The organism is Streptomyces sp. TOM-9, assembly GCF_056858595.1.
In genome coordinates this window covers 113,692-171,221 of record NZ_JBXEQB010000001.1, presented here as the reverse complement: position 1 = coordinate 171,221, position 57,530 = coordinate 113,692, and the positions used below count along the sequence as shown (strand labels likewise).

Annotated in this window: 47 protein-coding genes and 4 pseudogenes (1 of these 51 running past the window's edge); 25 read left to right on the top strand and 26 right to left on the bottom strand. The window is 69.6% G+C overall.

What is annotated here, in order from left to right:
* Positions 1-264 precede the first annotated feature (264 nt).
* Genes AC1VWI_RS00795 through AC1VWI_RS00785 form a run of 3 tightly spaced genes read left to right on the top strand, consistent with a single transcriptional unit; the run spans position 265 to position 3,701 of the window.
* Positions 265-1,704, top strand: coding sequence for a family 2B encapsulin nanocompartment shell protein (locus tag AC1VWI_RS00795; protein WP_499508903.1), 1,440 nt, complete (start codon positions 265-267; stop codon positions 1,702-1,704).
* A gap of 16 nt (positions 1,705-1,720) precedes the next feature.
* On the top strand, positions 1,721-2,770 hold the full coding sequence (locus AC1VWI_RS00790; protein WP_499508902.1) for a family 2 encapsulin nanocompartment cargo protein terpene cyclase: 1,050 nt from the start codon (positions 1,721-1,723) through the stop codon (positions 2,768-2,770).
* A gap of 52 nt (positions 2,771-2,822) precedes the next feature.
* A complete protein-coding gene (locus tag AC1VWI_RS00785) occupies positions 2,823-3,701 on the top strand; it encodes a geranyl diphosphate 2-C-methyltransferase (RefSeq protein WP_499508901.1) in 879 nt (292 codons plus the stop codon).
* A 122-nt stretch (positions 3,702-3,823) separates the two neighbouring features.
* Here AC1VWI_RS00785 and AC1VWI_RS00780 read toward each other — a convergent pair whose 3' ends face one another.
* Positions 3,824-5,137 carry an MFS transporter gene (locus AC1VWI_RS00780; protein ID WP_499508900.1) on the bottom strand — a complete coding sequence of 438 codons (1,314 nt, stop codon included), beginning with the start codon at positions 5,135-5,137 and terminating at the stop codon, positions 3,824-3,826.
* Positions 5,134-5,742 carry an ArsR/SmtB family transcription factor gene (locus tag AC1VWI_RS00775; RefSeq protein ID WP_499508899.1) on the bottom strand — a complete coding sequence of 203 codons (609 nt, stop codon included), beginning with the start codon at positions 5,740-5,742 and terminating at the stop codon, positions 5,134-5,136. The genes AC1VWI_RS00780 and AC1VWI_RS00775 overlap by 4 nt, the downstream gene beginning before the upstream one ends.
* A gap of 59 nt (positions 5,743-5,801) precedes the next feature.
* On the opposite strand from AC1VWI_RS00775, the pseudogene AC1VWI_RS00770 reads away from it, so the two are divergent.
* A pseudogene (locus AC1VWI_RS00770) lies at positions 5,802-6,248 on the top strand (maleylpyruvate isomerase mycothiol-dependent enzyme family protein); the annotation flags it as partial.
* Positions 6,249-6,325: 77 nt separating this feature from the next.
* Here the strand turns inward: AC1VWI_RS00770 and AC1VWI_RS00765 are convergent.
* The 3 genes from AC1VWI_RS00765 to AC1VWI_RS00755 form a co-directional block, all read right to left on the bottom strand.
* Entirely contained in the window at positions 6,326-7,765 is a 1,440-nt protein-coding gene (locus AC1VWI_RS00765; protein WP_499508898.1) for a dihydrolipoyl dehydrogenase family protein, read from the bottom strand.
* A gap of 221 nt (positions 7,766-7,986) precedes the next feature.
* On the bottom strand, positions 7,987-8,460 hold the full coding sequence (locus AC1VWI_RS00760) for a VOC family protein (protein WP_499508897.1): 474 nt from the start codon (positions 8,458-8,460) through the stop codon (positions 7,987-7,989).
* 612 nt (positions 8,461-9,072) lie between these two features.
* On the bottom strand, positions 9,073-9,900 hold the full coding sequence (locus AC1VWI_RS00755) for a helix-turn-helix transcriptional regulator (RefSeq protein ID WP_499508896.1): 828 nt from the start codon (positions 9,898-9,900) through the stop codon (positions 9,073-9,075).
* Positions 9,901-10,141: 241 nt separating this feature from the next.
* Between AC1VWI_RS00755 and AC1VWI_RS00750 the strand changes: the two genes are divergently transcribed.
* The gene (locus AC1VWI_RS00750) at positions 10,142-10,897 is read left to right on the top strand and encodes an SDR family NAD(P)-dependent oxidoreductase (protein ID WP_499508895.1); all 756 of its coding nucleotides are present in this window, start codon (positions 10,142-10,144) and stop codon (positions 10,895-10,897) included.
* A 30-nt stretch (positions 10,898-10,927) separates the two neighbouring features.
* On the opposite strand, the pseudogene AC1VWI_RS00745 reads toward AC1VWI_RS00750, so the two are convergent.
* Positions 10,928-11,334, bottom strand: a pseudogene (locus AC1VWI_RS00745) (IS1380 family transposase); the annotation flags it as partial.
* A 397-nt stretch (positions 11,335-11,731) separates the two neighbouring features.
* Between AC1VWI_RS00745 and AC1VWI_RS00740 the strand changes: the two are divergent.
* A pseudogene (locus AC1VWI_RS00740) lies at positions 11,732-11,973 on the top strand (hypothetical protein); the annotation flags it as partial.
* Here AC1VWI_RS00740 and AC1VWI_RS00735 read toward each other — a convergent pair.
* Positions 11,970-12,980 carry an NADP-dependent oxidoreductase gene (locus AC1VWI_RS00735; RefSeq protein WP_499516691.1) on the bottom strand — a complete coding sequence of 337 codons (1,011 nt, stop codon included), beginning with the start codon at positions 12,978-12,980 and terminating at the stop codon, positions 11,970-11,972. The pseudogene AC1VWI_RS00740 and the gene AC1VWI_RS00735 overlap by 4 nt on opposite strands.
* A 111-nt stretch (positions 12,981-13,091) precedes the next feature.
* On the opposite strand from AC1VWI_RS00735, the gene AC1VWI_RS00730 reads away from it, so the two are divergent.
* Entirely contained in the window at positions 13,092-13,676 is a 585-nt protein-coding gene (locus AC1VWI_RS00730) for a TetR/AcrR family transcriptional regulator (protein WP_499508894.1), read from the top strand.
* A 108-nt stretch (positions 13,677-13,784) separates the two neighbouring features.
* Here the strand turns inward: AC1VWI_RS00730 and AC1VWI_RS00725 are convergent, their stop codons facing one another.
* On the bottom strand, positions 13,785-14,525 hold the full coding sequence (locus tag AC1VWI_RS00725; protein WP_499508893.1) for a class I SAM-dependent methyltransferase: 741 nt from the start codon (positions 14,523-14,525) through the stop codon (positions 13,785-13,787).
* 137 nt (positions 14,526-14,662) lie between these two features.
* Positions 14,663-16,132: a DEAD/DEAH box helicase gene (locus AC1VWI_RS00720; RefSeq protein WP_499508892.1), complete on the bottom strand. Its 1,470-nt coding sequence runs from the start codon at positions 16,130-16,132 to the stop codon at positions 14,663-14,665.
* Positions 16,133-16,718: 586 nt separating this feature from the next.
* On the opposite strand from AC1VWI_RS00720, the gene AC1VWI_RS00715 reads away from it, so the two are divergent.
* A complete protein-coding gene (locus AC1VWI_RS00715; protein WP_499508891.1) occupies positions 16,719-17,750 on the top strand; it encodes a serine protein kinase RIO in 1,032 nt (343 codons plus the stop codon).
* Between the two features lie 184 nt (positions 17,751-17,934).
* Here the strand turns inward: AC1VWI_RS00715 and AC1VWI_RS00710 are convergent, their stop codons facing one another.
* Both AC1VWI_RS00710 and AC1VWI_RS00705 read right to left on the bottom strand, forming a co-directional pair.
* A complete protein-coding gene (locus tag AC1VWI_RS00710; protein ID WP_499508890.1) occupies positions 17,935-18,696 on the bottom strand; it encodes a polysaccharide lyase family 7 protein in 762 nt (253 codons plus the stop codon).
* Between the two features lie 372 nt (positions 18,697-19,068).
* Positions 19,069-19,602: a GNAT family N-acetyltransferase gene (locus tag AC1VWI_RS00705; RefSeq protein WP_499508889.1), complete on the bottom strand. Its 534-nt coding sequence runs from the start codon at positions 19,600-19,602 to the stop codon at positions 19,069-19,071.
* A 141-nt stretch (positions 19,603-19,743) separates the two neighbouring features.
* Between AC1VWI_RS00705 and AC1VWI_RS00700 the strand changes: the two genes are divergently transcribed.
* The 10 genes from AC1VWI_RS00700 (at position 19,744) to AC1VWI_RS00655 (ending at position 28,881) form a co-directional block, all read left to right on the top strand.
* Entirely contained in the window at positions 19,744-20,055 is a 312-nt protein-coding gene (locus AC1VWI_RS00700; RefSeq protein WP_499508888.1) for a hypothetical protein, read from the top strand.
* A complete protein-coding gene (locus tag AC1VWI_RS00695) occupies positions 20,052-20,444 on the top strand; it encodes a type II toxin-antitoxin system death-on-curing family toxin (RefSeq protein WP_450398762.1) in 393 nt (130 codons plus the stop codon). The genes AC1VWI_RS00700 and AC1VWI_RS00695 overlap by 4 nt, the downstream gene beginning before the upstream one ends.
* 495 nt (positions 20,445-20,939) lie before the next feature.
* Entirely contained in the window at positions 20,940-21,653 is a 714-nt protein-coding gene (locus AC1VWI_RS00690) for a deoxynucleoside kinase (RefSeq protein ID WP_499508887.1), read from the top strand.
* Between the two features lie 218 nt (positions 21,654-21,871).
* Positions 21,872-22,525: a DUF1707 SHOCT-like domain-containing protein gene (locus tag AC1VWI_RS00685; protein WP_499516690.1), complete on the top strand. Its 654-nt coding sequence runs from the start codon at positions 21,872-21,874 to the stop codon at positions 22,523-22,525.
* Positions 22,526-23,082: 557 nt separating this feature from the next.
* Positions 23,083-23,952, top strand: a complete 870-nt coding sequence (locus tag AC1VWI_RS00680) for a HalD/BesD family halogenase (protein ID WP_499508886.1) — start codon at positions 23,083-23,085, stop codon at positions 23,950-23,952.
* A 67-nt stretch (positions 23,953-24,019) separates the two neighbouring features.
* On the top strand, positions 24,020-24,928 hold the full coding sequence (locus AC1VWI_RS00675; protein WP_499508885.1) for a class I SAM-dependent methyltransferase: 909 nt from the start codon (positions 24,020-24,022) through the stop codon (positions 24,926-24,928).
* Positions 24,925-26,754, top strand: a complete 1,830-nt coding sequence (locus AC1VWI_RS00670; protein WP_499508884.1) for a choline/carnitine O-acyltransferase — start codon at positions 24,925-24,927, stop codon at positions 26,752-26,754. The genes AC1VWI_RS00675 and AC1VWI_RS00670 overlap by 4 nt, the downstream gene beginning before the upstream one ends.
* 388 nt (positions 26,755-27,142) lie before the next feature.
* Positions 27,143-27,556 carry a CoA-binding protein gene (locus AC1VWI_RS00665; protein ID WP_499516689.1) on the top strand — a complete coding sequence of 138 codons (414 nt, stop codon included), beginning with the start codon at positions 27,143-27,145 and terminating at the stop codon, positions 27,554-27,556.
* Positions 27,557-28,066: 510 nt separating this feature from the next.
* Positions 28,067-28,294, top strand: coding sequence for a hypothetical protein (locus AC1VWI_RS00660; RefSeq protein ID WP_499508883.1), 228 nt, complete (start codon positions 28,067-28,069; stop codon positions 28,292-28,294).
* A 230-nt stretch (positions 28,295-28,524) separates the two neighbouring features.
* A complete protein-coding gene (locus tag AC1VWI_RS00655; protein WP_499508882.1) occupies positions 28,525-28,881 on the top strand; it encodes a cupin domain-containing protein in 357 nt (118 codons plus the stop codon).
* 239 nt (positions 28,882-29,120) lie between these two features.
* Here AC1VWI_RS00655 and AC1VWI_RS00650 read toward each other — a convergent pair whose 3' ends face one another.
* The gene (locus tag AC1VWI_RS00650) at positions 29,121-31,217 is read right to left on the bottom strand and encodes an NPCBM/NEW2 domain-containing protein (RefSeq protein ID WP_499508881.1); all 2,097 of its coding nucleotides are present in this window, start codon (positions 31,215-31,217) and stop codon (positions 29,121-29,123) included.
* A 555-nt stretch (positions 31,218-31,772) separates the two neighbouring features.
* Between AC1VWI_RS00650 and AC1VWI_RS00645 the strand changes: the two genes are divergently transcribed.
* From AC1VWI_RS00645 to AC1VWI_RS00625, 5 genes are all read left to right on the top strand, one after another.
* Positions 31,773-32,417, top strand: a complete 645-nt coding sequence (locus tag AC1VWI_RS00645; RefSeq protein WP_499508880.1) for a dihydrofolate reductase family protein — start codon at positions 31,773-31,775, stop codon at positions 32,415-32,417.
* A gap of 512 nt (positions 32,418-32,929) precedes the next feature.
* Complete coding sequence (locus AC1VWI_RS00640) at positions 32,930-33,589, top strand: hemerythrin domain-containing protein (RefSeq protein ID WP_499508879.1); 660 nt, start codon at positions 32,930-32,932, stop codon at positions 33,587-33,589.
* A gap of 643 nt (positions 33,590-34,232) precedes the next feature.
* A complete protein-coding gene (locus tag AC1VWI_RS00635; protein ID WP_499508878.1) occupies positions 34,233-34,430 on the top strand; it encodes a hypothetical protein in 198 nt (65 codons plus the stop codon).
* Between the two features lie 421 nt (positions 34,431-34,851).
* A complete protein-coding gene (locus tag AC1VWI_RS00630; RefSeq protein ID WP_499508877.1) occupies positions 34,852-35,742 on the top strand; it encodes a barstar family protein in 891 nt (296 codons plus the stop codon).
* A gap of 460 nt (positions 35,743-36,202) precedes the next feature.
* Positions 36,203-36,508: a hypothetical protein gene (locus tag AC1VWI_RS00625; RefSeq protein WP_499508876.1), complete on the top strand. Its 306-nt coding sequence runs from the start codon at positions 36,203-36,205 to the stop codon at positions 36,506-36,508.
* 37 nt (positions 36,509-36,545) lie between these two features.
* On the opposite strand, the gene AC1VWI_RS00620 is transcribed toward AC1VWI_RS00625, so the two are convergent.
* The 8 genes from AC1VWI_RS00620 to AC1VWI_RS00585 all read right to left on the bottom strand — a co-directional run bounded on the left by AC1VWI_RS00620 (position 36,546) and on the right by AC1VWI_RS00585 (position 46,919).
* Complete coding sequence (locus tag AC1VWI_RS00620; protein WP_499508875.1) at positions 36,546-37,550, bottom strand: helix-turn-helix domain-containing protein; 1,005 nt, start codon at positions 37,548-37,550, stop codon at positions 36,546-36,548.
* Between the two features lie 574 nt (positions 37,551-38,124).
* Positions 38,125-39,135, bottom strand: a complete 1,011-nt coding sequence (locus AC1VWI_RS00615; RefSeq protein WP_499508874.1) for a helix-turn-helix domain-containing protein — start codon at positions 39,133-39,135, stop codon at positions 38,125-38,127.
* 285 nt (positions 39,136-39,420) lie between these two features.
* Positions 39,421-40,095 (bottom strand): hypothetical protein, encoded by a 675-nt coding sequence (locus AC1VWI_RS00610; protein ID WP_499508873.1) that lies wholly within the window; start codon positions 40,093-40,095, stop codon positions 39,421-39,423.
* Positions 40,096-40,712: 617 nt separating this feature from the next.
* Positions 40,713-40,964, bottom strand: a complete 252-nt coding sequence (locus AC1VWI_RS00605) for a hypothetical protein (protein WP_499508872.1) — start codon at positions 40,962-40,964, stop codon at positions 40,713-40,715.
* 2 nt (positions 40,965-40,966) lie between these two features.
* Positions 40,967-41,236: a hypothetical protein gene (locus tag AC1VWI_RS00600; protein WP_499508871.1), complete on the bottom strand. Its 270-nt coding sequence runs from the start codon at positions 41,234-41,236 to the stop codon at positions 40,967-40,969.
* Positions 41,237-41,477: 241 nt separating this feature from the next.
* Positions 41,478-42,194 carry an alpha/beta hydrolase gene (locus tag AC1VWI_RS00595; protein ID WP_499508870.1) on the bottom strand — a complete coding sequence of 239 codons (717 nt, stop codon included), beginning with the start codon at positions 42,192-42,194 and terminating at the stop codon, positions 41,478-41,480.
* Positions 42,195-42,279: 85 nt separating this feature from the next.
* Entirely contained in the window at positions 42,280-45,066 is a 2,787-nt protein-coding gene (locus AC1VWI_RS00590) for an ATP-binding protein (RefSeq protein ID WP_499508869.1), read from the bottom strand.
* An 878-nt stretch (positions 45,067-45,944) separates the two neighbouring features.
* Positions 45,945-46,919, bottom strand: coding sequence for an alpha/beta hydrolase (locus AC1VWI_RS00585; RefSeq protein ID WP_499508868.1), 975 nt, complete (start codon positions 46,917-46,919; stop codon positions 45,945-45,947).
* 555 nt (positions 46,920-47,474) lie between these two features.
* Here AC1VWI_RS00585 and AC1VWI_RS00580 point away from each other — a divergent pair.
* Complete coding sequence (locus AC1VWI_RS00580; RefSeq protein WP_499508867.1) at positions 47,475-47,954, top strand: MarR family winged helix-turn-helix transcriptional regulator; 480 nt, start codon at positions 47,475-47,477, stop codon at positions 47,952-47,954.
* 19 nt (positions 47,955-47,973) lie between these two features.
* Here AC1VWI_RS00580 and AC1VWI_RS00575 read toward each other — a convergent pair whose 3' ends face one another.
* The 6 genes and pseudogenes from AC1VWI_RS00575 to AC1VWI_RS00550 form a co-directional block, all read right to left on the bottom strand.
* Positions 47,974-48,525: a sigma factor-like helix-turn-helix DNA-binding protein gene (locus AC1VWI_RS00575; RefSeq protein ID WP_499508866.1), complete on the bottom strand. Its 552-nt coding sequence runs from the start codon at positions 48,523-48,525 to the stop codon at positions 47,974-47,976.
* Between the two features lie 553 nt (positions 48,526-49,078).
* Positions 49,079-50,275 (bottom strand): epoxide hydrolase family protein, encoded by a 1,197-nt coding sequence (locus AC1VWI_RS00570; RefSeq protein ID WP_499508865.1) that lies wholly within the window; start codon positions 50,273-50,275, stop codon positions 49,079-49,081.
* A gap of 401 nt (positions 50,276-50,676) precedes the next feature.
* A complete protein-coding gene (locus AC1VWI_RS00565; RefSeq protein WP_499508864.1) occupies positions 50,677-52,167 on the bottom strand; it encodes a dihydrolipoyl dehydrogenase family protein in 1,491 nt (496 codons plus the stop codon).
* Positions 52,168-52,430: 263 nt separating this feature from the next.
* Positions 52,431-52,523 (bottom strand): annotated as a pseudogene (locus AC1VWI_RS00560) (VOC family protein); the annotation flags it as partial.
* Between the two features lie 691 nt (positions 52,524-53,214).
* Entirely contained in the window at positions 53,215-54,456 is a 1,242-nt protein-coding gene (locus AC1VWI_RS00555) for a hypothetical protein (RefSeq protein ID WP_499508863.1), read from the bottom strand.
* Positions 54,457-54,627: 171 nt separating this feature from the next.
* Positions 54,628-56,409, bottom strand: a complete 1,782-nt coding sequence (locus AC1VWI_RS00550; protein WP_499508862.1) for a histidine kinase — start codon at positions 56,407-56,409, stop codon at positions 54,628-54,630.
* A gap of 230 nt (positions 56,410-56,639) precedes the next feature.
* Between AC1VWI_RS00550 and AC1VWI_RS00545 the strand changes: the two genes are divergently transcribed.
* Positions 56,640-57,530: the 5' portion of a TRAP transporter substrate-binding protein gene (locus AC1VWI_RS00545; RefSeq protein ID WP_499508861.1), read on the top strand. 489 nt of this gene lie beyond the right edge of the window; only the first 891 of its 1,380 coding nucleotides appear in the window; it begins with the start codon at positions 56,640-56,642; the stop codon falls past the right edge of the window.

The following is a 57,530-nucleotide window of genomic DNA, read 5'->3' as shown; positions in this document are numbered from 1 at the left end:
GACGGTGGTTTCGCGGTGGTCAATCTTATCCGGAGGGTGACGTCACACGGCTCACGGAAGCGCTCCGGTGGCCCAGGAGCACACTGTCGGCCACCCCCGCCCCCGACAGCAGGTTTACCACCCCCGGCGCGCTGATCCGCCCCGTTCACGCCGTACCCCGCGCCCGGTCTGTCCTGATTGAGTGGATCACAGGGTCGCCGCCGTCACGTCGTCACCGACCGCTGCGGTCACCTCTGTTCGTTCACCAGCCCTGCTGGAGGGAATGTGTCCACACTGGACAGCGCCACCGGTCCCGCCGTCGAAGAACCCCCCGCTGATCCCGCGGCCGAGCAGCTCACCAGTCTGAGCACCCGCGCGGCACGCCAGCTCGCCACGACCACCAAGTCCGAACCGCAGATGCAGGCCATCACCTCGCGATGGCTGCTGAAGGCCCTGCCGTGGGTGGACGTCAAGGGCGGCACGTACCGGGTCAACCGGCGCCTCCAACTGCGCACGAACCGTGGCCGTGTGCACTTCGAGCACAACGGGAGCGACGACATCCGCGTCATCCCGCAGTCGCTCACGGAGCTGCCGATCCTGCGCGGCTACGCCGACACGGACGTCCTGCGGGAGATCGCCGGCCACTTCCGGCCCCAGGAGGTACGCGCCGGACAGGTGCTCTTCGAGGCGGGCCAGCCCGTGACGGAGGTGTACCTGGTCGTCCGCGGCCGGTTCACCCGCTACACCTGCGGCAAGTACGGCGACGAGGGGATCATCGGGGTCGTCACGGACGGCGACCAGCTGGGCGACGAGGCCGTGGGACAACCCGACCCGCTGTGGTCGGCCTCGGTGCGGGCCGAGACGGCCGGGGTGGTCCTCGCGATGCCCTGGGCCGCCGTCGAGGACCTCACGCAGCGGGCGCCGTCCCTCGGCGCGCATCTGCGGTCCTACGTCGACCGGCAGCACCGGCCGATGAACCGCAAGGGCGAGGCCGACGTTCCGGTGCAGGCCGGCCACGTGGGCGAGCCGACGCTGACGGGCGGCTTCGTGGACTACGACCTCGCCCCGCGCGAGTACCAGTTGTCCCTCACCCAGACCGTCCTGCGGCTCCACAGCCGCGTCGCCGACCTCTACAACGACCCGATGGACCAGACCGAGCAGCAACTGCGCCTGACCGTCGAGGAGATCCGCGAACGCCAGGAGTGGGAGCTGGTCAACAACCGGGAGTTCGGCCTCCTGCACAACGTCGACTACGGCCAGCGGGTCAGCACCTTCGCCGGCCCGCCGGTCCCGGACGACATGGACGAGCTGCTGTCGATGCGCCGCAAGACGAAGGTGTTCCTCGCCCACCCCAAGGCGATCGCCGCCTTCTTCCGGCAGTGCAACCGGCGCGGCCTGATGCCCGGCACCGCGAGCCTCGACGGCCACGATGTGCCGGCGTGGCGCGGGGTCCCGATCCTGCCCTGCGGCAAGATCCCGATCAGTGACGACCAGACCACCAGCATCATCGCGTTGCGCACCGGCGAGGCCGACCAGGGCGTCGTCGGCCTCCACCAGACCGGCATCCCGGAGGAGTACCAGCCGGGCCTGAACGTCCGGTTCATGGGCATCGACTCCGCCGCGATCATCAGCTACCTCGTCACCGCCTACTACTCGCTGGCCATCCTCGTGCCCGACGCGGCAGGGATCCTGGAGAACGTCCAGGTCGGCCGGCTCCCCGAATGACGGCCTGGAGCACCCCGTGACCACACACCCCACCGCCTTCACCCTGCCCGGCCCCCCCAGCCCCGCCCGGAGCGCGAGAGCCCGGCGCCACGGCGCGATCCCCGGGCTGCTGTACCGGCCCGCGGTGCCCGCCGACCCGGAGAAGGTGCAGGAGGTCGACCTGCGCGTGGAGGCCTGGGCCCGCGCCAACGAACTGTTCCCGGCGGCCTGGCAGGGCGACTTCGCCGGCTTCCAGTTCGGCCGTGCCGTCGTGCTCCAGCACCCCGGGGCCGCCGACCTGGAGCGCCTCACTGCCGCAGGGAAGCTGCTGCTCGCCGAGAACATCGTCGACTCCTGCTACTGCGAGGAGGACGAGGGCCGCGGGGGAGCGCGCAAGGGCCTCGGCGGACGACTGGTCATCGCCCAGTCGGCACTCGACCCGTACCACGGCACCCCCGCTCTGGAGGAGGAGTGGCGACGCGGTGTCCGGGCGGACGGCCCGCTGCGCTCCTACCACCTTGCGCTGCGGGACTTCGCCGTCCTGGCCACACCCAGCCAGACCGACCGGTTCGTGCACGACGTCGCCCGGCTGCACCTGGGCTACCTGGCCGAGGCCGCCTGGGCGGAGACCCGGTACGTGCCGCAGGTCTGGGAGTACCTCGTGATGCGGCAGTTCAACAACTTCCGCCCCTGCCTGTCCATCGTGGACGCCGTGGACGGCTACGAACTGCCCGAGCAGGCCTACGCTCGCCCCGAGATCCAGCGGATCACGGCGCTGGCCTGCAACGCCACGACGATCGTCAACGACCTGTACTCCTTCACCAAGGAACTGGCGAGCGACCCGTCACACCTCAACCTGCCCCAGGTCGTCGCCGCCAACGAGCGGCGCGGGCTGAAGGCCGCCTACCTCCGGTCGGTCGAGATCCACAACACGATCATGGCGGCCTTCGAAGAGGAATCGGCCCTGCTTTCCGCCACCTCGCCCCTCGTGGAGCGCTACGCCCGGGGGCTCGCCGCCTGGGTGTCCGGCAACCACGAGTGGCACGCCACCAACAGCCACCGCTACCACCTGCCCGACTACTGGTAACCGCCGCCTGTGACCCACCGGCACATGGCACCTGCACGACGAGGAGCAACAGTTGACCCACGCCCCTGCCGCCCGGCCCGCGGTCCTTCCGGTCCCGGCCCAGTCCACCTACCAGAGCCGGATCGCGGACTACTGGAACGCCGAGGAGAACCCGGTCAACCTCGAACTCGGAAAGATCGACGACCTGTACCACCACCACTACGGCATCGGTGAGGCCGACACCTCGGTCCTCGACGAACCCGATCCCGGCCGGCGGCGCAAGCGCATCACCGCCGAACTGCACCGCCTGGAGCACGCCCAGGCCGAACTGCTCGCCTCCAACCTGGGGGACCTCTCCGCGGACGACCGCGTCTTCGACGCGGGCTGCGGACGGGGCGGCGGCAGTGTCGTGGCGCACCTTCGCTACGGCTGCCACGCCGACGGGGTCACCCTCTCCACCAAACAGGCCGACTTCGCCAACGACCAGGCCCGTGTCCGGGGCATCGACGACAAGGTCCGCTACCACCACCGCAACATGCTCGACACGGGCTTCGAGACCGGCGGGTACGCGGCGTCCTGGAACAACGAGTCCACCATGTACGTCGAGCTGGACCTGCTGTTCGCCGAGCACGCCCGCCTGCTGCGCCGCGGCGGACGGTACGTGACCGTCACCGGCTGCTACAACGACACCTACGGCCAGGCCTCGCGCGAGGTGTCCCTGATCAACGCGCACTACATCTGCGACATCCACCCGCGCTCCGCGTACTTCCGGGCGATGGCGCGCCACCGTCTGGTACCGGTCCACGTGCAGGACCTGACCGAGGCCGCGATCCCCTACTGGGAGCTGCGCAAGCAGGCGGACCACCTGGTCACCGGCATCGAGGACACGTTCCTGACCGCCTACCGCAACGGCAGCTTCCAGTACCTGCTCATCGCGGCCGACCGGGTCTGACCCTGCTGCACGGCGACACCCACGGGCAACCGCCCCTCACCGGCGCGTGCCAATCGCGCCGGTGAGGGGCAGCCGTTACGGCAGCGCGGCCCACGCTCCGACCCGGATGCTCCCGTTGCGGGTCAGGTAGGCGATGGCTGCGCCTCCCGGTCCGTGTCGGTGCCGGGAGCGACCGGGTGGCCGGGGGGCAGGGAGTGGATGCGTGGTATCGGCGAGGGCAGCAGCCAGAGCAGCGACAGCGCTCCGCCGACGGCAGCGACGAGGAGCGTCACCCGGAGGCCGATGAGGGTGGCGAGGAGCCCGCCGAGGACGGCGCCCACGGGGCGTACGCCGTAGTTGATCGTGCTGTACGCGCCGGCCACCCGGCTGCGCATGCCATCGGGGATCACTGCCGCCTGAAGGGAGTTGAGGTTGACGTCGAAGAGCATGACGCCGACGCCGGAGAGGAACTGGGCCAGGGCCAAGGCTCCGGCGCGAGCCCACAGGGGGCCGCCCGCGGCAGCGGCGATGGCGATCGGTGCCGGGAACAGCACAGCGCCCACGGCGATGCTGCGGCCGATGCCGAGCCTTCGTGAGACCTTCGGCGCGATCACCGCGCCGAGGAGCGAGCCGGTGGCGCCGATCCCCAAGGCCATGCCGATGACTGCGGCGGTCAGTCCGAGGTTCCGGCTGGCGAACAGCACGATCAGCCCGCTGCCCGCGACGAAGGTGAAGAAGTTGATGGTCGCCACGCACCCGAGGCCCGGCCGCAGCACCGGGTGACGGATGACGAACGCCAGTCCCTCCCTGGCACGCCGCAGCAGCGGGGGTGTCGCTCGGTCAGGGACGGCCGACACTTCGTCCATCGAAACCCGGCCGACCAAAAGCGCGGACGCCAGGAACGTCAGGGCATCGACGACGACGGCGACGGGAGCGGTCAACGCCTGGACCAGAGCACCACCGATCGCCGGGCCGGCGACGTATGACGCCGACCGGCTGGTACTGAGCTTGCTGTTCGCGTCCACGTAGGACGACCGGGGCACCAGGTGGGCGAAGAACGGGGGATAGGCGGTGTTGAACAACACCGCTGCGGCGCCGGTCAGTAACGCCACGGCGTACAACTGCCCCAGCGTCACCGCCCCCAGCACATGGGCGGCGGGGAGGGAGAGCAGTACTGCGGCGCGCGCCAGGTCGGCGAGAACCATCAGGCGCCGCTTGTGGATGCGGTGGTCGACCCAGGCACCGAGGACGATCCCGAGCAGGTTCGGGGCCCAGATGAGCGCGGTCAGCCACGCCACCTGATGGGCCGAAGCGTGCAGCGCCCCCACCGCGATCAGCGGCAGGGCCAGTTCGGTGATCCGGTCGCCGAACTGCGAGACCGACTGGCCGGCCCAGAAGCGACGGAACCGCTGGTCACGCCAGAGCGATACGGGTACGGCCTGGTCTGCGGCGCTCATGGCGTCCCGCCGGTCTGCTCCTCGGCGCCCTCGGGCAGGGCGTAACGCAGCAGCCGGACGCCGCGGGCGTCGGCCGGACGCGCGGCCTCGTCACGCATCACGTAGGGCGCGAGGACGCGTTCGATCGCGTCCTCGATGGCGGCGAGTTCGTCGGCGGAGACGACGACACGGGTGTTGGCCAGCCCCGCACGCCGCAGCCACGCCGGTTCGAGGTCGGGCTCGACCTCGGCAGCCCACCGGTTCGCCAGGTCCGCGGAGCGCACGAACATCTCCCGGGACAGGACCCGCGCGGCCGTCCTGCCCTCCTCGTCCTCCGGGTCCTCCGGCGCCTCGAACCGGAAGCCGCGCGCCACCGCCTCCCACCGCCGCTGACGACGGTCCGGGCCGGGCTCGGCATCGCGGACCAGCCCGAAGCCCGCCAGATGCCGCAGATGCCAGCTGGTCACGGACGGGGTCGCCCCCACATCGGGCGCGAGTTGTGTCGCCGTCGCCGGCCCATGCCGCTGAAGGCGTTCGAGGATCGCCAGCCGCACAGGGTGCGCCAGCGCCCGCATCGCCCGCGGATCAGTGATCTCGACATCGCCCAGACGGTTACCGGCATCCATGACGTGAGAGTCTCCTCTCACATATTGTGAGAGTCAAGTCTCACATCTCCGTTCCGGGCCGCTGCCGGTTCGACTTCGACAAGCAGGTGGCCATGCGGCTGGCCGAGCAGCTTGGCACGACTCCGGCCGAGACCCTCGAACGATTCCGGCATGTCACCCCGAGCACCACCAAGCCTCCCTTGCCCGCCATCGCGATGCTGGGCGAGACGATCGTGCACGGAGAGGACATCCGGCGCCCGCTGGGCATCCGGCACGACCACCCGATCCAGGTCCTCACGCAGGTCGCCGAGTACTACCAGGGTTCGGACCTCGTGGTCCTCGCCAAGGGCCGCATCGGCGGACTGCGACTCGTCGCGGACGACGGCCCGTTCGCCACCGGTTCCGGGCCGCTCGTGTCCGGCCCCACCGTGGCCCTGATCATGGCCACGACCGGGCGCGCGACCTACTGCGACGACCTCGAAGGCCCCGGTGTGGAGCTCCTCCGCAGTCGCTGCGGGGCTACGTGACGTGTGGAGTGCTTTTCAGGCCCGTACGCGGGCGCTGCGGGGGCTTCACAGCCCCCGCAGCGCCGGCCGGGCCATGCTCAGCCGCGGTGGGTCTCCAGCAGCCGCAGCCAGACTTCGCCGAGGGTCGGGAAGGCGGGGACGGCGTGCCAGAGCCGGTGGAGGGGCACCTCGCCCGCGACCGCGATGGTGGCCGAGTGCACCAGTTCCCCGACGCCGGGGCCGGCGAAGGTGACGCCCACCACGGTGTTGCGGTCGGTGTCGACGAGCATGCGGGCCTTGCCGCGGTAGTCCTCGCCGTACTGGTGGGCGCCGGCGACGTGGGCGAGGTCGTAGTCGACGACCTTGATGCGGCGCCCGCTCTGCTCGGCCTCGCGGCTGGTCAGGCCGACGGAGGCGACCTCGGGGGTGGTGAAGACGACCTGGGGGACGGCCGCGTGGTCGGCGGTGGCGACATGCGCGCCCCAGGGAGCGTCGTCGACGGGCTCCCCGTTGGCACGGGCGCCGATGACCGTGCCGGCGATCCGGGCCTGGTACTTGCCCTGATGCGTCATGAGCGCACGGCGGTTGACGTCGCCGACGGCGTAGAGCCAGCCGCCGTCGACGCCGGTGACACGGAAGGTGTCGTCGACGGTCAGCCAGTCGCCGGGGGTGAGACCGACGGTCTCCAGGCCGACGTCGCGGGTCTGCGGGGCGCGGCCGGTCGCCAGCAGGATCTCGTCCGCGGCCAGTTGCCCGCCGTCGGAGAGCGTGATCCGCACCTCGCCGTCTTCGCCGCCCTCGCGGGCCAGGGAGGTGACGGTGGTGTTGAAGCGGATGTCGACGCCGGCTTCGCGCAGTCCGTCGGTGACCAGCTCGCCGGCGAACGGTTCCATCCGCTCGAGGAGTCCGTCGTCGAGGACGAGCATGGTGACCTGGGAACCGAGCGCCTGCCAGACGGTGGCCATCTCGACGGCGACCACACCGCCTCCGACGACGGCGAGGCGGCCGGGCACCTTGTCGGCGCTGGTGGCCTCGCGGCTGGTCCAGGGGCGGACGGTGTCGAGTCCGGGGATCGGGGGCAGGGCGGCGCGGGTGCCGGTGGAGACGGCGACGGCGTGCCGGGCGGTCAGGGTGACGGTGTCGCCCTCAGGGGTCTGCACGGCCACCTGCTTGGGGCCGGTGAGGCGGCCGTGGCCGCGTACGAGGTCGACGGAGACCGAGTTCAGCCAGTCGACCTGGTCCTCGTCCTTCCAGTACGAGGACATCTTGTCGCGGTGTGCGAGGACCGCCTCGACGTCCAGCGGGCCGGCCACCGCCGGATTGAGTCCGGGTACGCGGCTCGCGTCCGCCCGCACCACCACCGGTCGCAGCAGGGCCTTGCTCGGGTCGCAGGCCCAGAACGAGCACTCGCCGCCGAGGAGTTCGCGTTCCACGATCACGGCGCTGAGACCTGCGGCGCGGGCGCGTTCGGCCACGTTCTCGCCGACCGGCCCCCCGCCGATGACGATCACGTCGTAGGTGCGGGTCGTCTCGTTCATCACTGCTGCGTTCCTCACTGTCTCGTTCCTCATTGCTTCCGTGACTCGGTCGGACGTTCTGGCGGCCGCGGCCCATCGCCGGCCGCGGCCGCCGGTCGGCCCCGTGGCAACCGGACCGCCGGGCGGCGGAGAGCACCCTTGCGCTCGCCCGGCGGTCCGGTGTCTGTCTTGGGCCCGGATGCGGCCCGTTGCGGCCCTTGGACGGTGGCTTCGTGGGGTGGTCAGCGGCCGGGGAGGCGCTGCGAGACCTCCTGGAGCACCCAGCCGTTCCCGTCCGGGTCGCTGAAGGTGAGGAAGGAGCCGTAGGAGGCGCGCTCGGGATGCAGGCCGGCCAGCTGCTTCTGGCCGACACGGTCGTAGGTGACGTCCCCGCCCTCGTGGCCGTGGTACAGCAGCCCGCCGGCGTCGTGGAAGATCTCGCTGACCTCGATGCCGCGGCCGACGAGCTCCGCGCGGGCCTCCTCGATGTCGGAGACGATGAGATACAGGCCTTGGAACGAGCCGGGTGCGATAGGAGTCATTCCCTCGCCGAAAATGATCGAGCACTCGGAGCCGGGCGGAGTGAAGTGCACGACCCGGAATTCCTCGTTGGCCGTGTAGTCGACGTCCAGGCGGAATCCGACCTTCTCGTAGAAGGCCTTGGCCCGGTCGGTGTCGGAGACGGGCAGCACGATCATTTCGAGCTTCAGGTTCATGGGGAAGTCCTTGGTTCTTGACGACTGCGTGCATTCCAGAGAACCAGCCGGAAGGGCGCCCCGGAGCGGTCGGGCAGGCCTGCCTTGGCCCTGGCCTGCTGGTCCAGGTACTGGCAGGTCCCCCCAGCGCCATCGCCGACTCATGAGTGGTGAGCGGCTTCGCGAGCAGGCAGCGTGACCTTGTTGACGCGGCTCCGGGATGGCTCCTGAACGGCAGCGGAGCATCGACCCCCTGATCGGAGGCGCCTGCGGGCCGGACAACGGTGGTCGGTGTGGGCAGCTCGCGGCAGCGGCTGTCGGACCGTGTGCACGGCCGCAGCGGTAACCAGCCTCAGCAACCCGTTCCGGGCTCGTGGGCACCTGTTCCCCGGAACGGAACCCGCTCGGCGGCCCACTTTCGCGACGATTCATGAAGGCGAATATCGAATCCGCCCTCTCTTACGCGCCAGTATTATCGAAAAGCGCCAACTTCCAGGTGGCCCGGGCCAGTGGTTCTTCGTGAGCGCTTTGCGAGTCTTTATATTCCTTCATAGCCACGACGCAAGTCGACAGGGTATGACCTGTACCTTGCCAAGAGGGCGGCAAATAGCTTGGCAAGGTCTTGTAGGAGGCCTAATAGATCAGGGAGTCCAGTAGTCGCAGGCGTTGCGCAGAATCGGAGCCGTGTGCGGCGCCGAGGAAGACGACGCGTTGTCCGGAGTTCTCCCCCACTTCCAAGGTTTCCTCGTTCAGAGTCAGGCGGCCGACCATGGGGTGGTCGATCTCGTACACTCCGTGCGTGCATTGACTGACCGGGTGGGCTGCCCAGAATCGGGCGAACTCCGGACTCTTGATGCTCAGCCCGCCGATCAACTCCGCGAGCTGATTATCGTCAGACAAGTCGGCGGTGGCCATGCGCAGGTAGGCAGCCACATCGCGGACCTGATCGGCCCAGTTGACCATGAGGTCGCGCATCGCCGGTTCGAGGATCACCTGTTTGGCCAGGTTGACCCGCTGCCCCTGAGTGAGGCCGAAGAGCGCATAGCCGAGCCTGTTCGCGCCGAGTAGATCCATATGTCGCCCGACGATCAGCGCCGCCTGCTCGCTGTTGCTCATGACCAGTGCGAGGAGCGAGTCGCGGATCTTTTCGGGCCCGGGGTTTCGCTGGGAGAATTTCCCGGGCGAGACCAGACGCAGAAGGTGGAGTCGCTCGCTGTCTTTGAGGCGCAGTGCGTTGGCGATAGCTTCGATTACCGATTCGGAAAGTTGATGGCTTTCTCCCTGCTCGATGCGGGCGTAGTAGTTCACACTCACACCCGCGAGCAGCGCCACCTCCTCGCGCCGCAAGCCCGGAACACGCCGAACTGTCCCATATGTCGGAATATCCAGTTCGGCGGGGGTCAGCGCGGCCCGCCGCGACCGCAGGAAGTCGCCGAGTTCCGTGTTCCGCTGCTCGCTCATGCCCCCCATCCTGCTCCTCCAACCCGCGGGACAGCCAACCCACGCCATGGGTACCCACAATGTGGTGAGGCGCCGCACCCACCCGCTGGGCCAGTCTCTGAGGCATGGCCAAGCAGCCCACCTGTGTCACGTGGACCCGTCGCCGGCGAGATCGTCGCCACGCTGCGGGCTGGAGTGGCACACGTGTGGCCGCGCTGGCACTAGTCCCACCGAACTTCGGTAAATGATTGTGAGGGCACCCATGCAACAGAAGCTCGCAGGCCAAGTCGCACTGGTGACAGGCGGATCGCGCGGGATGGGGGCAGCCATTGCCGTCAGGCTCGCGGCCGACGGCGCCGACGTGGCATTCAGCTATGCGGCCGATCCCGAGAAGGGCAAGAAGACCCTCGCGGCAATCGAAGCGACCGGCCGTCGCGGATTGGCTGTCCAGGCCGACCAGGCCGACCCCGGGCAAGCAAAGGATCTTATCCACCAGGTCGCTGATCACTTCGGTCGACTCGACATCCTTGTCAATAATGCTGGAGTGCATGTCACGGGAACAGTCGATGCGCCGGATCGCGACCAGAGCCAATTCGACCGTCAGTTGGCCATCAACCTTCAATCGGTTGTCAGTATGGTGGTCGCTGCGGTCCCCCTCCTTCCGGAGGGAGGGCGGATCGTCTCCATCGCATCCAATGGATCCGCCACCACCACGGTGCCCTTCCCCGGTCTCTCCGACTATCTGGCGACGAAGGCTGCGGTCGTCACCTACACCAAGGGCTGGGCGCGCGATCTCGCCCCACGCGGCATCACCGTCAACGCGATTCAGCCCGGCGCGATAGACACCGATATGAACCCGGCCGATGCGGAAGATGCCTCCTTCGTCACATCACTCACCCCGATGGGGCGGTTCGGGCGCCCCGAGGAGATCGCCGCCGCTGTCTCCTTCCTCGTCGGGCCGGAGGCTGCATTCATCACCGGAGCCAGCCTTCCGGTCGACGGCGGTTTCAGCTGCTGACCACCGCGGGCTCGCGGGCGGCTCGGATGGGTCTTCGGTGCGGGCTCCCAGTCGGTGGCGGACTTCGAGTTCGGCGATCGACCGGTCGGGGGCGTTGGTGGCGAAGCAGGTGCTCCGCATACCGTCTGCGCCGGAGATCCTTAACCGGGTGCCGGGACGGGCGTTCCTTGCGGACGATCAGCCGCATTCCCTTGGGCCGGCCGTCCAGGACATCGCTGGCCAGTTCGGCGGCCCAGGCCCCTTCACGGATGTCGCCGTCGGTCTCGATGGCCAGTGTCCAGGCCGGCTCGGGGACTTTCAGGACGTGGTGGTGCCGCCGGCGGAGTCCGTGCGGATGAGTGTCTGCCGTCCTCGCCTGTAGGTCTTCGGTCGTTGGGTCCGGGCGAGTCGGTGGTGGTGATGTGGTCGGTGGCCGTGTTCTGGGCCGAAGACGGCGGCTCTCACCGCAGAATCGTCGCGTCCGCGAGGCGGCCCCCGCCCAGCGCGACCGCAAGGGCCATGTCCAGGAGGATCTTGCCGGGATCGTGGACGGCCCACGGTTTGCGCCACGGAGCCAGAGCAGCGGATAGGCATGTACCACCCGTTACGCTCCTTCGCCTGAGAAGTGCTTCTTTCCACGGCACGATCCGGACCCTCAAGAAGTCCTATCGTTCCAGGTCAGGAGCACTTCTCGCGTTTGTGGTCAAGCGTTGGACAGGCCGCCTCATGAAAGCCCGAGGTCAGGTCTTCCGCAGTGTTGCGCACCCGCGCCGGCCGGACCGGCACCCCGGACCCAGGTGACCGCCGACCGCCCGGGCGCCGGACACCGATCGGCGACCGGCACGGCTGACGAATGTGCACCAGCTGCGGCCGGCCCGCACGGGCGAACCCGAACGGACCGGTGCGCAGCTGTTCAATCCGCTGCGGCAGCTGATCGACTCGGTCAACGACCCCCTCAGGGGCCGGCTGGACCTCGAACGCCACCGTGCTGCACACCCGGCGGCGTGGCCCACCGCATCCTGCAGCGACTCCTCGCCCTGACCGCCGCCATCCGGCACAACCACCACCTGCGCGTGGGTGAAGCCCCTCGTTCCTAGGCGACCGTGAGCACGATCTTCCCCTGGATGTGCCCTCGGGCGGCGCGTTCGTGCGCGGCTCGGGCATCCGTGAGCGCAAACGTGCTGTCGATCGCGACGCGGACCGTGCCCGCGTCGAGCAGGCGTGCCAGCTCGGCGAGCTGCGCGCCGTTCGAGCGGACCTGGGTGCCCGTGACGGTGACGCCCAGCTTCGCGGTCTCCTCTTCGTCGAATTCGCCGAAGAACACGGGGAACTGGGAGCCGCCGCGTTTGAGCGTGCGCAGGAAGCGCTTGCTGTGGGGGCCGCCAACGGCGTCGAGAACGAGGTCGACGTCGTGCACGAGTTCCTCGGGACGGTTCTTGGTGTAGTCGATGAACTCGTCGGCGCCGAGTTCGCGCAGGAAGGATTCGTGTGCGCCCGACGCCACCGCGATGACCCGTGCGCCCTTCCATTTCGCCAGCTGAAGCGCGAAGTGTCCCACGCCGCCCGCGGCGCCGTTGACGAGCACCGTCGTGTCGGCGTCGAGTGGCACCGGACGGTGCTGCGCCGCCTGGAAGGGCGACGGGTGATCGTGGCCGAGCTCGATCAGGAACTGCCACGCCGTGAGCCCGGCCATGGGCGCCCCGGCGGCGTGCGCGTGATCGATGCCGGCCGGCTTGAGCGCGAGATCCGACGCGGGCGCGGCCACGTACTCGGCGTAGGTGCTGCCGTCGAAGCTGGGGAAGCGAAGGAGACCGAAGACCTCGTCCCCGACGGAGAAGCCGTCCACATCCGCGGCGACGGCCTCGACGACGCCCGACAGGTCCGTCCCCGGAATCACGGGCAGGCTGAACTTCGGCCGCACCTCCGGAGGCAGGTTCGACATCCCGTCGCGCAGGTACCAGTCGGGGGGATTGACGCCGACCGCGTGCACGCGAACGAGCACCTCGCCCGGCCCCGGCTCGGGCATCGGCACCTCGTCGTACCGCAGAACCTCAGGACCGCCGTGCTCATGGAGCCGGACCGCCCTCATCGTGTGTGTCGGCATCGTTTTCTCCTGCCCGCGCTGCGGGATAGACTCATTCGGATCAGCGATCCACATAACCGGACCACTGATCCGAATATATGGACCACTGATCCGGATAGTCAAGGGGGGCAGATGCGGGCCGACGCCAGGAAGAACCGCGACCACCTGCTCGCAGTAGCGGGCACCGCCATCACCGAGCAAGGCGTCGACGTGTCACTGCGCGACATCGCGCGCAGGGCCGATGTCGGGCTCGCGACGCTGCTGCGTCACTTCCCGACCCGCGAGGCGCTGCTCGACGCCCTGCTCCGTACGAGCTTCGACGAGCTGACCGCCAAGGCAGGCGCCCTCGAAACGTCCGACTCGCCCGACGACGCCCTCGTTTCGTGGCTGCGCGACTGCGTCGCCTGGACGACCGAGTACCGGGGCGCCGTGGTGCTGATGGCAGCCGCCATCGAGGACACCGAGTCCGCACTCCACGCTTCGTGCGTCACGCTGCGCGCGGCCGGCGCGCGGCTCCTCACCCGTGCCCAGGCCGCGGGCACCGCGCGGACCGACATGGACGGCGCCGATGTGTTCGCCCTGGTAGCGGCGCTCGCCTGGCTCGGCGATCAACCCTCGCTCGCGCCACGCGCCGAGCACCTCTTCGACGTTGTCGCAAGCGCGATCCTCACCCGCACACCGAGCAGCGATGCCGAGGGGAAACCCGGCGGGAGCTGATCGTCGCGTACGCCCCTCGCGGGAGGTGGACCGCGACCGCTCACACGCCTCCGTCGCACAGTTGGCAGGCGAGCCGGGCGGAAGGCACGGACCTGCCCCCGCCCGTTCCTACAGGTCGGCTACGAGAAGTCGGTAGCCGACGTCGAGCGTTTCGCGGTCGAGCAGGTCGGCATGGCGTTCGTGCCACAGACCGGAAGACAGGTCCCTGGACAGCCGCGCCAGGCCCGGGCGGAGGACGTCCTCACCGGTCTGGGCGAGCATCGATATGCCGGATCGCACTTGCGGGTCGAGGTATGCCTCGGGTCGGCGCCAGAAGGCAGCGCCGAATCCGTCGGTGCAGTCGTGCGGGACCGGGACCGTCTCGATGCGCGCGCCTCCGAGCAGCGCAACCATCCGGTCGATCGGGATGGCCCTTGTGTCGTCGAACGCGGCCACCTCTGGCAGGTATTCGTCCAGCAGCCAGAACCTGCGGAAGACGGCCTGGTCCCACGTGAGGATGACGACGCGATGCCGGGCGATCCGAAGGAGTTCCCCGACACCGGCTTCCAGGTCGGTCCAGTGGTGCACGGTCAGCAGCGCCATCGCCGCGTCGGCCGAGTCGTCGGCGATGGGAATCGACTCCGCCGATGCCTGCAGGGCCCGCGCAGATCCGGTCGGACGTTGGGCGATCATCACCGAACTGGGCTCAATCGCCAGGACCGTTGCCGGTGGTTCGTAGGAACCGGCGCCGGCACCCACGTTGATGACCGTGTCGGCATCGCCGAGCGCCTCGTGGATCTGGGCGGCGATCCGGGGATCCGGTCGTCGCGTGTGACTGTAGGTCGCACCGATGCGGTCATACGTCGTCACGAGGACAGTATGCCCCGTCGCTCAGTTGGCGGCGAAGCCGGAACGCATCGCCGTTTTCAGAGCGTTCATCAACGCCCTGCTCGCCCGTGCCGTCGCGAGCGCCGCCCCTGATGCCTGGCGCCACGGCGTGCCCGGGGTCAGTTGCCCCGGCGGATGCGGGCGGCCTCGCGGGCCGCGGCCATCTGGCGGGCCTCGGCCGTCTTGCGCGACTCCCGGCCGGGGCGTGTGCCCAGGCCGCGGAAGGGGGCGCTACCGCGTGCCGGTGCCTGCGCGGCCGGTGCGCCGGCGACCGGAACGCCGGACGGGGCCTTGGCCCCGGTGATCCGGCTCAGCGCCGCGTCGCCGGAACGCACCTGGGTGATCGCCGGCCGGATGCCCGCGTCGGACATGAGCCGGGTCATGTCGGGGCGCTGGTGCGTGGTCACGAGGGTCACCACCCGGCCGGACCGGCCGGCCCGCGCGGTCCGCCCGCCGCGGTGGAGGTAGTCCTTGGCGTCACCGGGGGGATCGACGTTGACCACGAGGTCCAGGTCGTCGATGTGGATGCCGCGGGCGGCGACGTTGGTGGCCACCAGGGTCGTCACCTCGCCGGTCTTGAACCGTGCGAGGGCCCGGGTGCGCTGCGGCTGGGACTTCCCGCTGTGCAGGCCCGCCGCCGCGACACCGGAACCCTCGAGGTGCCTGGTGAACTGGTCGACCGCGTGCTTGGTGTCCAGGAACATGATCACCCGACCGTCACGGGCGGCGATCTCGGTGGCGGTGGCGTACTTGTCGGCGGCGTGGACGTACAGCACGTGGTGTTCCATGGCGACGACGGTCGCGGCCGAGGGGTCGACCGAGTGGACCACCGGATCGGTCAGGTAGCGACGGACCAGGAGGTCGATGTTGTTGTCGAGGGTGGCCGAGAACAGCATCCGCTGGCCGCCCGCCCGCACCTGGTCCAGCAGCTCGGTGACCTGCGGCATGAACCCCAGGTCGGCCATCTGGTCCGCCTCGTCCAGGACCGTGATCCGCACGTGGTCCAGGTGGCAGTCACGGCGCGCGACGAGGTCGCTCAGACGTCCGGGCGTGGCCACGACGACCTCGGCCCCCGCCCGGATCGCTCCGACCTGCCGGCCGATCGAGAGGCCGCCGACCACGGTGGCGAGCCTGAGGTCCAGCGCCTGGGCGTAGGGGGTGAGCGCTTCCGTGACCTGCTGTGCCAGTTCACGGGTGGGCACCAGGACCAGGGCGCGGGGCCGCTTGGGCTCGGCACGCTGCCCGGCTGTACGGGTCAGCAGCGGCAGGCCGAAGGCCAGGGTCTTGCCCGAGCCGGTGCGTCCCCGGCCGAGCACGTCCCGGCCGGCCAGTGCGTCCGGCAGCGTGGCGGCCTGGATGGGGAACGGTTCGTCCACGCCGAGGTCGGCCAGGGTCTTCAGCAGGGCCGGCGGGAGCCGCAGCTCGGTGAACGCCGTCATCGGCGGCAGGGCCGGGGTCGTCGTCACGGGTGCCGCGAACTCGCCCTGCGGCGTCGTGGGGCGTCCCTTGCCGCCGGAGCGGCCGGGAATCTGCGGACGGGAACGGCCGGACTGGCCGGAGCGCTGGTCGTTCCGGGGCGAACGGTTCACGGGCGAACCTTCCTCGACGGGCACGCATCGAGGGAATTCCCGGCGGATGCGCGGCCGGGGAGTCGCCAGAACGAGCCGAAGACAAGACGGTGACCGACAGCGGGTGGTCCCGTCCGTACGGCGTGGGGTCGAGCTGCGTCGTGCGCGCCGCCGCCGGTACCGACGTCCGCGGAACGCACTTCCCCACGAGTTTACCCGCCCGGTCCCATTTCCCCGGCGGGTCCGCGGTCCCGCACGGGGCGGCGCCCTTCCGGCCCGGCCGGGACGACGGCGTACCCAGGACCCGGTTGGCGTCCGCGCAACGCGGGGTCGCCCCCTTCGGTGCCCGTCAACCCGTGCCTGCGGGGGCCTGAGAAAACCGGTTGCGCGGTGTGCGGGGCTGGTTAGGATCGTGCCGATCTGGAGTGCTGGGCGTGAATAACGGCCCGGCGTAGTGGGAGAGGAGGTGCGTCTTCGTGGACGCCGCCCTGACGCGGCGCGCTCGTGTGTGCGCGCCAGACGCCTTTTCTCGCTACCTGCCCACCGGCTGATGACGCGCGTTCGCTGACGCTCCGTCCGGTGGGTCCTTCCACTGGAGATCATCACCATGCGTGAGCGCTTTGCCGACGGCGAGTCCTTCACCCGTATCCGCCCCAAGGGCACCAGACGACGCAATCACCGCGACGCCGACGAGGCCTTCGAGGAGGCCTTCCCCGAGTACACGGCACGCCGGCCCTCGGCGGCCGGGGATGCCCGCAGCACCCAGGACGCCCGATCCTCCGTCTTCGATTCCGGCGCCGAGGACGACGAGGACACCCTCGAGGAACCAACCCCCGGACACTCGACCGACGGCCCTGCCGAGGGTGACCGCTGGTCCACCTGGGACCGGTCGACGCCCACCGAGAAGGGCCCCGAGCCGCGCCCTGCATGGGTGGTGACGGACCTGGCCGCCGTCGACTTCGAACTCGGGATCGTCAAGACCGGCAAAGAGGCCGATGTCTTCCTGATCGAACGGGCGGTGCCCGGGACCGGCCGCCGCACCCTGATGGCCGCCAAACGCTACCGCGACGGACAGCACCGCATGTTCCACCGCGACTCCGGATACCTGGAGGGGCGTGCCCACAAGGAGTCCCGGATCAGCCGGGCCATGGCCAAGCGCACGGCCTTCGGCAAGGAGGCCATCGCCGGCCAGTGGGCCGGCGCCGAGTTCGCGGCGCTGTCGCGGCTGTGGTCGGCGGGGGTGGCCGTGCCGTACCCCGTGCAGATCCTCGGGACCGAGATCCTGATGGAGTTCATCGGCGACCGGTCGGGGACGGCCGCGCCACGTCTCGCCCAACTCCGCTCGGAAGAGGTCGATCTGGAGGACCTGTGGGAGCAACTGGGCCGCAGCTTGTCGCTGCTCGCGCGTGACGGCTACGCGCACGGCGACCTGTCGGCCTACAACATCCTCGTCCACGGGGGCCGCCTGGTCGTCATCGACGTGCCTCAGATCGTCGACGTCGTCGCGAACCCGCGGGGTCTGTCCTTCCTGGAGCGCGATGTCCGCAACGTGGGCGCCTGGTTCGTCTCCAGGGGCCTCGCCGAGCGACGTGTCGAGGAGCTGGCGCAGGCATTGGCCTTCGACGCACGGCTGGGCTGAACGCCCTCAGTGAATCGGCGCGTCCCCAGTCGCTGTGCACCCACGCCGACGCGCGCCGCGGGCCCGGGAGCCACTCCCGGGCCCGCGCGAGCGGGGGCTGCGCGCCTTGCCCGGGACGGCAGCGCGCAGCCCCCGGTCGAGCGGTCCCGCCGCGATCATGTCGCTCGCGGCGGGAGCCGGTAGCTCAGCTGTGTGAGACCGTGAGGCCGTAGAAGGCGACGCGCGCGCCCCTGGTGGTGCTGTCGGAGGAGGACTGGTTGTACGAACCCGCCTTGAAGTACTGCTTGTAGGCGTTGAACGACGACGGGATCGCGTAGTGCGTGGTGCTGCCGTTCACCGTCAGGTCGATGGTGTGGCCGCCGGAAACGCCGATGGTGTACGTCCACGTCTTGCCGACGGACACGTGGCCGACGGTGTGGAGCGTCTGGCCGCCGGAGGGCGAGTTCTCGGTGCCGAGGACGATGTCGCCGCTGGAGCGGTAGTACAGCTCCAGCAGCGGCTTGGTGGACGAGCCGCCGGAGCCGAGGTGGATCTGCCCGACGCAGACGTTGGAGGTCACCGAGACCACGCGCAGCGTCGCGCTCATGCGGTGGGTACCACTGAGCGGCCAGTCTGCGGCGCTGCCGCTGCGGTTCATCTCGCGCAGTTCGGAGCGGGCGTAGTTGGAGTTGGGCGTGGTGACGCCCTTCTCCGGCGCCCAGAAGGTCATCGCGCCGTCGCGGGTGTCGGTGTAGAAGTACGAGTCCTGGTAGCCGTTCGCCCCTTGGAGGCGGGACGAGGAGATGGTGGTCGGTGAGCCCGGGGAGCCGACCGGCTCCTGGAGCTGCCACACCGAGAGATCGAAGTTGCCGCCGGGGGCGACCCTGGGGTCGGCGGCGAAAGCGGGGCCGCTGCCGATGACGACGGTCGCGACGGCCAGGGAGGCGAGCAGCGTACGCACGCGCATGGGGGGACCTCCTGTCGGATCACGGTTCACTTACCTGAACGCGGTGTGTGGATGTGAACACCGGTCAGCTCGAGACCGTAGGGCCGTGGCGTGGCCGCGTCAAGGTCTGTACCAATCGCCGTGCTGGCAGTGCGCGGCCGGTCGCAGGACGGAGCCATCACAGCCGCAGTGGAAGCTGCCCACGGTTGCGGCGACCACAAGAAGCACCCGGCGATGGAGATCGCCGACCTGTCCGGAGCGAGGGCGGCCGGCGAGCCGGAAGGCCCGATCGTCGTCCGCGGGGAGCACCAGCACCGGGGTAGGCCTTCGTACCGCCCGGACCGTCGGCGGGGCCGTGGTCCACGTGGACGCTCGCAGGGCGGTGGCGCTGGTTCAGGCCTGGAACTCGGTGAGGTCGATGGTGTGCACGCGCAGGGGGAAGCCGTACTTGGGGTGTGTGGTCTCGCGCTGCGGCGCCATGCCGAGCTTGCGCATGACGTTCTCCGAGGCGTCGTCGCCGATCCGGGCGATGCCGATCAGGCGTTCCAGGCCGCGGTCCTGGAGCGCGAACTCCATCGCGGCGTGGGCGGCCTCCGAGGCGTAGCCCTGACCCCAGAACTGTCGGCCCAGCCGCCAGCACACGGACACCTCGGGCATCACCTCGGGCAGGAATTCCGGCAGGGACAGGCCGGTGAAACCCGCGAGTTCACCCGAGGCCAGCAACTCGACGGCGAACAGGCCGAAGCCCTCCTCGTCCCACTCCTCCTCCCACCGCTCGATGGCCTCCGCCGTGTGTTCCAGGTCGCGTACGGAGCCGTCGCCGACCCAGCGCATCACCTGCGGGTCGCCGTTGATCTCGGCCATGGGCACCAGGTCGTCGTCCTGCCAGCGGCGCAGGAGCAGGCGGGGCGTCTGGATCTCGGTCATGGGTTCATCCTGTCGAAGGCGAAGCCGCAACGGTAATCGGCGTGGCGGCAGACGCCGTCCGCCGCCGCACAGCCCGCCGCCGTTGCCGGCGTCACCCTTGAACCACTCGCGCCCCGGTTGTACTGGCGGTACCGTCAGTACATGCCGACTTCCAAGGGTATGAACGTCCCGTTCGCGGACGATGACGAACTGGACCAGGTGCGCCGCGCGGCCACGGCCGCGGGCTTGTCCACCCGCGAGTACATCCGCCGGGCCGCGCTCAGCTTCGCCAACGCCGTCCCGAACGAATTCCTGCAGGCCGCGGTGGAGGCGCACGACCACGTCAAGGACGCGTTCGCCGAGATCCTGCCGGAGGACGGACGTCCGAACGAGGAGCGCCGCTCCGCGGAGGCGGAGGCCGGCCGCCGCCTGGCCGAGCTCGACGGCGACCAGGCACACGGGAGCGCCGCATGAGCGCACCCCGCCCCGACGGGGTGATCTACGCGGAGGTACCGATGCTGCTGCAGGTCGCCGAGCACATTCTCGGTGACCCGCAAGCCGACGACCTGGGAGTCCTTCCCGCCGCGGTCGCCCGCCACCGCGCGGAGGCCATGGGCCAGGATGTCTACGGCTCGATCTGGCTCAAGGCTGCCGCGCTGCTCCACACCCTGGTGAGGCTCCCGGCCCTCGAGCACTCCAACGGCCAGTTCGGATGGCTCGCCGCAGTCGCGTTCCTCCGCGTGAACGGCCACACCCTGACCTACCCGCCGAAGGACGCCGCTGTCCTGGTCCGCGACGCCATCTCCGGCGAGAAGTCCGTCAAGGAGATCGCCCTGCAACTTCGCCAATGGGGTACCGCCTGAAAGAACTCGCCGGAGTGAGGGAGCACGGCACGCCCGTAGGGCGCGGCATCAAACCCCTGATCGTGCGACGCGGCGTCGCGCCCGGATCCAGCCCGGGCGCGATCCGGTGGTCGCCGAGCGAACCTCTGCCCGGCTCCACAGTCCATGCGCCTCCGGGCCCGTGACGAGCGCCGCGCTGCCCTCCACCACGGCCTGCTGGAACTCGCCCGCGGCATCATCTGCCTGCGACGACTCCCGTACGTCATTCTGAAACGATCAGTTAAACTTCAGGGCGGCCGCGGGGGCTGCGGCTCGTCGCTGTGTGGCGACTGCGGAACGGCCAGGTCGGCCGGTCGAGGAGAGCGGCCGGTGTCAGGACCGGGGTCCGGACGGGGACGACACGACGCTGATCACGAAGATCCCGGGAATCGCGTGACCGCCGACGCGCGTCCAAGTGGTCTGGGGCGCCCTGCCCACCCGCCCGTGAACAGAAGACCCGCCACGGAGATGTGAGGTATGTCAGTGATCTGCGTCGGAGGCATGATCGGGATCGGCAAGACGAGTGTGGCCGAACTGCTCGCCAAGGAACTGGGCAGCGAAGTCTTCTACGAGAGCGTGGAAGACAATCCGATCCTTCCGCTCTTCTACACGGCGAGCCCCGAGGAGATCCAGGCCAAGCGGTACCCCTTCCTGCTTCAGCTCCACTTCCTGCAGACGCGGTTCGCCTCGATCAAGAAGGCGTACAAGCAGGGCGACAACGTCCTGGACCGGTCCATCTACGAGGACTGGTACTTCGCCAAGGTCAACCACGACCTGGGCCGGATCAGCTCCCTCGAGATGCGGGTGTACGAGGGGCTTCTCGACGAGATGATGCGCGAGATCGACGGCCTGCCGTACCGCAAGGCACCCGATCTCATGGTCTACCTCAAGGCGGACTTCGAGACGGTGCTGCACCGCATCGGGTTGCGGGGCCGAGACTTCGAACAGGACGAGAGCCTCGTCGAGTACTACCGGACGCTGTGGTCCGGCTACGACGACTGGGTGCACAAGCACTACTCGGCCAGCGAGGTCCTCGTCGTCGACATGAACAACACAGATGTGGTGAACAACCCCGAGGACGCGGCCCGCGTGGCGCGCGAGGTCAAGGACGCCCTGGCGGCGGTCGAGCGCCGGGCGAACGCCACCGGCGGGACTGCCGCATGCGAGACGCCCACGGCGGTCTGCGCCTGAGCGGCGGACACCCTCCAGTCGCCTCACGTCCCGAAAGGCCACGGATCCATCCCTGTGAGCAGGGATGGATCCGTGGCCTTTCTCCGAGAGGGGGCTACGTCAATCCGCTCCTGTTTGTTCCGGGCCTGGTTGAGACCTGTGTCGCGATATAGCGTTATTCCTCTGGTCGCGCCGTGGCTGCATCGCGCGAAGACGTTCGACAGGACTGGGACGGAAGCATGCCGGGAGAGATCGCGCCCACAGGGAAGCACTCCGGCCCCGGCTCGTCGCCCGAGCTGCGGGCCTCTCATGCGGACCGGGACCGGGCGGTGGACGTGCTGCGTGTCGCGGCGGGGGACGGCCGGCTGACCGCGGCCGAGTTGGACGAGCGCCTGGAGGCTGCCCTGTCGGCGCGGACCGTCAGCGAACTGACCGCGCTCACCGCTGACCTGCCACCGGTGTCCGTCTCGGCCGGCGTGGCCGTAACAGAGGTCAAGGACGTGCTGCGGATCGAGCAGAGGTTCAGTGCGGTCAAGCGTGTGGGGCGCTGGGTGGTGCCACGGAGGCTGGAGCTTGCGGTGGAGTGGTGCGAGGTGACGCTCGACTTCACCGAGGCAGTGATCACGCAGGACACCTTGCGGATCGACATGGATGTGCGCGGCAAGACCCTGACGCTGGTCACCAAGCCGGGCATCGTGGTCGACGCCGATGCCCTGACGCTGGAATACAGCAAGGTCAAGGTCCATCGGACACCCGACCCTGGTACGCCGATCACGCTGCGAGTGGAGCTGGTCGGCAAGAAGAGCTTCGGCCGCGTTGTCGTGCGGCCCCCACGTCGGACGTTCGGACAGTGGCTGCTGCGCAAGCCCGTATCCCTGCCTGCAGGCGATTGACTGCTTCGTTGCGAACTACCGGGGCGGTCGGTTAACGGGGCGGGCGGAACCCGCCTCTTCCGCCCTGGCCGCGGCGATCGCCCGGTCGACCGCCCAACTACCGACGCATGCTGCGAGGGCCGCGCGTCTCGGCGTCGACGACTTCGCGCTCAAACGCCGCCACCACTTCGCCACGAGCCCCACCGACGCCGAGACCGGCGAACGGGTCGACGTACTCCCGGGCCGCGACGCCGACGCCCTGAGCGGTGACTGCGCGAGCACCCCGGCGTCGAGACCGTCAGCCGCGACAGCTCAGGCGCGGACGGCGAGGCCTCCCGCCGGGCACTCCCCACTGGGGTCAGGTCAGCGAACCGCCGGCACCGGTGGAAGAACCTCTGCACCCCTGCGGACCGGCGACCGGGCGGCTGGGCGGACGCGACCACCCAGTGTCGTGTGTTACAGACAACGTCGCGGCCACTATGAGAGCTTCAACTCTGCTACTTGTGGACGGAGTTGCCGACGAGCCAGGGGGATCGAGCATCCCCCAGGACGGTCTGCCCGCATGCAGAGAGGGTCGCATGAGCACTTCGGAAGCCATCGAGCTTGACCAAGTGGTCGACACCGCTCGTTACCCCCTGACGGAACTCGACAGCGCCGCAGGGCAGGCAGTGGTCTCCCACGCCCGGCGCGAACTGGCCGCACTCGGCTGCACCGTCCTCCCCGACTTCATCCGCCCGTCGCTCCGCGACGTCCTGCGTCAGGAGTGCTCGGCCATCGCCCCCATGGCTCACTTCGACGTCGAAACGGTCAACGTCTACAACATCGGGCTGGACTCGGAGCTGCCGCAGGACCACCCCGGCCGCAGGACGTTCCAGCGGGGCAACGCCTTCGTCGCCCGGGACCGTGTTCCCGCGAGTTCCCTCATCAGCCGGCTCTACTCCGACACGGCGTTCCAGGACTTCGTCGCCCGCTGCTTCGGACTCCCTCGGCTGCACGAGCTGGCCGACCCGCTCTCCGGACTGGTCCTCAACGTCGTCCCGCCGGGCATGGAGCACCCGTGGCACTTCGACACCAACGAGTTCACCGTGAGCATGCTCACGCAGGAGGCGCAGGCCGGCGGCGTCTTCGAGTACTGCCCCAACATCAGGTCCGCCCAGGACGAGTGCTTCGACGACGTGACGCACGTGCTGGACGGCCGGGGCGGGCAACTGATCCGGCGGCTCGCCCTGGAACCGGGCGACCTGCAGTTGTTCAAGGGCCGCTACTCCCTGCACCGTGTGAGCCCGGTGCGCGGTGAGACCGCGCGCCACTCCGCGATCTTCGCCTACAGCGAGCGCCCCGGCGTCATCGGGAGCGTGGCCCGGACCCGGCAGCTCTTCGGCCGGGTCCTGCCCGAGCACCTGGCGGCCGAGGGCCGGGCCGTACGGGGCGACCGACTGCTGGACTAGCGGGCGGCGAAATCCGGCAGGCGCCGGCCGTTTCCCCATTCTGCAATCCACGGAGGAAGAGAGCCCCGTGCGTTTCGACACGACCGGAAAGGTCTCCCTTGACCACATCTACACCCAGCCCGATCCGCGCAGCTATTTCCGCGAGCTCCGCCCGCTCGGCTACAGCGTGCCGCAACACGCCAAGCCCTACTTCGCCAAGCTCATCAAGGAGTACCGGGAGTCCCGGCACGTCGCGGTCCCACAGGTACTGGACATCGGCTGCAGTTACGGGATCAACGCCGCCCTGCTGAAGTACGACGCGACCATGGACGAGCTGTACGCGCGCTACTGCGACGCGGAAGGCGGTGCCGCGACGGCGGCCGACGCCCGGACGCGCACGGAGCTCCTGGCCCGGGACCGGGCACTGGCCCGGTCCCGGCGGCCCGCGCAGGACATCCGCTTCGTCGGCCTGGACACCTCCGGCAACGCGCTGTCCTACGCGCTCGAGGCCGGATTCCTCGACGCCGCGGTGCAAGCCGACCTGGAGCAGCACGACCCCACGCCCCCGCAGCGCGCCCAGCTCGCCGGGACGGACCTGGTCATCTCCACGGGGTGCCTCGGATACGTCACCGAGCGGACGCTCACCCACGTGGTCCGGGCGCAGGGCGGCCGCAGGCCCTGGATGGCGCACTTCGTGCTCCGGATGTTCCCGTTCGATCCCGTCGAACGTGCCCTGGCCGAACTGGGGTACCGAACGATCCGGGTCGACGAGGTCTTCAAACAGCGACGGTTCGCCTCCCCGGAGGAACAGGCCCTCGTACTCGAGACGATGTCGGCCGCCGGGGTGGATGCTCGGGGTCTGGAGACGGAAGGCTGGCTCCACGCACAGCTCTGCATCTCCCGGCCGGACGACGGCACGCCGGGGTCTCAGGCCGGAGGGCTCGCCTCCCGCGAGGACACCACAGGTCCGCACGATTCGAGAAGAGAGCAGAATTGAACACCAGTCAGGAAAGCGCTGCGGTCGCGACCTTCGCCCGGGAGGACGGCCTGCCGCGCGTGCCGCTGCCGACGCTGGAGGCGAGCTGCGAGAGGTTCCTCGCGTGGTGCGCGCCGCTGCTGACCGCCGAGGAACTGGCGGCGACCGAGGCGGAGGTGGCCGCCTTCCTGCGGCCCGACAGCCCCGGCCGGGTGCTGCACGCCGCGCTGGAGGAGTACGACGCCACGGCCGGCGTCCACAGCTGGCTCGACACCTTCTGGCCGTACCGCTACCTGGGCCGCAGGGACCGGATCGCGCTCAACGCCAACTTCTTCTTCCTGTTCCAGGACACCGGCCAGGCGCAGGTGGAGCGGGCGGCCGGACTCATCGCCTCGGCCCTCAACTACAAGCGGCAGCTCGACCAGGAGCTCATCGCGCCGGTGACCCTGCGTGGCCGGCCACAGTCGATGGTGCAGAACAAGTTCCTGTTCTCCACCACCCGGATCCCCGGCGCGCAGCAGGACACCGTCCGCGCCCCCTACAGCGAGCAGTCGCCCGGCCCGTCCAGCGCCCGGCACATCGTCGTCTTCCACCGGGGCAGCATGTTCCGGCTGGACGTCCTCGGCCCCGACGGCGTCCCGCACAGCCTGGACGACCTCGAGACCGGCCTGCGCGCCGTGATGAAGGCCGGCTCCGAGCCGGCCGGCCCGGACACCTCGGTGGGCCACCTCACCACCATGGCCCGCGCCGAATGGGCGGCCACCCGGGAGTCCCTGCTCGCCCGCCACCCGTCCAACGCGGAGGCACTGGACGACATCGAGACCGCGCTCTTCTGCGTCTGCCTGGAGGATCTCGCGCCCGCGGACATCCAGGAAGCCTGCGACGAGCTGCTCTACGGAGACCGCGGCAACCGCTGGTTCGACAAGGCCGTGTCCGTGATCGTGTTCGCCGACGGACGGGCAGGCATCAACGTCGAACACTGCGAGCTGGACGGCACCACCATTCTCAGTTTCACCGATGCCCTGCTCGGCACCCCGGCCGCGGACCAGTCCCGGCAGTCGGGAGCCCGCTCCCAGGGCCAACCAGCCCTGGAAACGCTCGTGTTCGAGCTGGACGACGCCCTGAGGGCCCAGGTGCGCTCCGCCGCTGAAGCGTTCGTCGCATACGGGGAGAACACCGCCACCGCCACCGTCTCCTTCAGTGACTTCGGCAGCAACACGGCCAAGGCGCTGGGCGCGTCGCCGGACGCCTTTGTCCAGGTCGCCTACCAGCTCGCCCACTGGCGCGCCAAGGGGCTGCTGGGCGCCACGTACGAATCGATTGCCACCCGCCAGTACCGCCACGGGCGGACCGAGGCGATGCGCGTCGTCACCCCGGAGATGCGCGCCTTCGTGACCGTGATGGACGACCCGTCGGCGGACGCGGCGACCCGGCGCGCCGCGTTCCGGGCCGCCGCAGGCAGGCATGTGGAACGCGCAAAGGAGTGTCAGGCCGGGCAGGTGCCCGAGCAGCACCTGTGGGAGCTGGAACTGATCCAGCGGCGGCGCGGGACAGAGCTGGGAGTGACCGAGCAGCCCGCGCTGTACCGGACCCCGGGCTGGCTGACGATGCGGGACGACTACCTGAGCACCAGCTCCGCCCCGTCCGCCAGCATCCAGTACTTCGGCTTCGGGTCGACCAGCAGCCGCTGCATCGGAGTCGCCTATGTCCTGCTGCCCGAGCGGTTCCACCTCTATCTGAGCACACCGCTGCCGGTGGCCGACCAGATGCGCGCATTCGCCGACAGGCTCCGCGAGGCGGTGGCCGAACTGTGCGACTTGCTGGCCTCCGAACGGTCCGGGACCTGAACTGAACCCTGCCCATGGGTCCGCCGCCCGCAGCGGGTGGCGGACCCATGGGCACCATGCGTGCGCGCACCACACCAGTTGGTGCGTCGCCGGGTGGGAGCCGCCTCTGCGGGGCACCCATTGGGGTGGGCGGCAGGAGCGCGGTGGCAGTGTTCCGGCGCGGGTGGGGTACTGGGCTCTGTTCGCGGATAGGTCCCGTCCACGAACTGGCGAAGGGGGTGGTAGCCGTTCATCGGGGTGTCAGCTCAGCACGCAGCATTGCATACAGTATTCCGACTGGTTAGGGTTGCTGCATGTGGCGGATGAAGTCCAAGGACCTGGCCCTCCCGGTGATCGTGTGCTTGGCGGTAAGCGGTGCGGGGCGTGGACGGGGGTGTCGGGTATGACGGTGTATGGCGATGATGCGACGATCAGGGAGATCCTGACCGGTGCTGGTGATACGTGGGCTGTGGTGGGTTTGTCAGATAATCCCGAGCGGGCTGCTTATCGGGTGGCGGGGAAGTTGCAGCGTCTGGGCAAGAGGGTGGTGCCGGTGCACCCGAGGGCCGAGACGGTGCTTGGCGAGCGGGGCTATGCGTCCTTGGCGGAGATTCCCTTTGCGGTGGATGTGGTGGACGTGTTCGTCAACTCTGCCCTTGCCGGAGGTGTTGCGGACCAGGCGGTGGCGATCGGCGCGAAGGCGGTCTGGTTCCAGCTGGACGTCATCGACGAGGCCGCCTACGCCAGGACCCGCGATGCGGGCCTGCTGATGGTGATGGACCGTTCCCCGGGACGGGAGATACCCCGGCTGGGCCTGGGCTGACGCTTCCCGGCCGGCCACGGCGCGATCACACATCACTCAGGTGGGTGTCCGGCCGAGTGCGTCCCCCTCCAGGGTGCGCGTGATTGCGGCAGGTTGCGCCCTGGTTCAGCGGTCGACGGACCAGGTGGTGTGTGCATTGCCGGACGTGTCTTCCGGCTCAGCACCTGACGCGGCCACACGTCCCGTGTGCTGCCGGCGCCGGAGGGCGTGTGGCGTCAGGCGCCCAGGCCCGGGCCGCCCGGTCTTGTGCGGGGCCCCGGGGCGGGTGCGGTGGGTGGGGAGCCCGTACGCCCGTACCAGGCGCTGCCCGGCGGGGATCGCGCGAGTCGGGTTCCTCGTCGCCGTGAGGGATCCGGGGCGAAAGGATCCGGCCAGATGCACGGTCAAGTCGCCGGAGATGTGCAGATGATGCGGCAGTTCGAGATGTGCCGGGCGACGTGTCGATACATTGGGGGTCGGCTGCTGGGCGGGCCGGATGCGGGATCCGGCGAGGTTGAGGAGTCTTCGGTCATGGGGGAGCCCGGGTTCACGGAGCGCTGGCTGGAGACCGGCTCGGGGCCCGGTGCCGTGGTCAGGGCCCGTGTGACGCAGGTGAACCAGGCGGTCCAGGCGGCGTACCGGGCGTGGCTGGACCATGCCACCTCATGCCCCACCTGCCGGGATGGAGCAGCCCGCCAGTGCACGGTCGTGCAGCCGCTGTGGGACGCCTACCAAACGGCTCAGCAGGCGGCCCAGTGACCCAGTGCCATCACGTCTCTTGGAATGGTGTCGGCCTGGGATGGTTTTGGTAGCCGTTGCTCTACCGGTCATGGTGAGCGTGGGTGCGAGTGCGGCTTCCTGGTGGGGTGATCTTTCGGGTGGAGCGCATAACAGCAGGGCCTCCTGTGTAGCTCCGACCTGACGGGTGTGGACGATCAGGCGAACGAGACTACGATCACTGCCCTTGGCGTCAAGGACGAAGAGGTGGCGTGGAAGTCTTTCGTTTCGAGCGCAACGACTGGGTTGTCACCGGGCACGGCAGCAACGGCCTCCACGCGACCCGCATCGCCACTGGTGAAGGCTCGGTGCACCTTACCTGCCTGAACGTGGAGCCAGGCGGCGTCATCGGCACGCACCCCGCCCCCGTGCCCCAGATGTTCCTTGTCACCGCGGGCGAAGGCTGGATCGCCGGCCCCGACGGGGAGCGCATCGCCATCGCTGCCGGTCAAGGGGTCCGGTGGGAACAAGGTGAGGTTCATACTTCGGGAACTGACGTTGGTTTCACGGCGATCGCAATCGAAGGTGCTTCCATGGAACCCTTCACGTCTGCGGTTCCTGGAGACTGACCGACCACGAGCACACCGCGTTCGGACGCCCCGAACGGTCCTGCCGGCCCACGTCACCCGGGGACCATGGTGGCTACAGCTTTGGCATAAGGCGGTTGGGGCTGCGCTGGGCGTGATGGACGTGAGGACAGCCCGACGGCAGGACGCCGTGGCGCGCGGACCGCGCGCCACGGCGTCTCAACGAGCTGGCGGATCAGCCGCGCCCAGGTGTGGTGTCACCTGGACGCGGCCGCCCGGGTTCAGCAGGTGGCGTTCAGGCCGGCCCAGTTGGCACGGTCGTTGTAGCCGCCGTCGCCGGCGTCGCCGACCACGAGGTCGAGGACCCGGACGCCGGTCAGGTCGACGTCGGCCTGGCGGACGTCGTCGCGGGTGACCACACCGCTGTCGTACAGCACCTTGCCGTCGCCGATCACCTGGAAGGTGGACGTGCCACCCTCCGGGCCGACGTTGCGCACCGCGTCGTCGATGCCGACGGTCGCGGTCAGCCGGCTGCACCGGTCACCGAGGTAGTAGCGGACGGTGGACGGCGAGGCGACCCCGATACCGGTCGGGTAGACCTGGCCGAGCATGCTGATCGGCGACCAGCCGCCGACGCTGTTGTCGACGGTCGGGCTCATCCAGCCGCTGGTGGCGCTGATCCACTGGTGGTGCGACAGCACGGTGTCGCCGTGCGGCGCAGCCGGTGCGACGACGATCGCCGTCGCGGTCTCCTGCCGCAGGCGTCCCTTGCCGGCCACCGTGTACGACGTGCCGGCGGTCACCGTGGCGTTGCCCGGCGCGGCATCGGCCGGCAGGGTCACCGTGTAGGCGAGGGTCGCGGAGCGGTTGATGCCCAGCAGCTTCGGCGCCGTGCCGAGCGAACGGGCCGTCCAGCCGGCGGGCACCGCAAGCTCCACCTGCGGCGTGAGGACCGGCTGCGTACCGTCGTTGCGGACGGTGACCTCGACCTGGGCCTGGTCGCCACCGGCGACCAGAGGGGCGGATCCGGCGGGCACCGTGTCGCTGCCGACCTTCGTCACCTGCGGCAGGCCGGCGACGACGTGCGGGAGACCGAGCGTGCCCGTGGCAGGGCGGACCCGGAACAGGGCCGCGCCGTGGGCCGGGACGGCGGCGCTGATGGTGCCGGCGCTCTCGGTGACCTGGTCGGTCCAGGCGTTCTTCAGGGTGAACCGGTGGCCGGACAGGCCGACCGACGACGCCTTCGTGGTCAGGGTCGCCGGGCTGTCGCCCCGGTTCAGCAGCACCACGGCACGGTCGCCGTTGGCGAGCCGCTTCACCCAGGTCTCCGTCGTGCCGGCGGGGCCGACGCGGACGGCCTGGACGACGGCGGGGTCCTGGTTGATCGCGAGCACATCGGGGTCGGACAGAGTGCTGAGCGAGGTCTTGCCCAGCTTGGTGACGTCACTGCCGATCACCAGCGGCGCGGCCGCCACCGACCAGAGCGTCATCTGGGTACGGAACTCCTCGTCGGACATTCCGTGTTCGGGACCGAGGTAGTCAGGGTCGTTGAAGTGCCCGGGACCCGCGGCCTCGGGGTGCCGCGCGTTCGCGTCGTAGTTGCGCAGCACGTCCTTGAACTTGATCTCGTCGACGAAGCCCACGTCGGTGTAGGTCCGCCAGGACTGTGCGATCTTCGGGGCGTAGCTCCAGGAGTACGTCGACTGCTGCTCTTCGGGGTAGTTGCCCCAGTCCGGGGAGGTCACCGGGTTGCAGAGATTGAAGATCATGGGGCGCTTGCTGGCGTTGTTCCGCAGCGCCTGCGCGAACTCGGTGTAGACGGTCTTCGGGTCGAGGTCCGCCGCGATCCCGCAGAGGTAGTCCACCTTGACCGCGTCGAACTTCCAGGCCGCGAACTGGTCCGCGTCACGCTGGTAGTAGCCGCCGCTGCCCAGTCCGCACTTGCCGGGGATGTACGGGCCTGCGTCGGTGTAGATGCCGGCCTTCAGGCCCTTGGAGTGGATGTAGTCGACCAGCGGCGCCAGCCCGTTCGGGAACTGAGCGGGGTTGGGCGTCAGGTCGCCGGCCGCACTGCGCGGGGTCGGCGCCGCCCAGTTGCCGTCGATCCACACGTACTCGTAGCCGGCCTTGCGCAGGCCGCTGCTGACCAGGAAGTCGGCCGTCGACTTGATCTCGGCCTCGGTGGGATCGCCACCGAACGCGTAGTAGGTGTTCCAGCCCATGTACGGCGTCGGGCTCAGCACCTGCGCGGCTGCCGGCGCCGTGACGGCTGCGCCGGTTGCGCCGGCGGCGGCCGGGGCCGCCTGGGCGGGCGCGGGCACGGCCGCGGCCAGTACGCCGGTCACCAGGGCGAGGAGAGCGGTGAGATGTCGTTTCACATCGGATCCTTCGCTGTCCGATCGATCAGGCGTGCCGGTCCGTCCTGGCCGTGAGCCCGGGCGCCGCCCCCTGGTGGAGGGTGCGGCGGCCGGTCCCCGGACCGCTCCATGCCCGCGCGCCTGTTGCGATCTTGTTTCCAGGGATCCTGCAGCGGTTACGGGCGCGCGTCAATAATAATTCCTAAATTAAGAGTTACTGATTGGACTCGGCCGGGGCACCCCAACAGCGTCCCGTCAGGTCGTGCCTGATCTGCTGCCAGATGCGACGTATGGATGGATGGGTAGGCGGTGTTCCCGCTTGTGGGTGTTCGCGGCCAGGGCGCCCGGCGCCGGCTGCCCACGGCTGCAACCGTGGCGAACCCTGTACCGCCCGCGCTGTCCGTTGCGGAGTACGCGAACCTGGTGGCATGCGCCGCACCGCAGGGGGGCTGCGTCCTGACGCAGCCCCCGAAAAAGGTTGCGGGCTGCTGTCGATCCGGCCGTGTCCTGTTCGACGTCTTCGTGTGGGGCGGCCTGCCGCACGATGACGACGAACAGGACCTGGCGAGGAAGATCGTGGATCAGCTGCTGAGAGTGATGAACTTCAATGTCTCCAGTGACGGGATCGGTGCCGGTGAGCACCAGAGCCTGGAGCGGCCGTTCGGCTGTGACCGTCCCGAGCGGCTGTTCGGCTGGGCCGGCGCGACGGCGAGTTGGCCGATGCGCACGGACCCTGGTGGTAGCCGGGGCCTGGACGACCACTTCACGCGTGACTTCGCACGCAACATCGGCGCCGAGATCATGGGCCGCAACAAGTTCGGGCCCCAGCGCGGGCCCTGGAGCGACCATGAGTGGCGCGGCTGGTGGGGTCAGGAGCCCCCGTTCCGTACGCCGGTGTTCGTCATGACCCACCACCAGCGTCCTTCGTTCAAGCTGTCCGACACCACGTTCCACTTCGTCGACGGCGACCCGGCCACGGTCCTGGAACGGGCGCGGGAAGCGGCGCAGGGCAAGGACGTGCGCCTTGGCGGCGGGGTCACCACCATCCGGGCGTTCCTTGACGCCGGCCTCGTCGACACCCTGCATGTAGCGGTCGCGCCGGTGAAGCTCGGGGTGGGGCTGCGCCTGTGGGAGTCTCCCGAGGAACTGCTCGACCGGTTCCACCTGGAGGTCGTGCCCAGCCCGAGCGGCGTGACGCACCACCTGTTCTGGCGGCGGTGACACGCGGGCCCGTGAGGTGGACCGGTCGCCGAGCCCGGTGATGAGCAGCACGCCGCACGCCGTAAGCAGCCCGGGTCGGGCCGTTTGCGGCGTGCGGCGTGGCCGGTACGGTGGCTGGTTCTGCCGACGGGCGGCGGCTGTGCCTGCGAGGGTCGTAGCGGTTTCCGGCCCCCCCGCCCCCGTCGGCGGACCGACCTGGCGCGGATACGGGTTCACCCTCGGGACACGCGCCGCAGGATGCAGCCGCGCACCGTCGTGGGGCCACGGCACCCCTTGCCACGGCTGCCGGATGCATGGCGACCCGATTCCGGCAGCGGCGGGTTCCGGCCAGGGCCAGGGTGGTGCCGAAGGACGACCCGCCGGCCGCGGATCCTTCGCCACCCGGCAGGTCCTGTTGGCGCCGAGGTTCTATACGCCCGGTGTCCCGTGCGATCAGGCTTTTCTCGCCGGCCACAGAGGCCGACTGTTCCACCAGCGATCGAGGACCCGTGAACCCGAGCACCGACGAACCCATGGCCGATGTGCGAGACATGTACATGGCCCACACCATGATCCGGCGTGAATTCGGCCTGCTCCCGCAACTGGTGCGGGACGTCGAGCAGCACGACACCCGGCGCTCGGAGGTCGTCGGCGCCCACGCCGAGCTCGTCTGCGGCCTCCTGCACTTCCATCACGAGGGCGAGGACATGATCCTGTGGCCGCTGCTGCAGCAGCGGGGCGGGGCCGAGGCCGAGGTCATCGTGCCACTGATGGAGGAGCAGCACCACGCCATCGAAGCCGCCAACGGCCAGGCGCTGCGCCTGCTGCCGCAGTGGCGGTCCACCGCACACGGCGGGCACGAGCTCGCGGAGGCGCTCGACCGGCTGCTGGCCGCACTTGTGGAGCACATGACGATGGAGGAGCAGCGGATCCTCCCCCTGGCCGAGAAGTACGTCACCGCGGCCGAGTGGAAGCAGCTCGGCGAGCACGGCATGAGCGAAGTGCCGAAGAAGACCCTGCCGCTCGCCTTCGGCATGGCGATGTACGAGGGCGACCCCGAGGTGATCAAAGCGGTCCTCGCCGAGGCTCCGCCGCCCGCGCGGCTGATCCTGCCGTTCCTCGCGCCGCGCCTGTACGCCAGGCACGCCAAGCGGGTGCATGGCACCGCCACCCCGCCGCGCGTCACCCGCTGACCACGCCAGCCCGGGCCGGTCCCACCCGCGAGGGCCTCGGGCGAACGGCTGGCGGCCCCCCGATATCGGCCGTCATCTGCCCAGTTGGCGGCGCACCCCCTTCGCCCGTGACGACCGGCGCGTGCGGGGCACCGTGGACGGTGTGCCCTGGAGCGGGCGGTTGGCGCGTACCCGGCCGCCCGACGCCACGCCGCCGCCGGCACCGCCTCCAAGGCCAGGGGCAGCCGGTGGCGCCCGCGCCCGGGCGGCTGCGCCGGCAGCCGCCGTGAGGCCCCTGGCCGTGTCCTGATGACGGACGAGACCCGCGCCCGGCAGGCCCGACCCGCCTGCCGGCAGCACTGTGACGGTCACCGCTCCCACCGGGCCCGCGGCTGGCCACCGCCCGGTGCTGGCCGGCGGTCCTTGGTCGTGCACGGGTTCGAAGGGCGCGGACTCTTGCGCACCCGCATCCCCCGTAGCGTCCCCAACGGGCACCGCCATGCGGTTTGACCTGCGGCGACGCCTTCCCAGGCCCCGTGCGGTGACTGCCCTGGGGTGTGCCCGTCCCCGGGTCGGGGTGCGCATATGAGCGCAATCCGTTCATACTTACACATAACCCCTAGTCGGGTCACGATTACCCTACGTAACCGAGGCGTGATCTCGTATGAACGCCAAGACGAAGTACACGCTCGCCGCCGCTGCCGTCGGCTGGACGTTCCTTGCGTCCCAGTGGTCTGGCAAGGGCTGCGACTTCGTCCCGCAGTCCTACGCCCTCGTGGTCTCCCACGGCATGCCCACCAACAGTGAGGGATGCAAGGCCGAGACGGACGGGCCGCAGTACACCGACAAGTACGACCGGTGACACCCATGTGAGGTTCGGCTTGGGTGTCGCTCGTGTTCAAGCAGGGCTTTGTTGCCCGGCCTGCGGGTTTGCTGGGTGATTGGAGTTCACCGGGTAACGGTGAGGGCAGGGGGTGCCTTCGGTGGGCCGCCTCTCGATGCTGCGACAGCGCCGTAGGTGGTGACGGTTGCAGGGCACCGCTTGGTGTCGTCGCGCCAGTTCGACCACCACTCTTCCGCGCGTATCCAGGTCGCGCTTCACCCAGGTGGGGTCCGCTCCAGGCCATGTGCTGCCGGCAACCCGAGCTGGTGGGGCGACCCGCTGAAGACTGGACCGCGGCCGCCGGGCGTAATCTCGCCCTCGCAGCCGGCCGCATGTGATCGCCTTGGGCTCGCACCCCTCCGGCCGACGGCAGCACCGCTTCGCGCCGTAGGGTCGGAGCATGCCGACCGAAGACATCCCGGGTCTTACCGCCAAGCACTGGCAGGACTGCACGGACGTGTACGACTTCCTGGACCAGATCCGTCTCCGGCCCGGCATGTGGCTGTCCGCGGGTTCACTGCGCGATCTGCAGACGATGCTGATCGGCTACCAGGTAGCCCTCGGCGTGCACTCCGTCAATGAGCCCTGCGACTTCTGGCACGGCGGGGCCTTCAGCCAGTGGCTCGGGACACGCCTCGGCGGCAGCAGCCCACTTGGTTGGGCAGCCGACATCGAACGCAGCCCCCCCGACGGCTCGACTCCCGTGGAAGAGTTCTTCCGCCTCCTCGACGCTTACCGAAGCGATGCGTCACACGCTTCGGCGCAGGGCGCCACGACAACTCGGGTCCCCGGCATCGAGTACATGAGCAACACCTTCGTCACCCTCTTCTGGCGCCGACGGCTCCTGTCGCAAGCCGTGCTGCGGTTGGAAGAGCTTGGTTTCCGGGTCGTCCGCCTCGCAGCCGGCGAGTGGGTCACGGAACAGGACATGCACCGCGCGTTCGCCGCCGCGCTGCACTTTCCCGGCTACTACGGGCACAATCTGGACGCGCTCAACGACTGCCTCGGGGACGTGGCCTGCTATGGAGGCTTCGACGACTCAGCCGAAGGCACCGGACTCGTCCTGTCCCTCACCGACTACGACCGCTTCGTCGCCGCCTGCCCCCGTTCGGCCCAGATCGTCTTGGACATCATCGCCGACCAGGCCCGTCACGCGGCCGTGCTCCAGCGACGCTTCTTCAGTCTGGTCCACAGCAACGACCCTGACATCGAGTTCGAGCCCGTCGGCGCCATGCCCGTCATGTGGAACCGCGACGAGTGGCTCGACGCGAACCGTCACTCGAGTGCGTAGGCGACGAGGAACAGTGGCAGTGCGGCGGCTGCGGTGCCCGGGCAGGAGCCGGTGAGGACAACCGCGGTGGTTTCCCGGCGCCTCGTGCAAGGCGTACCTGTGCGGGGGCGCAGCCTGCCGGACGTGGCAGGGCGAATTCAGGCTGAGCCGGGCGGGGCGGTCTTCGTGCAGATTGCCGTTGCGTCCTGCCCAGGCACCGCCTACTGATTCACCTTCCCTGCCTCCTGCGTGTGGTCGGTCAGGTAATTCCCCAGGCTGCCATCCCGTTGTTCCGGAGGGCTGTCCGGGGCCAGCGTGTCTGAAGGGGGTGGTTCCCGGTGGCGTGGGAGGCCGGTACCTGGGAGTAAGCCCCAGGGATCTGCTGGGCCACGACGGGCCGTTGCATGCCACGGGGACGCCCCACGAGGTTCGTCTCGCCTGGTCCGGGTGCGGCGTGGAGGAGTGCTGTGGCGCGCTGTACATGACGGTCACGCGTAACGCGGATCATGTTGTCTGGGCGGGCTGGCGCGACCTGGCCAATCAGGACTCCGACCTGCCGGAGCTTCTGTTCACCGCAGGTCAGTACGAGGCCGAGGTCCTGCGCGCCGGAGAGGACCGCAGTTGGGAGTGGCCGGCAGGAGCCGTTGCGCGGCTGCTTGAAGCGGGACTGAGGGGACGCGGGGACTGGCTCGTCAGGCGGGACTGCGAGTTGGAAGGCGTCTGGGCCTCCCGCAAGGGCGTGACCGCTGGCACCTGCGCGAACCCCGCGGCAGATCAGGTCGGGTGAAGCGGGGGGCTGGGCACTACGGGTGGCCACGGGTTCGTCACCTGTCGGGTTGACGGGTGGGTCGGCCGGTTGTCTGCTGAGGTACGGCCTGCGGGATGCCGGCCTGCCGCCATTGCGCGGGGGAGTGGCCGTAGACGGCACGGAAGGTGCGGCTGAAGTGCGCGTGGCTGGCGAAGCCCCACCGGTGTGCGATCGCCGCCACCGTCTGTCCCGCGAGTTCCGGTCGTACGAGGTCCCTGCGGCAGGCGTCCAGCCTCAGGCGCTGGATCCAGCGGCCGACGGTCATGGGCTCGTCCTGGAAGAGCTGGTACAGGTAGCGGACGGAGATGTGGTGTGCGACCGCGACCGAGGCCGGGGAGAGCGCGGGATCGTCAAGGTGGGTGCGGATGTAGGCGCGGACGCGCTGCAGCAGGGCCCGCTCCACGGCGGCCTGCTCCCCGGTGTTGCCTTCCAGGGCGACCAGGGCGGTCAGCACGTCGACGATGCCCTGCCGCAGGAAGCGTTTGGCGTCCTGTGCGCAGATGCAGTGTTCCGTCGTCGTCACGAGCCCGTCGACGTATGAGGCGAGGATCCCGCCGATCCCGTGGCCGGGGGAGTAGGTCCGGCCGGTGGCCAGGCGCAGGAGCGAGTCGGGGAGGTCCAGCAGCTGGCGCGGGACCGTGGCCACGTGCTGCCGCACGGGGCCGGCGAAGTCCAGGACGTACGGCCTGCGGCTGTCGAGGATGACGAGTTCGCCGGCGGCCACCGGTGTCTCGCGGCCGTCCTGGGCCGCGACGCTGCCGCCGGTGCGTTGCAGGCTCACGATCAGCGAGCCGTCGCCGTCGGCGGCGATGAGCGGCGCGGTGCGTGCCATGCGTTGCGGGCTCGCTTCGAGGGAGCCGGCCTGGACGCCGGCGACGCAGGCCTGGCGTATCGCCCCGTGGAGCTCGGCCGGCCCCTGGGTGCGTATCTCCAGCCGGGTGAACGCCCTGCGTACGGCGTCCCTCCAGTACTCGGCCCGCTCGGCGGGCGGTTGGATGTCCGTGCAGAATGCTTCGATCACGATGTCCTCCCGAACGGCACTGAAGGCATCTGGTTCCCGGACTCTCGTGCATGCGACCGGGGCAGGAGGCTCCTGGGAGCCCCTCTCTGCGGCCACCGTAAATTTTCCTTGCGATCGTCGGCGGGTGTCCGGGCAGGTCCGTGGGATATCCGCAGCTGTGCGAACCGGAGACTGCGGGACTCCCGCCGTGCAGCCGTATGCGACTCCGAATGTCGTTGGGGGGAGGACACGCACTGTATTGCCGGTATCGCGCTGAGCGAGGTAACGCGTATTCATGCTCGTGAGGCCGCGCGGTGTCGGCCGTACGACCCGCCGCTGAAATGCCCGGACCCCGGTGGCCGGTTCCTTGGGGCCGGGAACCGGACCCGATGTCCTGCACGAAAGCGCAAGGGCAGATTGTGCACGTACAGGCAAGGCGACGACTGGTGTGCCGCCTACTGTGAGAGAGTCGGCGACGCCGCGTTTTGTTCACTCGACGTGCCTGGGCCTTCAGGCGGGTGTCTGGTGGCTTCGGCCTGCTCTGGCGGGCGGCTCCTTCTCCGCCGCGGGCCGGGCCCGGTGACGGTCCGGGAGATTAGGCCGAAGTGCCCGGGCGGAAGGGCCCCGTTGCCGGTGAAAGCCCGCTCAGCCTGTCGCATGGTTGCCACCGGAACTCGCGGGGGCTCACACCGTACGCCGCCTTGAACACCCGACTGAAGTGGGCTGCGCTGGCGAACCCCCACCGGTGGGCGATCGCCTCGATCGTCATGAACTGATGCACCGACGACGCGAGTTCCCTCCTGCACTCTTCGAGGCGCTGCGTCCTGATCCACTCACCGAGGCTGATTCCCGCCCGGGACAGGGTCAGGTAGAGCTGGCGTACGGAAACGTGATGCTCGGCGGCGATACGTGCCGCAGTCAGGTCGGGTTCTGCCAGATGGAGGCGGACGTATTCCTGAACACGGTAAAGAAGCGTGCTGTTCAGAGGCGCTCCGGCCAGATCGTCACGGCCTGGGATCATGCTGACCACAGCCCTGATCAGGTCGACACAGGGCTGCGCGAACAGGGCGGCCTCGGCCTCTCCGACAGCGGCCTGGTTACGGGCCAGACGGGTGAAAAGCGCTGCCGTGGCACCCACGACGGGGCGCTGCGAACTCAGTCGTACGGCTGTGACCTGGTCGAGCAGGGACGGCCGCAGCCCCAGGACGTGCGTGGGAACGCGCACGAGGACCGAATGCATCGTGCCGTGGAAGAAGACCTCATAGGGCTTCGCGTTCTCCAGCACCGCGAGATCTCCCGCCCGGATCACACCCTGCCTTCCTCCCTGGTGGACGGCGGAGACCCCCGCTTCCTGGAGATGGACGAGAACGTGCGGTACGAAGTCCTCGTCCACCGAGGCAGTAGCGCGGCGCAGGCGGGCCACGTTCCAGCCGATCTCCGAGACTTTCACCGACCCCACCGCGTTGGTGGTTGCGCTGGCCCTCAGGAGATGCGGGTCCGGGGGAAGGTCCACCTCTATACGGCCGTTGATGGCCCACGAGAATTCACGGATCGCGTCCGCGCGATCGCCGGGAGCCAGCGACGCCACGTCGAGTCGATCTGCCATGCGGGCTCCCTCCAGAACTGGTCGCGGGGCTGCGCGCTGGGACAGATCTCCACGGTACCGCGGTAAGTGCCACATTTTGCAGATTTTGCTGTATTGGGCACCTTTATCTTCGTGCGGCCTTGCGGTCGGCAGTGCGGGGGCATGGGGCATGGGGCATGGGGCATGGTCTCGGATCCGCGGTGCTCTCCTGGGATCCACGATGGGGAGGGCGCTGCTCCGCGGAAGATCGGCCGAATGCACGCCTGTGGCAGAAGGCCCGCGACCTTCTGCCACACGCGTTTGAGGTCAGGCTGTTGCCGGGACCGGTTCTGCGGCCCCGGACGCGACCGCCGTGTTACCGGCGTCGGAGGCCGAGGGTGTGATGGGGGTGTAGAAGACGCTGCCTTGCCGGCGGGCGCGTTCGGCGAGCCCCTTGGCTACCAGTGCCTCCAGGGTGTTGCGCACGACCGGGGCGCTCGGAGTGGCGCGTTGGGGGTGCTGCTTGGTCAGGGCGTCGACGAACTCGCTGACCATGCGCGGTTCGCTGCTCGCGGCCAGTATGTCCACGACCAGGCTGCGCAGCGTCGGTTCCGTGCTCGACGGTGAGCTGCCGGGCTTCGGCTTCCTGGCCGTCTTGGGGGCAGGCGACTTCTTGGTGGCCTTTCGGGCTGCGGACTCACCGGCCGACTTCTTTCGCCCGCGCGGACGGGGCACTGGCTGGGCGGCGGGCGTCACTTTCGGCTCTTCGGCCTTGTCGGCAGGCGCTTCACCTGCCGGTTCTTCCTCAACGACCACGCTTGAGGCGCCGGCCACGGTTCCTTGCAGTTGGGCCAGCCACGCCTGCTCCTGCTCGAGCTGGGCCAGCCGGCTCTGGAGTTCCGCGAGTTGCGTGCGGACCTTTTCCTGCTCGCCGGCGTTGTTGTCCAGGTCCTCTGCGAGACGCGTCGCATACCGGTCCTGAATGGTGTTGTTGTCGGACACGACACTCCTCGTGTGTATGGGGTGGTGCTGCCGGATGGTACCTACTGGTGAGTCAATTCGTAGTGTTGTTGCGTGCCGGCAGCCCGTATCGAGCCCCTTATGGCAGTCTTGTTGGGCCCCGCAGAGCGGCGAGGAAGCCGTCGAGCAGCGTGACCGGTGCCCTTGGGGTACTGGATCCCCGTCCCTATTCGAGGTCTCTTTTACAACGACGCCGGCGCCATGAAGGCACGTGGAATTACACGTGGTTGGGGGCGGTCTCCGTTTCGTGGCCGGACGGGCGAAGCGAGTACTGAGGCGCGTGAGCATCCAGGAGATCGGCCGGGGTCAGCGCCCTTCGGAAGTGCGCGTGAAGGCAGCACAGGCGTCAACTGCCGGCGGAGCCGCCCCTGTCGAAGCCGCGGTCGGCGCGGTCCTCCTGGGTTGGGCCGGGACCGGAATGGGGGAGAGATGCGGGGGCGCGGGGTCAGCCGCTGTGGTCGCGGTGGTTGTGGTGGCCCGGCTGGTGCGGCGGGCCAACGAGAGGCTGCTGCAGAACGGATCCGGCTGGCAGAACAGGCACAGCCACAAGCCGTTCAATCGCTGGACGAGGTCTGGCGGTCGGCCCCCGGGTGCGTGGCCTACGGGGTCCAGATGGGGTCGTCTGGGGCCGGCCTGCCGGACAGCCGGGGGAGTGGGTCCCCTGTCAGGGACAGTCTGCGGCGGGAAACGGTGATGAAGTCGCCTTGTGCGGCGATGATGCGCGAGCGCAGTGCGAACCAGTCCTCATCAGGGGCCAGGCCGCGCTTGACCGCGATGTGGACGCGCCAGATCTGCTCGTCCAGGGCATGGGCCGCCTCTGCGATGTCCTTGTCGGCGACCAGGTTCACCATGCTCAGTGCCTCGTTCCACGGCGCCAGTCGATGCTGGTCGCCACGACCACACCTTGCGGGATGCTTTCGGGGCGGGAGGACTCCATGTCGCTGAGATCCACCAGCACCGTTGACGACTCCCGCAGCACCCGCGCGCAAACAGCCGCTTGCTGTTCCCGGACCCAGTGCCGGTCCTGAGCGCGCCTGCCGACCACACTGCCGACGAAGACACCGATCAACGTGGTCGCCACCGCTCCGCCTGGCGCGGCCAGCATGCTCCATAACTCGCTCACACAACCAGTCTGACGGTACGGGGACCTGCTCGACAGAGCGCTTGAACGGGTTGGAGTGGCTCCCGTGCTGCCGTCGCCGGCCCACAGGGCGAGGGTGTCGCTGGTGCGGCCGGTTGGCGACCTGGCCGTCGCGGACCTTCACGTGGATGCCGCCGGAGAGTTGCGCCGTGCGGAATCGTGGACCTGTGCAGACCAGATCGCCGGGCACGGCGACCGGCGTCTGCAGGGCCTCAGGTGACCCCTACTGCGGTGGCCGGAGGGTGAGTTCGTGGCGGAGGATGCGGGCCAGTTCGGCCGGCTGGGAGAGAAACGGGCTGTGGCCGGAGTGCAGGCGGACGGTGCGCTGGGCGCGGGTGGCCATGGCTTCCTGGAGTGGCAGCGGGATGGCGAGGTCCTGCTCGCACAGGATGTAGGTGCTGGGCACGGTGTGCCAGGCGGCCTGGGTGAGGGGCTGGGTGACCGAGGCCAGGGACTGGCGGCCGAGTCTGGCGGCGGCCTGCTGCGCCAGGTGCGGTTCGACGTCGCTGTAGAGCACGTGCGAAGCCTGGGCCGCTTCGAAGTAGCCGTGACTGGCGTGGCCCTGGGGCTCCTCGTGCACGTCCCAGTAGGGCGGATAGACGCCGCCGACCAGGGACAGGACCGAGTCGCCGGTGTCCTGCATCAGGGCGCTGAGGTAGATGACACGCTCGACGTTGCCGGCTGCCGCAGCGGCTTCGGTGACAGGGCATCCTCCGTAGGAGTGGCCGACCACCACGGTCGGTCCGCCGACGGCCGCGATGGCCTTTGCCACCGCTTCCGCATCGTCGTACAGGCCACCCAGGGCTGCCGGGTCCTGTCCGCTGCTGGGCAGGGCGACGGTACGTACGTCGAGGTCGGGGAGCTGTTCGGCCAGTGGCTGCCAGCACCAGGTGCCGTGCCAGGCGCCGTGGACCAGGACGAGGGTGGGAAGTGTGGTCACGTGCTGGGTCTTTCTGAAGTGAGGTGGCAGGGCCCGGCCGCCGCTTGCTGCTCGGGTGGTGTGAGGAGGCCGATGAGGAGTGGGGTCAGGCTTCGAGGGCGTCGCGGAGCATGCCTCGGGAGGTGATGCCCAGCTTGGGGTAGATCTGGTAGAGGTGGGCGCCCACGGTGCGGTGGGAGAGGAACAGGCGCTCGGCTATCTGCTTGTTGGTCAGCCCCGAGGCCGCCAGCCGGGCTATCTCCAGTTCCTGGGGGGTGAGCGTGTGCGGATTGGCGCCACTGGGCCGCCGCTTGGCGGAGCCTGCGGCACGTAGTTCGGTCTCGGCACGCTCGGTCCAGGGAGCGGCCCCCAGGTGCTGGAAGGCGGACAGTGCGGCTGCCAGCGGCCCCCTGGATTCGGTGGTGGCCCGCACACGCCGCAGCCGCTCGCCGTAGGCGAGCTGGACGCGGGCGTAGTCGAAGGTCCACCGCCCGGCGCCGGGTACGTCAAGGGCGTGGGTGAACTGTTGCAGGGCCTGGTCGTCGCCGGCGGTGCTCAGGGCGGTGCAGGCATGGGTGAGCAGGGCGTGCCGTGAGGACAGTTCGGCGATGCCGGCTTCCCGCATGGCCTGGGCGTGGGCGGCTGCCTCCTGGTGCCGGTTGGTCCGCATGGCCGCCTCGACCAGGTCCATCGTCGTCCACAGTGCGTGCGGGGCGTGTGAGGCGAGGTGGCCGGCGGGGCTGATGGCGGTGGCGTGTTCGTAGGCGCCGGCGAAGTCACCGCGGCCCAGGGCCGCCAGCCCTGCGGCGTGGTGCGCGTAGTGGGCGGCGCCGAACGCCTTGCGGCGGGTCGCCCAGTGGATGACCTTCTCTGCGGTCGCGTCCGCGGCGTCGGCGTCGCCGGTGGCGGCGGCCAGGAGGGCTTTGGCGTAGTGGAAGTACCAGGCGAATCCCGTGTAGCCATGGGTTTCGCACAGCTGGATGCCCTCGTCGGCAAGGTGCGCCGCTTCCTCCCACATCCCGGTGAGGTAGTCGTCCAGGATGAGGTGGATCAGCCCGGCCATGTGCCGGCGCGCCGGGCCGCCGTCTCGCCCCATGCGGACCATGCGCCACTGTGCTTCTCGGACGTCGGTCAGGAGGTCGGCGTACAGGGCCGCCGAGCCGATGCGCTGGAGCTGGGCCGGGTCGGTCGTCTCGGGCAGTCCGGCGACCAGTTCGTCGAGTTCTTTGATGGCCGCCGCCCCGGTACGGGCCGGGTCGGAGAAGGTCTTGCCCAGCGCGGACAGCACCGGCGGGGCCGCGGGTGTCAGTGTGTCCAGTGCGCGGTGGTAGGGCTGCCACAGCTCGGACCGGGCACCGAAGAAGCACACCAGGGCAAGGGTGTGCAGGGCGTCGATGAGTGCCTTGTCGTCGGCGTGGTAGCCGTGGGTTCCGGCTTCGATGGCGTCGACGAGCAGGGTGTGTGCGGCGTCGATGTCGCTGTCGCTGTTGAGGATGAGGACGGCGGAGGCCGCGGCGGCGTGCAGGGAGCATTCGGGATCGGTGCCGGTGTGCCGTGCGTCATCCAGGAGCTTTTGGGCGCTGGGCAACGCCCCGGTGGCCTCGGCGCCGATGTAGGCGGCGGTGGCGAGGCGGCGGCTGCGTCCGGAGCCGGGCGGCGTGAGGTCCGCGGCCCGGATGAAGGTGCGCATGCCGCCGATGGCGTCGCCGCGGCGCAAGGTGATACGTGCCGCGGTCTCCAGGAGGGCGGCCACGTTCTCGTCGGGTTCCAAAGTAGCCTCGCCCAAATGCCAGGCCCGGCGTTCGGGCTGGTCCACCAGGACCTGGGCGAGGGCGGTGTGGACGGCCCGCCGCCGGCTGCTGGTGGCGTTGTTCACGACGGCGGAGCGGATGAGGGGATGGCGGAACCTCAGCCGTCGTGCGCCTTCGTCGATGTGGACGAGCTGCTCGTGTTCGGCGGGGCCGAGGTCTTCCAGGTCGTAGCCGTCGTCGTTCTGCCGTGAGGCGGCCTGCAGGACGCCGAGATCCCCGATGCCTTCCAGCGCGGCGAGCAGCAGCAGGCGCTGGGTGGGCTGGGGCAGGCCGGTGACGCGGGAGCCGAACACCGCTTCCAGGCGCCGGCTGAGCGGCACCACGGCCGGGAAGCCGGCGTCGCCGCCTGCCGGTCCCGGGACGGCGGGCATCGCGGACGGCAGTTCCAGCAGCGCGAGCGGGTTGCCGCAGGCGACGGTCATCAGGCGTCGGCGGGCGCTGGGGACCAGGTCCGGGGAGGTGTCGGCGACCAGACGGGAAGCCGACTCCTCGTCCAGCGGCTGCAGCCGGTACTCGGGCAGGACGCCGCAGCCGTTCGGGCTGTGGGACGCGGAGCGCGAGGCGGCGAGAAAGCTCACACCGATGCCCGCGGCCCTGCGCGCGACCAGACCCAGGACCGCCGCACTGGCCTGGTCGAGCCAGGGCAGGTCGTCGATGACCAGCAGCATCGGATCTCCGGCGGCGACCGTGCGCAACAGGAGCAGCACGGCATTGGAGACCACCAGCCGCTCGGGCGGCCTGCCACTTTCGAAACCGAGTGCCATGCGCAGGGCATCGCGGAAGGGCGACTGCAGCTCCTCGAGTTCGTTCTGGTAGGGGAAGAGGATCTGGTTGAGGCCCGAGTAACTGCAGTCCGCCTCGAACTCCACACCGGCGGCTCGCAGCACCCGGGCGCCCTCGGCGCGGGCTCCTGCCGCGATGGCGTCCAGCACTGCCGTCTTCCCGACCCCTGCGTCCCCCGAGACCAGCAAAGCTCCGCCTCCGGTGCCGACGCCCGCGAGCTCACGGATCGTGTGCAGATCGCGGTCCCGGCCGATCAGCACGCTGGTCGTATCGCGCTGGGAGGAGTCACTGCCGATCACTGTTTGTCTCCGTTTCTTCTCGCGAGCCAGGGGATGGGCATGGGGCAGGGTTGCCCGGCGGCGCCCGGCATGTGGGGCCGACGTACAGCGCCTGGACGGGGGTACCGCGGCGAGGCCGACCGTGCCGGCCGACGTCGTGCGCGGCCGCAGCCGGCCGTACGCCGGCCGGGGCTGGGCCCGTGTGCGGACTGCGGTCAGCGTCCGGCGAGGTGGCCTGGGCCGGTGACCGGCATGTCGAGGTCGTCGACAACCCCGGGTGCCCGATGGGTGCCGGCGCCCGGAAGCGGGCCCGGCCGGTGGGGCCCGGCCTCCTCGCCGGTGCTGCCCGGTGGAGGGGGACCGGTGGGGCCGTGCACGCAGAGCCGTTCACCGGCGCCGGTGTGAAGGACCGGCGGCGCGGCGGCCGCCCCGTCGCGGACGGGGGCAACGCGGCGGAGGCGGTCCGTATCCGGGATCGACGGCACCAGGTCGTTGTCGTAGCAGGTCCGTCCTTTGCCCCGGGTCGGCACGGTGCGGCCGGCGGCCGCGTACGTATCGGCAGGGGAGAGCGAGACAGAAATGATCAGGGACCTTTGAACTAGTGCATAGCGTTGTTTGCACTAGGAGAATACATGGACGCGGGGCATGGTGCTGCAGAGGACCCCAAGCCGCTCCGTCGGCGAGACCTACGGTCCCAGCGATGGTCGGCTGTCCTCACAGGCGATCAGGTCACGCCGTCCGGGTCCGTGGCCGCCTCCGGCCGGGCGTCGCGGTGCTGCGGCCGGTAGCGGCATGGACGTCGGGGTCCCGCTGCCCGACGAGACCGGGGCGGTGTGATCGTTGTGCAAGGGCAATGCTTGCTGCGGCAGACCGTGACGGCGTCGCGGGCCTGCCTGGAGTCAGATCTCGGTGTCGAGTGCCTGCCGGAGGGCGGCTACGGCCTGGGCGACCGCCTTGCGGGCCGCATCGGTTGCCGACAGCGCGTTGAGCACGACGAAGTCGTGGATGGTCGCCTCGTAGCGGGTCGCGGTCACGGGAACTCCGGCAGTGCGCAGCTTCTCGGCGTAGGCCTCGCCTTCGTCCCTCAGGACGTCGGCCTCCGCGGTGATGACCAGGGCCGGGGGCAGGCCGGCGAGCTCCTGTGCGCTGGCGCGCAGCGGGCTGGCCGTGATCTGTGCGCGTTGCCCTTCGTCGGTCGTGTACTGGTCCCAGAACCACTGCATGACGTCGCGGCGCAGGAAGTAGCCCTCGGCGAACCGGCGGTAGGAGGGTGTGTCGAAGTCTGCGTCGGTGACGGGATGGAACAACACCTGATGGCGGAAGGAGACATCCCCGCGTTCCTTGGCCAGCAGCGTCAGGGCTGCGCTGAGGTTGCCGCCCGTGGAGTCGCCGGCCACGGCCACTCGTGTGGGGTCGATGCCGTGCTCACTCCCGTGGCGGGTCACCCATCGGGCGACCGCGTAGCACTCTTCCAGCGCCTGGGGGTAGCGGGCCTCGGGCGAAAGGCTGTACTCGGGGAAGATCACGGCGGCCCGCGCGCCGATGGCCAGTTCACGTACCAGGCGGTCGTGAGTGCGCGTGCCCCCGAAGACCCAGCCGCCGCCGTGGAGGTACAAGACGGCGGGCAGCGGCCCGCCGGCCTGCCTCGGGCGCACAAGGCGCACCGCGACGCTTCCCTTCGGCCCGCCGGACACCGCGACCCAGCTGTCCTCCACCTCAAGGTGGTGGTGCTCCACGGCCTGCACCTTCTCCAGCGCCCTACGGCCTGCCGCCGGTCCCAGGTCGAACGGGAACGGCGGGGCGGCGGTGGCTTCGGTGAAGTTGCGGGCAGCCGGTTCAAGAACCGGCTGCTGCAAGGGGACGTACTCGGGCATCACGTACTCCTGGTGGGGGGAAGAGCATCCGTGCCGGCCAGGGGGAGCCGGACGTGTAGCGGGCCGCGTCCGCTGCCGGTCTCCCGGGCCTGCCCTGCGCACAGACGCTGCCTGCGATCCAACCGCGAAAGCGTGCCCTTGCGGCATCGGTCATGTGACTGTGAACCCCGGTTGTGGCCATGCGCCGCCGGGGTAGGGCCCGCCTCAAGGGGCGCGGAATGCCCTTGCCGCACCTGGTGGCACCAGCGCCCTCGGCAATGGCGCCTTGGCAGCAGGACAACGGCCGCTTGGCGATGGCCGGGGTTCGCCCGCGGAGCATCGCCCGCCAGGCCGGGGCCCTGGCGGGCGAGGCGGGACCGGGCACATGATTCACACGGGAAAGTGCGCTGATCGGATTCCGCGTGCCGGGACAACTTCGCCGTCGGGCACCGCGTACTCCATGCACTGGTCCCACGACCCAACGTGGCAATTTTAAGTGTGCGCAATATAATGGCTTGCGTGGAAGTTGTGGGGTGTACGGTTTAGTGCGCGAGTATTGTGCGGACAGGAGTTGCGATGAGTGAGAACCAGCCCGCCGCTGAGCGGCAGGCGGCGGAGGCTGACGAGGTCAGCCTGCTCCTCGACGACCAGATGTGTTTCGCCCTGTACGCGGCGCAGCGGGCCTTGACCAACCGCTACCGGCCCCTGCTGGAGGAGTTCGACCTGACCTATCCGCAGTACCTGGTGATGCTGGTGCTGTGGGAACACGGTGCGCTGCCCATCAAATCGCTGGGCAAGCTCCTGCAACTCGACTACGGCACTCTGACGCCGCTGCTCAAGCGGCTGCAGGCCCACGGTCTGGTCCGGCGCGAGCGCCAGGCGAACGACGAACGTTCGGTGCAGATCAGCCTCACCGAACAGGGCGCCGAACTGCGCGAGCGTGCGCGCGTCATTCCGGCCACGATCGGGCAGGCTGCAGGCCTCACCCCGGCGGAGGCCGCGGATGTCAAGGCTGTCCTGGAGCGCCTGACGGCGAACGTGACCGCAAGCCGGTAACTACCCCCTGCGGGGGACGTCAGTCGTCAGGGACACGATCACGCGGTTCGCCGAGGAGCCCGCGCCGATGGGCGGCGGCTGTGAGCGTTTCACGGAGGAGGCTTCGTCCGTGGCGCAGGCGTGATCGCACACTGCCCGGGAGGACGCCCAGGATCTGCGCGATGTCGGCGGCGCTGAAGTCTTCGGCGTCGGCCAGGTACACCACGATCCGCACCTCGGCCGGCAGGCGCCGCAGCGCAGCGGACACTTCCTCGTCGGGTAGCAGGTCCAGCGCCTGTGTGACCCGGGCCGCGTGGTCGTCAGGGACCAAAGCCCGCTCACCGCAGACCTCTTGCTGGCGTTGTGCGGCAGGCTGGAAGCCCAAGCCCCCGGGCCGGTCCGGCTCGCCGAAGGCGTCGAGCGCGGTGTCGGCAAGGATCCGGAACAGCCAGCCTTTCACGCCGGCTGTCTCGGGCAGCGTCTCGAACGTCTCGAAAGCCCGCTGGTAGGTGCGCTGGACCAGGTCACCGGGGTCGGCAGGGCCACGGGCCATCTGCGTCGCGGCTGCGTACAGCCGGCCGAGGAAGGGCATGGCCTCACGGTCGAACCGCGCGAGTGCGGTCGCCCCGCAGGCCGCCTGCCGGATCACAGCGCTGCCACCGTCCCCTTCACCCGTGCACCTGACCGGGGGGACGGGATCGATGCGGGAGGGGGAGCCGTTCATGTCCGTCCTGGTGCGGAGACGGCCGTTGCGTTGCGGCGGTGCCGTCCGTGTCCGGCCGGCCAGAGGTCTCGCAGACGTTCGGATGCCGGTTTCCCCCGATGCCGGCCCTTGACGTGGTCCGTGATGGCTGGCAGGCGGGCAGTGTCAGCGGACACCGTTGTTGCTGAGGACATGTGTTTCTCCAAACTGACAACAAATCCCTTCTCGGCAGAAGGGGGTGAGCTGCTGCCCTCACTTGGTGTGGCGGCCACGGCACGGCGATCGGGTCCAGGCACGTGGTATCCGGCGCCCGCGGGGCGCCGGTGGGGCAGTCCACGGCCCGGGGCCGCGCGACCCGGGGCGGCCGGGCAGCTCGGTATCGAGCCGCTCGGCCGCCCCGCCGGGCTACGGTCTGTGCACGCGATAGGGCGCGACCGACCGGTCAGCGCATCGAGCGGAAGCCCGTGCGGACCTCGTTCACGAACAGCTCCGGCTGCTCCCAGGCGGCGAAGTGACCGCCCTTGGGGAGCCGGTTGTAGTGGACGAGGTTGGGGTAGGCCCGCTCGGTCCAGCTCTTGGGGGCCTGGTAGAGCTCGTCGGGGAAGGCGCTGACGGCGACCGGGAGCTTGACATTGTTGATGCCGAAGAACGAGGTGGTGTTCTCCGCGTACAGACGTGCCGCGGAGATCGCCGTGTTGGTCAGCCAGAACAGCGTGATGTTGTCCAGGACGTCATCGCGGGACAGGCCCTCGCCGACGCCGTTGAAAGCCCGGGTGATCAGGGCCAGGCTCTTCGCGTCGTGGTCGAGCATGAAAGAGGCCAGGCCGACCGGGGAGTCCGCGAGTCCGGTCAGGGACTGCGGGCGGTCGCCCATCATGTAGGCGTAGTACACGTGCCGGTAGACGAAGCCGAGCTGCTCGACCGCGCCCTGCTCCTCCTCGGACAGCGACAGGCCCTCGGGCAGCGGGTCGCCCTTGGCGAGCGCGGCGTCGATGTCGGCCGGAATCACCTTGGGCATGTTGGTGTGGATGCCGGCCAGGCCCTGCGGCTCCTGCGCACCCATCAGGTCGGTGACGATCGCGCCCCAGTCGCCGCCCTGCGCGACGTACTTGGTGTAGCCCAGGCGCTCCATCAGCTCACCCCAGGCGCGGGCGATGCGCTCGGGGCCCCAGCCCTTGGCGGCGGGCTTGCCGGAGAAGCCGTAGCCCGGCATCGAGGGGATCACCACGTGGAAGGCGTCGGAGGCGTCACCGCCGTGGGCGGTGGGGTTGGTCAGCGGCTCGATGATCTTCAGCTGCTCGACGACCGAGCCCGGCCAGCCGTGCGTGACGATGACCGGCAGCGCGTCCTCGTGCTTGGAGCGGACGTGGATGAAGTGAATGTCCAGCCCGTCGATCTCGGTGATGAACTGCGGGTAGGAGTTCAGCTTCGCCTCGACCTTGCGCCAGTCGTACTCCTTCGCCCAGTACTCCGCGAGCTTGCGCACCGTGTCGAGCTGGGTGCCCTGGGACTGGTCCTCGACGGTCTCCTTCTCGGGGAAGCGCGTGGCCTGGATGCGCTGCCGCAGGTCCGCGAGTTCCGCCTCGGAGAACTGGACGGTGAACGGACGGATGGCGTGCCGGTCGGTGGTGACGGACATGATGGTCTCCCAAAGGTCAAAATCAATGAGCAGGAAAGGCGGGCGACACGAAGTTCGCCGGGATTTCAGCGACTTGCGATCCCGCCGGCCGGCTGAGGCCTTGTGGCCCGTTCCTGTTTTCCGGCGCACTTCAATCATGGGCGCGGGCTGTAAGCGCGGTAATCCGGAACGTGACCTAGATTCCGTGGCGGCGGTGGTGTCGTTCCTAGGTAACGTGACGCGGTACCGCCGGCCACCGTCATGACAGTCACGCGACCCGCGACATGCGGGCGGCGGCGCGCTCCTTGCCGAGCGGTCGCCCGGCAGGGCGCATGGGGAAGGCGTGAATCCCGCGACAGGTCAGCGGAACGAGGTCCGCAGGAGGGGTTCTACGGCACGGGGCAGCGCAATGCGCGGTGAAATCAACGTCCGGCGGCGAACACCGGAAGCGTCGGGCCCCCACGTCCGGCGGCCCTGGCGCCTCGGCCCCGGTGAGTCTCCAGCAGCCTCAGCCAGATCTCGCTGATCGTGGGGAAGGCGGGCACGGCATGCCAGAGCCGGTCGATCGGCACCTCGCCGGCGACGGCGACGGTGGCCGAATGCACCAGTTCTGCCACGCCGGGCCCGGCGAACGTCACGCCGGCCACGGTGCCACGGTCGAGGTCGACGAGCATGCGGGCCTGACCGCGGTACCCCTCGGCGTACCGGTGGGCGCCCGCCACCTGCGCCAGGTCGTAGTCGACCACCTTGATCCGGTGCCCGAAACCGACGGCGTCGTGAGTGGTCATGCCGACGGAGGCGACTTCGGGATGCGTGAAGACCACCTGCGGTACGGCCATGTGGTCGGCGGTGGCCACATGCGCACCCCACAGGGCGTCGTCGACCACCTCGCCGCCTGCACGCGCCGCGATGGCGGCGCCGGCGATGCGAGCCTGGTACTTGCCCTGGTGGGTCAGCAGGGCGCGGTGGTTGACGTCGCCGACGGCGTACAACCAGCCGTCGGCGACGCCGGTCACGCGGAAGGTGTCGTCCACCTTCAGCCAGTCGCCCGGGGTGAGACCGATCGTCTCCAGCCCCAGGTCCCAGGTGTTGGGGGCCCGGCCGGTGGCGAACAGGATCTCGTCCGCCACCAGGTGCCCGCCGCCGGCAAGGCCGATCTGGACCTCGCCGTTCTCACGCGCCAGGCGGGCCACCGAGGTCTGGAACCGGACGTCGACGCCCGCCTCACGCAGGCCGTCCGCCACCAGCCGGCCGGCGAAGGATTCCATCCGCTGCAGCAGCCCGTCCTCGCGGACCAGCAAGGTCACCTCGGAGCCGAGCGCCTGCCAGGCCGTGGCCATCTCGACGGCCACCACGCCGCCGCCGACGATGGCCAGGCGTTCGGGGACCTCGCCGGCACTGGTTGCCTCACGGCTGGTCCACGCACGGACGGTGTCCAGGCCGGGAACCGCGGGCACAGCCGCATGGGTGCCGGTGGCCACGGCCACGGCATGCCGCGCCGAGAGCGTGACCGTGTCCCTGTCGGCGGTCTCGACGCGGACCGTTCGGGGGCCGTCGAGCCAGCCATGGCCGCGGATCAGATCGACGCCGACCGACTCCAGCCAGCGGACCTGGTCCTCGTCCTTCCAGTAGGAGGCCATCTTGTCGCGGTGAGCCAGGACCGCCCCGGAGTCCAGTGGCCCGGCGACCGCCCGGCCAAGCCCCGGGACCCGGCGCGCGTCAGCCTGCACCACCACCGGGCGCAGCAGCGCCTTGCTGGGGTCGCAGGCCCAGAACGAGCACTCGCCGCCCAGCAGTTCACGCTCCACGATCACGGTGCTCAACCCGGCGGCACGAGCGCGTTCGGCCACGTTCTCGCCCACCGGCCCTGCGCCGATGACGATCACGTCGTAAGTGCGGGTGGTCTCGTCCATCACTGCTCCGTACGGGTGCGGGGGGAATCGGGTCGGGAATGGCAGGGCCCGGATGACTGCCGACACGCGCGCTCACGGTCGCGTGCAGCGAAAGGGGGAGGCGGGCCGCCCGCCGACGGACTCCCGTGGCGACCGTCGGGGAGTGTGTGCCGGTGGTGGTGCGCCGGAGGCAGCAGGGGGAGCGGCGGCTGACCGCAGGGCCCGGTCCGGCACCGGGTGGAGGGCCGGACGGGGCGACGTCAGCGGCCGGGGAGCCGCTTGCTCGCTTCCAGACGGAAGCCGACCTTCTCGTAGAAGTCCTTGGCCCGGTCGATGCCGGAGACGGGGAGCACGATCATTTCGAGCTTCAAGTCCATGCGGGACGTCCTCCAGATACTGATTCTTGAATGGCGAAAGGGCAGCACTCGACGCGCCACGTGTTCATTGATGTGACGGCGCCGGCACAGCGGCGCGTACAGCCCGGCTGCCACAACGGGCATGCGATCGGGCAAGAGGGTCAGCCGATTACTGCCGGCTCCAACCCACACCGGAAAGATACCCGTCATTTAACTTTGACGCAAGCAATACTTGCACACTTAACAATTGCCAAAGGTATTTCCTTGATCGAAAAGTGTCTCACCGGACGGTGATCCTTCGAGTTTCCGCAGGTCGCAGGGGATACGTCCCGTTGAGGCACACCTTCCCAGGGCTGGATGCGATCGTGAGCGCTGACCCCTGGCGTCACATGGGCCCCTTACGTGCGGCGCATTCGGCCCCGACGCCTCCGACGATCCCCAGTCGGCAGGCGAGGTGCTGCCCCCGCTGAAAGCCCAGGATCGCGAACAGCACCTTTTGATGGATCCGCCCGCCAGGCCGGCCATGGGGGGAGAGCGCGGGCTCAGCCGATCGGTGGGACGGAACGGAGGTGCTTCACATGCCAGGCAGTGACGCGCTCGCCCTCGTTGACGGCAGGGGTGCTGGGGACTCCCGAATCTCAAGAATCCCCATCAAGTGGCGCGGGTGGAAGGGACACCGTAGCCGTCCCGAACCGTGTGGACGTGCGCGGCGCTAATGGAACAGGACTGCGAACAGGGCGGGTACTGCGGGGGCGAACAGGTAGAGCGCGATGCCGGTCATGGCTTTCCGCGTCGTCACCGGGAGTACCGGCTGGGACCAGACCTTTGCCACCGCCTCGTCGACGTTCTCCTCGGAGCCGTGGTGTTCGTGCAGGGACTGCACGTAGGCCTGCTTGGCTGCCAGCGCCGAGTGGTAGCCGATCGAGGAGGGGTAGACGATCACGGCCATGTCCACGATCATCACCGCCAGGATGAGGAACACCATCCAGGGGGTTGCCGGCAGCCAGACGGTGAAGAGGATCAGCAGACCGATCAGATGGGCGAGGGCGGAGCCGTAGGTCCACAGCATGAACCGGCGCAACGGGCGCAGCCCCTGGAAGCCGTCGCTGTTGTACTCCGTGTTCGGCGTCACCCCGAATCCCAGGATCCAGGACCGGTACAGGTAGCTGGTGAACACGACGCCCATCACCAGCTGCTTGGAAAGGAAGTAGAAGGCGTAGGTGCCGGCCACGCACAGGGCGACGGCCATCTCGGGGTGCGTGTGCCAGTTGGCCCACCAGGCGTCGTACACGCTCGAGCGCCAGACGCGATCGGGCAGTGCGGTCGGGTTCCACGTCTCCATGAGCCCGTGGGTGTCCACGAAGGCGTACAGCGATACGGTGCCGATGGCCATGGCCAGCATGATGGGCGCGGAGACCCGCTTGCGGCCCAGTACCCGGAACCACTTGTTGGTCTTGCGGACCAAGTCGTTGAGCCGGCGGACCGAGCGCTCGTCGAGCAGCCGTGCCGCACCACCGTTGCGTTCGTTCATCTGCACGAACTCGGCGATCGCCTGTACCTGCTGGCAACAGAAGACCGGCGTGATGAAGATGATCGCCAGTATGACCAGGCCGGCCACGTCCTGAAGCAACGACAGGCTCACACCACTGAGGTCGGTGGCGTCGGAGCCAAGGTAACTCAGGGCCCACCGCCTGTCCGTGCCGGACGGCGGCCCCAGCACTCCACCGGCTTGCGCCAAGCCCAGCAGCGTGACAGCGAAAGCCCCGCTGATCAGCAAGATCTTCGTCTTGGCCGTCAGGGGAAAGTACAGAAGGCGGATCAACGTGCGTGCGGCCGGCCGTCGTGACCGCGGCAGCCTGCGTATCCAACGCATCACCGGGCGGAAATCGGTCGGCTCGAACGAACGAAAGATGCTTCCTATCCGCTGTGGCTCCAAGGCCTCCAACTGCCCCATTTCGTCCCCCGATCGTGACACGTTGTGAGTTCATTGACAGTGAGCCTGACGGGGACCTCCACCTTGACGAAGGTCCCTCTCCATGCCGCCCTTGGCGGCTTGCTGCGTAGGTGCTGGGGCCGCCTCGGGGCGGCGGTGCGGCCGCGGTCTTCCACGGGCCGTGACGGTTGATCAGCCCCGTGTCGAGTGCTGGGGATCGGCGACGGCGATGTGGCCCGTACCGCGCAGTGGAAGCTTCAGGGTTACCTCATTCCTGCCCCCCTCGGTGCGGATGGTGAGCACGCCTTCGAGCGTGGTGACCCGGTCGGCCAGGTCGGCGAGGTCTGGCATCTCGCCTTCCACCACGATGGATGCGATCAGTTGCCCGTCGCACCCGTCGCACCCGTCGCACCCGTCGCACCCGTCGCACCCGTCGGCGCGGACCCTCGTCGTCCGGTTCTCGCTCACTTTGTCCACTATCAGGTAGACCGTGGATTCCACGACGTCGGGGAAGCGCGTGTGTGGGACATCTCCGACGTGAAGGTCCCGGGTCTGGCCGAGCGCGTCCAGTGCGACGGCGAGGCCGGCTTCTTTCAACAGCACCGGGTAGATACCGTGCGCCAGCCGTCTGAGCCCCAAGATGGCCTGTTCGAGTTCCGCCTCGGCCTGGTCCAGGTGGGGTGTGACGGCCCGCGTGCGCATGCGCAGCAGCCGCAGTCCCAAGGCCAGGCCGACCAGGCGCTGCTGGGCGCCGTCGTGCAGGTCGCGTTCCAGACGCCGGCGCTCCTCGTCGCCCGCGGTGACGATGCGGGCGCCCGAGTCACGCAGATCGGCGAGTTGGGCAAGGATCTCGGCGTTCAGGCGCTCGTTCTCCAGCGCCAGATGGACGGCGGACAGCAGGTCGTCGACCATACCGGGGTTGTCCAGCAACCCAGGTCGGTGGATCAGGGTGGCGATGTCCGAGCCGCCGCGGCGAAGCCTGGTGGTGGCCCTGCCGTCGCGCGGAGGCAGAGAGAGCGCCCTGGCGGTTGCGTCAACTTGGCGGTGGCCCGCATCGACCGGGTAGGCGATCTGCAGGTCCGGGTCGCCGAGGCGCCTGGCGATCGCGTCGCGCAGCCCGCCCGGAGCGGAAGTACCGTCCATGTCGATCACCAGGCGGGTCAGCTCGCGCTGCCTCAGCCGGGCGCGGACCGGCTCCGCGATCACGGCGGCCGCCAGCAGGAACAGTGCCCCGGCTTGGGCCTGCCACAGCCGGACGTCGTCTGCGTCGAAGCCGAGGAACCCGCGGTCCAGGCTCCGGATGTACGAGAGGGCCACGGCCGCGAAGTAGCCGAGGGCGCACAGCGTCGGGACGCCCGTGGACCGCCGTCGGGCCGGGCTCGATGTGACCAGGCGCCAGGCGAGGAGGACGACGAGCGTCAGCAGCCACACCGTGCCCGCCCGCACGCCCAGCGATGCGATGCCCTGCACACGGGCCGGATCGTCGGCAACGGCCCACCAATTGCGTGGGCACTGCGCGCAGCCTTGGGCCCGGGGGCGGAAGTACGCAGCCGTGCCCGCCCCTTGCACGCCGACGGTGATCGCGTACCCTGCAGCCGTGACCGCGCGCGCGGGCCATGACCCCAGCCGGCCGGCGGGGTAGGCCAGCGCCAGGTGCGCCACCGCCGCCGGGCAGGCGGTGTACAGGGCGAGACCGAGGGTGAACGCGACCGATGAAGTCGTCCCCGGAGTGTCCCACTCCGACAGGAACCAGGCGTACGCCACGAGGAACAGCAGCAGCCCGCAGCGTTTGCCGGGAGCCCACCAGCCAAGGGCGAGGGCGCCGATCAGCAGCGCCCAGCCCGCCCCCAGCAAGGCGATGAGGCCGTGCGGTGTCATGAGCGCCGGCGAGAAGCCCGGCTCCGATCGGGCGAGCGCCACGGTGACGAGACTGAGTGCGGCTCCCAGCCCGAGAAGCAGCAGACGTGTGGGCATCGGCGGCCCCCCGGCAGGCGATGTGCTGGTCTGCGCACGATGGTCCCGTGTGCGGCCTTGCTCCGGAACAGGGCTGTCCCTGATTCTTGCCTGGTGTGGTGCGGGGACAGCCCCGATGTCCGGGTACGGAGGCGTTCCTAGCGTCGTGGGCATCCAATGTGGGAGGTGCCCCGGTGAGGCGACAGAAACCAGGAACGTGGGCCGCTGCAGCGGCAGTTGTGGGAGCCCTGATGGTCTCGGCGGGCTGCTCGTCCTCCTCGCCCGATCGGGCCGGAGGCCATGCCGGCGCCGATGCCACCGTGCTCACCCTCGCCAACGCGGGCGGGGCCATTGAGCCGCCGCAACTGGTGGCCTGGGCCAAGCAGGTTGATCGTCTGTCCAACGGGACGCTCAAGATCGAATTTCGGGACGAGTGGCGCGAGGGGGAAGCCCGGCCCGAGGTGCCGACGCTGGACGACATCCGCAAGGGCAAGGCGGACATGGCATGGGTGGGAGCCCGGGTGTTCGACCGGGTCGGGATCACGGACTTCCAGGCGCTGCTGGCCCCCATGCTGGTGGACAGCTACGAGCTGGAGGCGAAGGTGTTCCAGGCCGGCATTCCGGCGAAGATGCTCGCCGGAGCGCAGAAGGCCGGTGTGGTCGGCATCGGCGTGCTACCGGGGCCTTTGACGCGCCTGGTCGGTACCCGCGATCCCCTGATGAACCCCGATGCCCTCAACGGTGAGAGGATCGTCAGCCAGGACTCGGCCCTGATGGACCAGAGCCTCAAGGCGTGGGGAGCCACTCCGGTCCTGGCACCCGCCGACGTGGACCTCAGCGGCTACGGCGGCATCCAAATGCAGCTGGGCGCGGTCGTCAGCCGGCACCACGACCGCGATGCCGGGTACGTGACCGGCAACATCAACCTCTGGCCACGCCCGCTCGTCATCGTCATGGGCAAGGCGGCCCATGACAGGCTCTCCGCACGACAGCGGCACGTCCTCGACAGCGCGCTCCAGCAGACGATCACGCAGGCCGTGGACGTCTCCCGGGCCGAGGACCGGGAATCCGCGCCCACCCTGTGCAGGCTGGGGATGAAGCTCCCGTCGGCATCGGCCGCGGACCTGAAGGCCATGGAGTCG

What these genes read in the sequence shown, in the direction of transcription:
- AC1VWI_RS00715 (WP_499508891.1), top strand. Translation starts at nt 16,719, where the DNA reads ATGCGTGAGCGCTTTGCCGACGGCGAGTCCTTCACCCGTATCCGCCCC.
- AC1VWI_RS00550 (WP_499508862.1), bottom strand. Translation starts at nt 56,409, where the DNA reads ATGCCCACACGTCTGCTGCTTCTCGGGCTGGGAGCCGCACTCAGTCTC.
- AC1VWI_RS00575 (WP_499508866.1), bottom strand. Translation starts at nt 48,525, where the DNA reads ATGCCCTTCCTCGGCCGGCTGTACGCAGCCGCGACGCAGATGGCCCGT.
- AC1VWI_RS00700 (WP_499508888.1), top strand. Translation starts at nt 19,744, where the DNA reads ATGCCGACTTCCAAGGGTATGAACGTCCCGTTCGCGGACGATGACGAA.
- AC1VWI_RS00780 (WP_499508900.1), bottom strand. Translation starts at nt 5,137, where the DNA reads ATGAGCGCCGCAGACCAGGCCGTACCCGTATCGCTCTGGCGTGACCAG.
- AC1VWI_RS00765 (WP_499508898.1), bottom strand. Translation starts at nt 7,765, where the DNA reads ATGAACGAGACGACCCGCACCTACGACGTGATCGTCATCGGCGGGGGG.
- AC1VWI_RS00580 (WP_499508867.1), top strand. Translation starts at nt 47,475, where the DNA reads ATGAGTGAGAACCAGCCCGCCGCTGAGCGGCAGGCGGCGGAGGCTGAC.
- AC1VWI_RS00695 (WP_450398762.1), top strand. Translation starts at nt 20,052, where the DNA reads ATGAGCGCACCCCGCCCCGACGGGGTGATCTACGCGGAGGTACCGATG.
- AC1VWI_RS00630 (WP_499508877.1), top strand. Translation starts at nt 34,852, where the DNA reads ATGCCGACCGAAGACATCCCGGGTCTTACCGCCAAGCACTGGCAGGAC.
- AC1VWI_RS00775 (WP_499508899.1), bottom strand. Translation starts at nt 5,742, where the DNA reads ATGGATGCCGGTAACCGTCTGGGCGATGTCGAGATCACTGATCCGCGG.
- AC1VWI_RS00730 (WP_499508894.1), top strand. Translation starts at nt 13,092, where the DNA reads ATGCGGGCCGACGCCAGGAAGAACCGCGACCACCTGCTCGCAGTAGCG.
- AC1VWI_RS00760 (WP_499508897.1), bottom strand. Translation starts at nt 8,460, where the DNA reads ATGAACCTGAAGCTCGAAATGATCGTGCTGCCCGTCTCCGACACCGAC.
- AC1VWI_RS00685 (WP_499516690.1), top strand. Translation starts at nt 21,872, where the DNA reads ATGCCGGGAGAGATCGCGCCCACAGGGAAGCACTCCGGCCCCGGCTCG.
- AC1VWI_RS00735 (WP_499516691.1), bottom strand. Translation starts at nt 12,980, where the DNA reads ATGCCGACACACACGATGAGGGCGGTCCGGCTCCATGAGCACGGCGGT.
- AC1VWI_RS00585 (WP_499508868.1), bottom strand. Translation starts at nt 46,919, where the DNA reads ATGCCCGAGTACGTCCCCTTGCAGCAGCCGGTTCTTGAACCGGCTGCC.
- AC1VWI_RS00615 (WP_499508874.1), bottom strand. Translation starts at nt 39,135, where the DNA reads ATGGCAGATCGACTCGACGTGGCGTCGCTGGCTCCCGGCGATCGCGCG.
- AC1VWI_RS00710 (WP_499508890.1), bottom strand. Translation starts at nt 18,696, where the DNA reads ATGCGCGTGCGTACGCTGCTCGCCTCCCTGGCCGTCGCGACCGTCGTC.
- AC1VWI_RS00565 (WP_499508864.1), bottom strand. Translation starts at nt 52,167, where the DNA reads ATGGACGAGACCACCCGCACTTACGACGTGATCGTCATCGGCGCAGGG.
- AC1VWI_RS00660 (WP_499508883.1), top strand. Translation starts at nt 28,067, where the DNA reads ATGGGGGAGCCCGGGTTCACGGAGCGCTGGCTGGAGACCGGCTCGGGG.
- AC1VWI_RS00605 (WP_499508872.1), bottom strand. Translation starts at nt 40,964, where the DNA reads ATGGTGAACCTGGTCGCCGACAAGGACATCGCAGAGGCGGCCCATGCC.
- AC1VWI_RS00680 (WP_499508886.1), top strand. Translation starts at nt 23,083, where the DNA reads ATGAGCACTTCGGAAGCCATCGAGCTTGACCAAGTGGTCGACACCGCT.
- AC1VWI_RS00635 (WP_499508878.1), top strand. Translation starts at nt 34,233, where the DNA reads ATGAACGCCAAGACGAAGTACACGCTCGCCGCCGCTGCCGTCGGCTGG.
- AC1VWI_RS00640 (WP_499508879.1), top strand. Translation starts at nt 32,930, where the DNA reads ATGGCCGATGTGCGAGACATGTACATGGCCCACACCATGATCCGGCGT.
- AC1VWI_RS00705 (WP_499508889.1), bottom strand. Translation starts at nt 19,602, where the DNA reads ATGACCGAGATCCAGACGCCCCGCCTGCTCCTGCGCCGCTGGCAGGAC.
- AC1VWI_RS00690 (WP_499508887.1), top strand. Translation starts at nt 20,940, where the DNA reads ATGTCAGTGATCTGCGTCGGAGGCATGATCGGGATCGGCAAGACGAGT.
- AC1VWI_RS00555 (WP_499508863.1), bottom strand. Translation starts at nt 54,456, where the DNA reads ATGGGGCAGTTGGAGGCCTTGGAGCCACAGCGGATAGGAAGCATCTTT.
- AC1VWI_RS00625 (WP_499508876.1), top strand. Translation starts at nt 36,203, where the DNA reads ATGACGGTCACGCGTAACGCGGATCATGTTGTCTGGGCGGGCTGGCGC.
- AC1VWI_RS00570 (WP_499508865.1), bottom strand. Translation starts at nt 50,275, where the DNA reads ATGTCCGTCACCACCGACCGGCACGCCATCCGTCCGTTCACCGTCCAG.
- AC1VWI_RS00750 (WP_499508895.1), top strand. Translation starts at nt 10,142, where the DNA reads ATGCAACAGAAGCTCGCAGGCCAAGTCGCACTGGTGACAGGCGGATCG.
- AC1VWI_RS00755 (WP_499508896.1), bottom strand. Translation starts at nt 9,900, where the DNA reads ATGAGCGAGCAGCGGAACACGGAACTCGGCGACTTCCTGCGGTCGCGG.